Annotated in this window: 46 protein-coding genes, 1 tRNA gene, 1 rRNA gene and 1 riboswitch (1 of these 49 running past the window's edge); of the genes, 35 read left to right on the forward strand and 13 right to left on the reverse strand. The window is 71.0% G+C overall.

Features of this window, described 5'->3' with window-relative positions; genetic code table 11:
* A protein-coding gene (locus ACH34S_RS33560) for an ATP-binding protein (RefSeq protein WP_395956887.1) crosses the window boundary here: on the forward strand, positions 1 to 1,357 show its 3' portion. Its footprint begins 1,313 nt before the window's first position; the window shows 1,357 of its 2,670 coding nt (coding positions 1,314-2,670); its start codon lies off the left edge, out of view; the stop codon is at positions 1,355 to 1,357.
* Here ACH34S_RS33560 and ACH34S_RS33565 read toward each other — a convergent pair.
* The gene (locus ACH34S_RS33565; protein ID WP_395956888.1) at positions 1,354 to 1,560 is read right to left on the reverse strand and encodes a hypothetical protein; all 207 of its coding nucleotides are present in this window, start codon (positions 1,558 to 1,560) and stop codon (positions 1,354 to 1,356) included. The two genes, ACH34S_RS33560 and ACH34S_RS33565, sit on opposite strands and share 4 nt — an antisense overlap.
* Before the next feature lie 73 nt (positions 1,561 to 1,633).
* On the opposite strand from ACH34S_RS33565, the gene ACH34S_RS33570 reads away from it, so the two are divergent.
* On the forward strand, positions 1,634 to 1,963 hold the full coding sequence (locus ACH34S_RS33570; protein WP_395956889.1) for a hypothetical protein: 330 nt from the start codon (positions 1,634 to 1,636) through the stop codon (positions 1,961 to 1,963).
* Positions 1,964 to 1,984: 21 nt separating this feature from the next.
* On the opposite strand, the gene fahA is transcribed toward ACH34S_RS33570, so the two are convergent.
* The 3 genes from fahA to ACH34S_RS33585 are packed head-to-tail and all read right to left on the reverse strand — an operon-like array spanning position 1,985 to position 5,047.
* The gene (gene fahA, locus ACH34S_RS33575; protein ID WP_395956890.1) at positions 1,985 to 3,202 is read right to left on the reverse strand and encodes a fumarylacetoacetase; all 1,218 of its coding nucleotides are present in this window, start codon (positions 3,200 to 3,202) and stop codon (positions 1,985 to 1,987) included.
* A 51-nt stretch (positions 3,203 to 3,253) separates the two neighbouring features.
* Positions 3,254 to 4,051 (reverse strand): hypothetical protein, encoded by a 798-nt coding sequence (locus tag ACH34S_RS33580; protein WP_395956891.1) that lies wholly within the window; start codon positions 4,049 to 4,051, stop codon positions 3,254 to 3,256.
* Between the two features lie 51 nt (positions 4,052 to 4,102).
* Positions 4,103 to 5,047: a DUF2637 domain-containing protein gene (locus tag ACH34S_RS33585; RefSeq protein ID WP_395956892.1), complete on the reverse strand. Its 945-nt coding sequence runs from the start codon at positions 5,045 to 5,047 to the stop codon at positions 4,103 to 4,105.
* Positions 5,048 to 5,514: 467 nt separating this feature from the next.
* Here ACH34S_RS33585 and ACH34S_RS33590 point away from each other — a divergent pair, with 467 nt between their 5' ends.
* From ACH34S_RS33590 to ACH34S_RS33620, 7 genes are all read left to right on the forward strand, one after another.
* Positions 5,515 to 6,255 carry a DUF6585 family protein gene (locus tag ACH34S_RS33590; protein WP_395956893.1) on the forward strand — a complete coding sequence of 247 codons (741 nt, stop codon included), beginning with the start codon at positions 5,515 to 5,517 and terminating at the stop codon, positions 6,253 to 6,255.
* A 111-nt stretch (positions 6,256 to 6,366) separates the two neighbouring features.
* Positions 6,367 to 6,723 carry a YciI family protein gene (locus ACH34S_RS33595; RefSeq protein WP_395956937.1) on the forward strand — a complete coding sequence of 119 codons (357 nt, stop codon included), beginning with the start codon at positions 6,367 to 6,369 and terminating at the stop codon, positions 6,721 to 6,723.
* A complete protein-coding gene (locus ACH34S_RS33600; RefSeq protein WP_395956894.1) occupies positions 6,720 to 7,964 on the forward strand; it encodes an RNA polymerase sigma factor in 1,245 nt (414 codons plus the stop codon). The genes ACH34S_RS33595 and ACH34S_RS33600 overlap by 4 nt, the downstream gene beginning before the upstream one ends.
* 10 nt (positions 7,965 to 7,974) lie before the next feature.
* Positions 7,975 to 8,832, forward strand: coding sequence for an alpha/beta fold hydrolase (locus tag ACH34S_RS33605; RefSeq protein ID WP_395956895.1), 858 nt, complete (start codon positions 7,975 to 7,977; stop codon positions 8,830 to 8,832).
* 90 nt (positions 8,833 to 8,922) lie between these two features.
* Positions 8,923 to 10,314 (forward strand): cysteine--tRNA ligase, encoded by a 1,392-nt coding sequence (gene cysS, locus ACH34S_RS33610; protein ID WP_395956896.1) that lies wholly within the window; start codon positions 8,923 to 8,925, stop codon positions 10,312 to 10,314.
* 162 nt (positions 10,315 to 10,476) lie between these two features.
* Positions 10,477 to 11,400 carry a 23S rRNA (guanosine(2251)-2'-O)-methyltransferase RlmB gene (gene rlmB / locus ACH34S_RS33615; protein ID WP_395956897.1) on the forward strand — a complete coding sequence of 308 codons (924 nt, stop codon included), beginning with the start codon at positions 10,477 to 10,479 and terminating at the stop codon, positions 11,398 to 11,400.
* 89 nt (positions 11,401 to 11,489) lie between these two features.
* Entirely contained in the window at positions 11,490 to 12,377 is an 888-nt protein-coding gene (locus tag ACH34S_RS33620) for an EamA family transporter (protein WP_395956898.1), read from the forward strand.
* On the opposite strand, the gene ACH34S_RS33625 is transcribed toward ACH34S_RS33620, so the two are convergent.
* The 3 genes from ACH34S_RS33625 to ACH34S_RS33635 are packed head-to-tail and all read right to left on the reverse strand — an operon-like array spanning position 12,361 to position 14,425.
* Positions 12,361 to 13,533, reverse strand: a complete 1,173-nt coding sequence (locus ACH34S_RS33625; RefSeq protein ID WP_395956938.1) for an RNA polymerase sigma factor — start codon at positions 13,531 to 13,533, stop codon at positions 12,361 to 12,363. The two genes, ACH34S_RS33620 and ACH34S_RS33625, sit on opposite strands and share 17 nt — an antisense overlap.
* The gene (locus ACH34S_RS33630) at positions 13,530 to 13,877 is read right to left on the reverse strand and encodes a YciI family protein (RefSeq protein ID WP_395956899.1); all 348 of its coding nucleotides are present in this window, start codon (positions 13,875 to 13,877) and stop codon (positions 13,530 to 13,532) included. The genes ACH34S_RS33625 and ACH34S_RS33630 overlap by 4 nt, the downstream gene beginning before the upstream one ends.
* Positions 13,874 to 14,425, reverse strand: a complete 552-nt coding sequence (locus ACH34S_RS33635; protein WP_395956900.1) for a dihydrofolate reductase family protein — start codon at positions 14,423 to 14,425, stop codon at positions 13,874 to 13,876. The genes ACH34S_RS33630 and ACH34S_RS33635 overlap by 4 nt, the downstream gene beginning before the upstream one ends.
* Positions 14,426 to 14,581: 156 nt before the next feature.
* On the opposite strand from ACH34S_RS33635, the gene ACH34S_RS33640 reads away from it, so the two are divergent.
* From ACH34S_RS33640 to ACH34S_RS33670, 7 genes are all read left to right on the forward strand, one after another.
* Positions 14,582 to 14,654: transfer RNA gene (locus ACH34S_RS33640), tRNA-Thr, on the forward strand.
* A 1,058-nt stretch (positions 14,655 to 15,712) separates the two neighbouring features.
* Positions 15,713 to 16,510 carry a hypothetical protein gene (locus ACH34S_RS33645; RefSeq protein WP_395956901.1) on the forward strand — a complete coding sequence of 266 codons (798 nt, stop codon included), beginning with the start codon at positions 15,713 to 15,715 and terminating at the stop codon, positions 16,508 to 16,510.
* A 1,171-nt stretch (positions 16,511 to 17,681) separates the two neighbouring features.
* Positions 17,682 to 18,647, forward strand: coding sequence for a hypothetical protein (locus ACH34S_RS33650; protein WP_395956902.1), 966 nt, complete (start codon positions 17,682 to 17,684; stop codon positions 18,645 to 18,647).
* Positions 18,647 to 19,111 (forward strand): DUF6928 family protein, encoded by a 465-nt coding sequence (locus ACH34S_RS33655; RefSeq protein WP_395956939.1) that lies wholly within the window; start codon positions 18,647 to 18,649, stop codon positions 19,109 to 19,111. The genes ACH34S_RS33650 and ACH34S_RS33655 overlap by 1 nt, the downstream gene beginning before the upstream one ends.
* A 4-nt stretch (positions 19,112 to 19,115) precedes the next feature.
* A complete protein-coding gene (locus ACH34S_RS33660) occupies positions 19,116 to 19,304 on the forward strand; it encodes a hypothetical protein (protein WP_395956903.1) in 189 nt (62 codons plus the stop codon).
* 502 nt (positions 19,305 to 19,806) lie between these two features.
* Positions 19,807 to 20,988 (forward strand): hypothetical protein, encoded by a 1,182-nt coding sequence (locus tag ACH34S_RS33665; protein ID WP_395956904.1) that lies wholly within the window; start codon positions 19,807 to 19,809, stop codon positions 20,986 to 20,988.
* Between the two features lie 154 nt (positions 20,989 to 21,142).
* Positions 21,143 to 22,453 carry a cytochrome P450 gene (locus ACH34S_RS33670; protein WP_395956905.1) on the forward strand — a complete coding sequence of 437 codons (1,311 nt, stop codon included), beginning with the start codon at positions 21,143 to 21,145 and terminating at the stop codon, positions 22,451 to 22,453.
* A gap of 52 nt (positions 22,454 to 22,505) precedes the next feature.
* On the opposite strand, the gene ACH34S_RS33675 is transcribed toward ACH34S_RS33670, so the two are convergent.
* Positions 22,506 to 23,678 carry an FAD-binding oxidoreductase gene (locus ACH34S_RS33675; protein ID WP_395956906.1) on the reverse strand — a complete coding sequence of 391 codons (1,173 nt, stop codon included), beginning with the start codon at positions 23,676 to 23,678 and terminating at the stop codon, positions 22,506 to 22,508.
* A gap of 167 nt (positions 23,679 to 23,845) precedes the next feature.
* On the opposite strand from ACH34S_RS33675, the gene ACH34S_RS33680 reads away from it, so the two are divergent.
* Entirely contained in the window at positions 23,846 to 24,133 is a 288-nt protein-coding gene (locus ACH34S_RS33680; protein WP_395956907.1) for a GlsB/YeaQ/YmgE family stress response membrane protein, read from the forward strand.
* Positions 24,134 to 24,221: 88 nt separating this feature from the next.
* Here the strand turns inward: ACH34S_RS33680 and ACH34S_RS33685 are convergent, their stop codons facing one another.
* Positions 24,222 to 25,118, reverse strand: coding sequence for a sigma-70 family RNA polymerase sigma factor (locus ACH34S_RS33685; RefSeq protein ID WP_395956908.1), 897 nt, complete (start codon positions 25,116 to 25,118; stop codon positions 24,222 to 24,224).
* Between the two features lie 65 nt (positions 25,119 to 25,183).
* Between ACH34S_RS33685 and ACH34S_RS33690 the strand changes: the two genes are divergently transcribed.
* The 5 genes from ACH34S_RS33690 (at position 25,184) to ACH34S_RS33710 (ending at position 30,734) form a co-directional block, all read left to right on the forward strand.
* The gene (locus ACH34S_RS33690; protein WP_395956909.1) at positions 25,184 to 25,519 is read left to right on the forward strand and encodes a VOC family protein; all 336 of its coding nucleotides are present in this window, start codon (positions 25,184 to 25,186) and stop codon (positions 25,517 to 25,519) included.
* A gap of 263 nt (positions 25,520 to 25,782) precedes the next feature.
* Positions 25,783 to 26,172 (forward strand): DUF485 domain-containing protein, encoded by a 390-nt coding sequence (locus ACH34S_RS33695; RefSeq protein WP_395956910.1) that lies wholly within the window; start codon positions 25,783 to 25,785, stop codon positions 26,170 to 26,172.
* Positions 26,173 to 26,213: 41 nt separating this feature from the next.
* Positions 26,214 to 27,833, forward strand: a complete 1,620-nt coding sequence (locus tag ACH34S_RS33700; protein WP_395956940.1) for a cation acetate symporter — start codon at positions 26,214 to 26,216, stop codon at positions 27,831 to 27,833.
* Between the two features lie 154 nt (positions 27,834 to 27,987).
* Entirely contained in the window at positions 27,988 to 30,273 is a 2,286-nt protein-coding gene (locus ACH34S_RS33705; protein WP_395956911.1) for a S8 family peptidase, read from the forward strand.
* Between the two features lie 158 nt (positions 30,274 to 30,431).
* On the forward strand, positions 30,432 to 30,734 hold the full coding sequence (locus ACH34S_RS33710; protein WP_395956912.1) for a hypothetical protein: 303 nt from the start codon (positions 30,432 to 30,434) through the stop codon (positions 30,732 to 30,734).
* Between the two features lie 264 nt (positions 30,735 to 30,998).
* Here ACH34S_RS33710 and ACH34S_RS33715 read toward each other — a convergent pair whose 3' ends face one another.
* Entirely contained in the window at positions 30,999 to 31,589 is a 591-nt protein-coding gene (locus tag ACH34S_RS33715; RefSeq protein WP_395956913.1) for a MarR family winged helix-turn-helix transcriptional regulator, read from the reverse strand.
* Between the two features lie 334 nt (positions 31,590 to 31,923).
* Here ACH34S_RS33715 and ACH34S_RS33720 point away from each other — a divergent pair, with 334 nt between their 5' ends.
* The 3 genes from ACH34S_RS33720 to ACH34S_RS33730 all read left to right on the forward strand — a co-directional run bounded on the left by ACH34S_RS33720 (position 31,924) and on the right by ACH34S_RS33730 (position 34,481).
* On the forward strand, positions 31,924 to 32,247 hold the full coding sequence (locus ACH34S_RS33720; RefSeq protein ID WP_207936120.1) for a DUF3263 domain-containing protein: 324 nt from the start codon (positions 31,924 to 31,926) through the stop codon (positions 32,245 to 32,247).
* A gap of 207 nt (positions 32,248 to 32,454) precedes the next feature.
* Positions 32,455 to 33,264, forward strand: coding sequence for a trehalose-phosphatase (gene otsB, locus ACH34S_RS33725; RefSeq protein WP_395956914.1), 810 nt, complete (start codon positions 32,455 to 32,457; stop codon positions 33,262 to 33,264).
* A gap of 296 nt (positions 33,265 to 33,560) precedes the next feature.
* On the forward strand, positions 33,561 to 34,481 hold the full coding sequence (locus ACH34S_RS33730; protein WP_395956915.1) for a hypothetical protein: 921 nt from the start codon (positions 33,561 to 33,563) through the stop codon (positions 34,479 to 34,481).
* Between the two features lie 110 nt (positions 34,482 to 34,591).
* Here ACH34S_RS33730 and ACH34S_RS33735 read toward each other — a convergent pair whose 3' ends face one another.
* Positions 34,592 to 35,197, reverse strand: coding sequence for a PadR family transcriptional regulator (locus ACH34S_RS33735; protein WP_395956916.1), 606 nt, complete (start codon positions 35,195 to 35,197; stop codon positions 34,592 to 34,594).
* 166 nt (positions 35,198 to 35,363) lie between these two features.
* Positions 35,364 to 37,571: a serine/threonine-protein kinase gene (locus tag ACH34S_RS33740; RefSeq protein ID WP_395956917.1), complete on the reverse strand. Its 2,208-nt coding sequence runs from the start codon at positions 37,569 to 37,571 to the stop codon at positions 35,364 to 35,366.
* Between the two features lie 52 nt (positions 37,572 to 37,623).
* Between ACH34S_RS33740 and ACH34S_RS33745 the strand changes: the two genes are divergently transcribed.
* Both ACH34S_RS33745 and ACH34S_RS33750 read left to right on the forward strand, forming a co-directional pair.
* The gene (locus tag ACH34S_RS33745; RefSeq protein ID WP_395956918.1) at positions 37,624 to 38,175 is read left to right on the forward strand and encodes an RNA polymerase sigma factor; all 552 of its coding nucleotides are present in this window, start codon (positions 37,624 to 37,626) and stop codon (positions 38,173 to 38,175) included.
* Positions 38,176 to 38,310: 135 nt separating this feature from the next.
* The gene (locus tag ACH34S_RS33750) at positions 38,311 to 39,330 is read left to right on the forward strand and encodes a sulfotransferase family protein (RefSeq protein ID WP_395956919.1); all 1,020 of its coding nucleotides are present in this window, start codon (positions 38,311 to 38,313) and stop codon (positions 39,328 to 39,330) included.
* A gap of 40 nt (positions 39,331 to 39,370) precedes the next feature.
* On the opposite strand, the gene ACH34S_RS33755 is transcribed toward ACH34S_RS33750, so the two are convergent.
* Positions 39,371 to 40,897, reverse strand: coding sequence for a trehalose-6-phosphate synthase (locus ACH34S_RS33755; protein ID WP_395956920.1), 1,527 nt, complete (start codon positions 40,895 to 40,897; stop codon positions 39,371 to 39,373).
* A gap of 110 nt (positions 40,898 to 41,007) precedes the next feature.
* Between ACH34S_RS33755 and ACH34S_RS33760 the strand changes: the two genes are divergently transcribed.
* The 8 genes from ACH34S_RS33760 to ACH34S_RS33795 all read left to right on the forward strand — a co-directional run.
* Positions 41,008 to 41,955, forward strand: coding sequence for a cation diffusion facilitator family transporter (locus ACH34S_RS33760; RefSeq protein WP_395956921.1), 948 nt, complete (start codon positions 41,008 to 41,010; stop codon positions 41,953 to 41,955).
* Between the two features lie 97 nt (positions 41,956 to 42,052).
* Positions 42,053 to 42,194: riboswitch (SAM riboswitch) on the forward strand.
* A 16-nt stretch (positions 42,195 to 42,210) separates the two neighbouring features.
* Complete coding sequence (gene thrC / locus ACH34S_RS33765; RefSeq protein WP_395956922.1) at positions 42,211 to 43,455, forward strand: threonine synthase; 1,245 nt, start codon at positions 42,211 to 42,213, stop codon at positions 43,453 to 43,455.
* 11 nt (positions 43,456 to 43,466) lie between these two features.
* Positions 43,467 to 43,745 (forward strand): MoaD/ThiS family protein, encoded by a 279-nt coding sequence (locus tag ACH34S_RS33770; protein ID WP_395956923.1) that lies wholly within the window; start codon positions 43,467 to 43,469, stop codon positions 43,743 to 43,745.
* 439 nt (positions 43,746 to 44,184) lie between these two features.
* Positions 44,185 to 45,813, forward strand: coding sequence for a chaperonin GroEL (groL, locus tag ACH34S_RS33775; protein ID WP_395956924.1), 1,629 nt, complete (start codon positions 44,185 to 44,187; stop codon positions 45,811 to 45,813).
* Positions 45,814 to 46,034: 221 nt separating this feature from the next.
* Positions 46,035 to 46,631 (forward strand): phospholipid scramblase-related protein, encoded by a 597-nt coding sequence (locus ACH34S_RS33780; protein ID WP_395956925.1) that lies wholly within the window; start codon positions 46,035 to 46,037, stop codon positions 46,629 to 46,631.
* Between the two features lie 355 nt (positions 46,632 to 46,986).
* The gene (locus ACH34S_RS33785; protein WP_395956926.1) at positions 46,987 to 47,574 is read left to right on the forward strand and encodes a phospholipid scramblase-related protein; all 588 of its coding nucleotides are present in this window, start codon (positions 46,987 to 46,989) and stop codon (positions 47,572 to 47,574) included.
* Positions 47,575 to 47,652: 78 nt separating this feature from the next.
* On the forward strand, positions 47,653 to 48,009 hold the full coding sequence (locus ACH34S_RS33790; RefSeq protein WP_395956927.1) for a hypothetical protein: 357 nt from the start codon (positions 47,653 to 47,655) through the stop codon (positions 48,007 to 48,009).
* A 718-nt stretch (positions 48,010 to 48,727) separates the two neighbouring features.
* A 16S ribosomal RNA gene (locus ACH34S_RS33795) occupies positions 48,728 to 48,831 on the forward strand; the annotation flags it as partial.

Below are 48,831 nucleotides of genomic sequence, written 5' to 3' on the forward strand. Positions count from 1 at the left end.
GGGCGAGGTGACGCACCGGCTGGCGAGCGCGCTGGCGCACCTGACCTTCGCCCGCCGCCATCTGCTGGAGTCGTTCGCGCACTACCGGACCGCCGCCTCGGTCGCGCCGGACGCGGCCTCGGCCGCCGAGGTCCTGCGGGCGGGGGCCGGTTGCGCGCATGTGAGCACCACGTCCAACCAGCATGTGTTCGAGCTGCTGCTGGAGGCGGCCGAGCAGGCGCGGAGGGCCGGGGACCGGCGCGGCCGGGCGATCGACCTGGCCCGCGCCGTGGAGACGGCGTGCCGGTTCCCGGAGGCGTTCGAGACCGACGTCTCACGCGAGCGCCTGCACGGCCTGCTGGACCAGGCGGCCGACGCCGCGGGGCACGACGCTGCCGGTTCGGGCGATCCGGAGGTGGCGGCCTGCCTGGCCGTTGCGCGGGCCTGGCTGGACGGGCCGGGACGCGGCGCGCCGGACGCGGAGTCGGCGCCGCGGGCCCTCGCCGCCGCCCGGGCGACCGCGGATCCGGTGCTGATCAGCTCCGGGCTGTGCGCGGCGGCGACCACGGCACTGCTGGCCGGACGCCTCCGCGAGGCGAACCGGATCACCCGGGAACGGCTGGAGCTGCTCCCGTCCATGGACCGCGACGACCCGTACTGCGCACCGGAGATCTGCAACACCTACGGCCGCGCCTGCATCTACGCGATCATGGCGGGCGATCTCCCCGGCGGGATGGCGGCGGCGCGCGCGGGCATGGACGACGACCTGCTGAGCGACACCCACATCACGGCGAGCCGCCTCGTCCAGCCGCTCGCCCTGACCGGACGGTTCCGCGACGCGATCGAGCACGCGGAGCGGATGTGGGACCAGTGGGAGCGGGCCGGACGGCCGGCGCCGCGCTGGATGCTGCCCGCCGTGTGCACGACGGTGCTCGCGAGCGGGATGCTCGGCGAGCCGGAATCGGTCGCGCTGTGGCGGTCCAGGGCCGCGGAGGTGGCGGGCGGCGCCGGGACGCTCGCTACGGACGCGGTGGCGGTGTTCGTGGACGCCCGGCTCGCCGTCCACGACGGGCGGTTCGGCGACGCCGAGACCCTCGTGGGCCGGGCCTTCGCCGCCGGAACGCCACTGGACCCGTACCTGGCGTACGCGCGGGCGGCCGGGGCGGAACTGGCCGTCGCGGCGGGGCTTCCCGAGGCGGCGGATCGGCTGGCGTCCGCGACCCCGTTCGGCCAGGAGAACGGCTGGGCGGCGGCCTGCCTCGCCCGCGCCCGCTGGCGCCTGCACGGCGACCGCGAAGAGCTCGATCGCGCGCTCGAAGGCTGGGAGCGCATCGACGCGCAAGCGGAACGAGCCTGCACGCAAGCGTCATCGTCCTAGGGCGGTGGGGCGGGCGAGGGGGCCTGAACGGCGTGGTCCTGGCCGACGACCAGGTCGCACCATCCCGCCTTGACCAGGACCGGCGGGTCAGCCCTGAACAGCCATGTCTCCTGGGTCGGGGACGGCGGGCACTTGACGTTCCGCGGGGCGCGCTTGGCCTGGTTGAGCCCCAGGGCAAGGCGCACCGCCTCGTCCTGGGGCACGACCTTGCGTCCCGTGGAATGCCAGACCGAATCCCGCCATCGGTAGCGGCACACCAGGATCTGCGACGGCCGGGTGGGGACGAAGGCGCCGTCCGGCGCGCGTCCCGACGGCTGTGGCATCGTCGCCGGGCAGTCTTCGCCGGGCAGTCTTCGCCGGTGGGCGGAGGACGCGCACCGGGGGGCCGGCGGCATCGGTACCGAGGGCTGCCCTGCGGGTGGGACGTTCGCGGAGCCCGAGGACGAGGACGCGGCGGACCCGGCCCGGCCCCCGCAGGCAGGCGCGGTCGTGGGCCGCGCCGCGCTTGACGGGGCGGGCGCGCCTGACGAGGCGGGCGAGGGGGCGTCGCTGCACCTGCGGTCGGTCCACACGCCGGGATTCGCGCCGCTCACCCAGTGGCGATAGGGCGGATGGTCGGCGTTGGCCTCAGGCGCGGGTGGGGTGGACGGTGCCGGTCACCTCGCCGAACGTGACGCGCGAGCCGGACGCGCCCGGGGCCTGGGCCCGGATCGTGACGGTGTCGCCGTCCTCCAGGAACGAGCGTCTGGTGCCGTCGGCCAGCTCCAGCGGTTCCTGGCCGTTCCAGCTCAGCTCCAGCATGCAGCCGCGCTGGCCGTGCTCGGGGCCCGAGACCGTCCCGGACGCGAACAGGTCCCCGGTGCGCAGCGGAGCGCCGTTGACCGTGGCGTGGGCGAGCTGCTGCGGCGGCGTCCAGTACATCGAGGCGAAGCGCGGACGGCTGACGACCTGGCCGTTGATCAGGACCTCCAGCTGCAGGTCCAGGCCCCACGGCTCGTCGCAGCGCAGATAGGGGAGCGGAGCCGGGTCCTGGACGGGCGGCTCCACGCGGGCTGCCTCCAGCGCGGCGACCGGCACGACCCACGAGGAGATCGACGTCGCGAACGACTTGCCGAGGAACGGGCCGAGCGGACGCGACTCCCACGCCTGGAGGTCGCGGGCGCTCCAGTCGTTCAGCAGGACGAACCCGAACACGTGATCGCGGAACGCGCCCGCCGGAACGCCGCGCCCCGCGACGGACGGCACGCCCGCGACGAACGCGACCTCCGCCTCGAAGTCCAGCCGCTGCGACGGCCCGAACGACGGCTCCGGCTCGCTGGGCGTCCTGCGCTGCCCGGACGGCCGGATGACCGGCGTCCCGGACGGGTACACGGTGCCGCCGCGCCCGTGATAGCCGATCGGCAGCCGCTTCCAGTTGGACGGCAGCGGCTCGTCGCGCGGGCGGAAGATCCGCCCGGTGTTCCTGGCGTGGTGCTCGGAGGAGTAGAAGTCGACGTAGTCCGCGACCTGGAAGGGGCGCTGGAGTTCGACGTCCGAGACGGGGATCAGGTGGGGTTCGACCCGCTCGCGGTACGACTCGTCGGTCAGCACCTCGACGAGCCGGGCGCGGTTGGCCTCCCAGACGGGGCGCCCGGCCACCATGAAGGCGTTCAGCGAACCGGAGGCGAAGTAGTGGCGGTCCTCGACCAGGCCCGCCGCGGACATCGCCGCGAGATCGAGCACCTGATCGCCGATGGCCGCGCCGACGCGGGGCAGCTCACCGGGACGCGAGAAGATCCCGTACGGCAGGTTCTCGACGCCGAAGCCGCCGTCCGGATCGACCTCGACCCACGAATCGGTGGTCATGCAGCGATATCTTCCCCGGTAAACCCCTTTCACCCGGTGGCGCCGGCGGGGTCAGGCGGCGGGCGCTCTGATCAGCGACAGCGCGGACAGAGCGGCGTCGAGGCCCGGCACGCCGAACGAGAGCAGCAGGCGGCGCGTCGCCCGCGCCTCGGCGCCGGGCAGCGCCAGCAGGTCGGCGGCGAGGCCGGAGGCGTCGGTGCGTTCAAGCGCCGGCCGGGCCTCGTGCCCGTGCGTCGCGGAGGCCGTGGCGAGAAGGATGTTCAGGAAGCCGTGGCGGTCCTGGTGCCGGACGGCGCGCTCCGCCCCGGCCGTGCACGTGAACGAAAGGCTGCGTTCGGCGCACGCCGAGATGAACGCCGCCGCCTCGACGGGCGGGCCGTCCATGCGATGAGCGACGCCCAGCGCAGCGCCATGCTCCTGGGCGGCGGACATGCGGTCGAGCACGTCGCGCCATCCGGGCGAGTGCCGCACCTCGATGTGCGCGGGCACGTCGCCGGGGAGCTGCGCGATCGTCACGGCGGCGGCCCGCGCCTGGTCGGCCTCTTCCGGGAGCGCGATCCGCACCGCCGATATCCGGACGCGCGGCTCGGCGCCGACGGCGTCCAGTGTCTCCGGCAACTCCTCGATCCCAATGTCCGCGATCAGGCCGAGATCGAGCAGGTCCTCCGGGACGAGCAGCGCCCGCAGCTCGGCGAACCGCGACGCGGGGCACAGGAACCGCCCCGTGGCCGGGTCCCGGGCGGCCGCACGGTGCGCCGCCAGCGCCCCGTCCATCGGGACGCGGTCGCGGTCGCGGTCCGGCGGGCCGAGCGCGGCGTCGTCGATCAGCCGAGCGAGGAGATCGCTCATGGCGCCTAGGTACCCCGCCGCGCGCCCGCGTCACGCCGTCCGCGGCGCGGTTCAGTCGGCCGGAGGCGTGGGGCTGCTGCGGAAGCTGCTGGCCGGCGGCGGATTCACGTCTTGGGCGGAGCCGTCGTCGGCGTCAGGGTCGTCGGCGCGGTCGCCGGGCCGGGCGTCGGCGTCCTCGCCAGTATCGGAGCCGGGGCCGGGGGAGCCGGGCATCACGATGTCGGGACGGGTCGTCGACGCGACCGGCCGGTCTTCCGTGGCCGGACGCTCGCGCGTCCTGACCAGCTCGACATCGGTGGGCAGCAGCGCGGGCGGGCCGATCGCGGGGGTCGCGGGCGGACGAGGCTCCGGGACGGTGTCCAGCGGCGCCACGGGCTCCTCGGGGGCGAAGGGGATCAGCGGCTCGGTCTCGTCCAGGAAATCGAAGGGCGACTCTGGCTGAGGCTCGGCGGGGTCGGCCGGGGCCTCCAGGGCGAGCGGCCCGGCCGCGGCGGGTTCGAGGACCTTCACATGGCCGCGCTGATCGGTGGGCGCGACCTCCTCGGCGACGGGACGCGACACGCGGATCTGCTTGAACATCGTCAGCCACAGCCACACGCCCAGCACGAGCATGATGTGCGGCGCCACCGCCACGCCCGCGCGGACCGAGTCGCGGGGCAGCTCCGTCATGCCCCAGACCGAGTTCTGGACGGAGACGGCCGCGCCCCCGGCGACGAGGACCAGCAGCAGCGCCCAGCGCAGCAGCCGCGTCCACCAGCGGGCGTTCCGGGTGATCACGAGGGACAGGATCGTCAGCGCGGTGAGGGTGTCGGCGATCGCCGGGTAGAGCGGCGCCCAGCGGTCGCCGACGCCGCCGTAGCGGGCGAGGTCGCGGAGCACGTCGTAGGTCAGCGCGTACGCGGCCCCCGCCAGCGCTGCGACGATGAGGCCGGCGAGCGCGGTGAGCAGCCGCCGCTGCACCGGGGTGAAGGAGGGCCGGGTCGGGTCAGATGGCATGTCACTCGTTCCGGGGGAAGTCGCGCCTGTGAAGGTCCACAGGCGAGATTAGCCAGCGCGGCCGGTGGCGGCCCGTCCATTCCAGATGATCACATCGCGCTGCGAGCGATATGGGCGCCGACGTACGGTATGGACGACGACATCCCGAGAGGAGGCTTGATGACCGCAGCGAAGCGAGGATCATCAAACCGACCGTCTCGGGGGTCTGGGGGTCGCCCCCCAGTGCGGCAGAGCTTGATGACCGCAGCGAAGCGAGGATCGTCAAGCCGACCGTCTCGGGGGTCTGGGGGTCGCCCCCCAGTGCGGCAGAGCTTGATGACCGCAGCGAAGCGAGGATCATCAAGCCGACCCCTCTTGGGGGTCTGGGGTTGCTCCTCGGTGGGGCAGAGTTTGATGATCGCAGCGGAGCGAGGATCATCGGATCGGCCTCTTCCGGGGCCGGGGGTCGCCGCCGGGAAGGCAGGGTCGTGATTCCGGGGGATCGTCTTGGCGAGCCGGTCCGGACGTTCGACGGGCGGGCCGCCGGCCGCCGCACCTGGGCCTGGCTCGCACTGCTGGTCCCGGCCGTGCTGTCGCTCGTGCCGGTGGCCATCCTCTATCTGCGCGCCCGCGTGTGGTGGGTGGGCGTTCCGGCGCTCGTGATCGCGATGGGGTACGGCGGCGCGGTCGGCTGGATCGTCGGGCACGCGCGGCCGGCCGTCCGCGGCCGGGTCGTGGTCCTGCACACCGGCGGCCTGTCGGTCTCCGGGCGGGGCGGCAAGACCGGTTACGCGTGGGACGAGCTGACGTCGGTCACCGTCTCCGGCGTCCAGGACGAGGCCGACGACCGCACCCGCTGGTCGTTCACGATCGTCGCGGCGGACGGGCGCGTGCTGCGGCTCGGCGACGACATCCCGGACGTGCGGGCCCTCGGGATCGCCGTGGCCGAGGAGGTCACGGCCCGGATCGTCCCGCGGCACCTGGCGGCGGTGAAGGCGGGGGAGAGCGTCCGGATGGGGCCGTTCACCGTCGACCTGAAGGGCGTCGAGAAGGACGGCGAGCGGCTGCCGTGGCCGGTCGTCCGCGAGGTCGAGATCGACAACGGCCTGGTGATCGTGCGCGCCACGGCCGGCTGGACGGATCTGCTGACCGTCGCGGCCCAGATGCCGGACGCGCCGGCGTTCACGGCACTATGTCACCAGGTCAGAGACCTGACCGAACTTCCCTGAGGTTTTTTTCGCGGGGTATGTCGAGAAGGCGTCCGCCGCTCCGATCCATGGGTGACGGACGTCCCGCGCAGGGGCGCATCAACGACACGAGGAGCAACGACCGTGAAATACATGCTGCTGATCTTCAACCGGCCCGGGTTCGTCGAGGAGCTGACGGAGCAGGAGCGCGAGGCGCTGTTCGCGGAGGTCGACGGGCTCATGCAGGAGCTGTCGGAGTCCGGCGAGTGGGTCGCGGGGGAGGGGCTGGCCGACCCGTCCACGACCAAGAACGTCGTGTCGAAGGGCGGGCAGCCCGCGGTGACCGACGGGCCGTTCCTGGAGGCCAAGGAGCACTTCGCGGGCTATCTCACCGTCGACTGCGAGTCGGAGGAGCGGGCCGTGGAGATCGCCAAGCGCTGGCCGGACGTCCGGTTCGGCGGCCGCATGGAGGTCCGGGCGATCATGAACGATGCCGGGACGGAGATGTGACGGTCCCGGCCGCCGTCGAGGACCTGCTGCGCGAGCTCGCGCCGCGGGTCCTCGGCACGCTCGTCCGGCGGCACGGGGCGTTCGACGCCTGCGAGGACGCCGTCCAGGAGGCGCTGCTCGCCGCGGCCGTGCAGTGGCCGGCGGACGGCGTGCCGGAGAACCCGCGCGGCTGGCTGCTGACCGTCGCGACGCGGCGGCTCACCGACCAGTGGCGCAGCGAGCGCGCCCGCCGCGACCGCGAGGCGGCCGTGTTCACCAAGGAGCGGGGCGACGAGGCGGGCGCGCCCCTGGACGAGGACGACCGTCCAGGCGACCGCGACGACACGCTGACCCTGCTGTTCCTGTGCTGCCATCCGGCGCTGTCGCCGTCGTCGCAGGTCGCGCTGACGCTCCGCGCCGTCGGTGGCCTCACCACGGCGCAGATCGCCCGCGCGTTCCTCGTGCCGGAGGCCACGATGGCGCAGCGGGTCAGCCGCGCCAAGCAGAAGATCAAGGCGAGCGGGGCGCGGTTCGCGCCGCCCCCGCCGGAGGAGCGGGGCGAGCGGCTGCGGGCCGTCCTGCACGTCCTGTACCTGATCTTCAACGAGGGCTACACCGCCTCCAGCGGGCCCGACCTGCAGCGCGCCGACCTGACCGCGGAGGCGATCAGGCTGGCCCGCGCGCTGCACCGGCTGCTCCCCGACGACGGCGAGGTCTCCGGCCTGCTCGCCCTCATGCTGCTGACCGACGCGCGGCGCGCGGCCCGCAGCGGGGACGGCGGCCTGCTGATCCCGCTCACCGAACAGGACCGGACGCTCTGGAACCGGGACGCGATCGACGAGGGCACGGCGCTGATCACCGACGCGCTGACCTGGTCGCCGCCCGGCCCGTACCAGCTGCAGGCCGCGATCGCCGCCGTCCACGCGGAGGCGGCGCGGCCGGAGGATACCGACTGGCCGCAGATCCTCGCCCTCTACCGGCTTCTGTCTCATCTGTCGCCGAACCCGATGGTCACGCTGAACGAGGCCGTCGCGGTCGCGATGGTGGACGGCCCGTCCGCCGGGCTGGATCTGCTGCGGCCGCTCGCCGACGACGACCGCATGTCCGGGCATCACCGGCTTGCCGCCGTCCGGGCGCACCTGCTGGAGATGGCGGGCGACGCGGACGCGGCACGGGAGGCGTACCGGCAGGCCGCCCGCACCACCACCAGCCTTCCGGAACGGCGCTACCTCGAATCCCGCGCCGCCCGGCTCAACCGATAAGGACATTTCGATGGAACCGACAGTGCGAACCCTTGCCGTCCCGGGCGCGACCCTCCATTACGAGGTGCGCGGCTCCGGGCCCGTCCTGCTGCTGATCTGCGGCGGGATCTACGACGCGGCGGGCTACGCCGGGCTCGCCGGGCTGCTCGCCGACCGGTACACGGTCGTGACCTACGACCGGCGCGGCAACTCGCGCAGCCCGCTCGACGGGCCGCCGGAGCCGCAGCGCGTGGACGTCCACGCCGACGACGCGTCCCGGCTGCTCGCCGAGGTGTCGCCCGGCGAGCCGGCGTTCGTGTTCGGCAACAGCTCCGGGGGGCAGATCGCGGTGGCGCTGGTGGAGCGCCATCCCGAGCAGGTGCGCACGCTGGTCGCCCACGAGCCGTCGCTGCTGATGCTGCTGCCGGACCCCGAGCACTGGGAGTCCGTGATCGCGGACGTGGAGCGGGCGTACCGCGACGGCGGCGTCGGCCCGGCGATGGAGACGTTCGGCGCGGGCCTGGGCATGGGCGGCGGCGAGTCGGACGACCACGAGCACGATTCGGCCGATCAGCATGCCGGCGCGGCCGATCCGGAGATGCTGAAGATGTTCGCGCGCTTCGAGAAGAACACCGACTTCTTCGTCGGCTACGAGGTTCCGGGGTTCGGACGCTGGGTCCCCGACGTCGACGCGCTGCGCCGCTCGCCGACTCGGATCGTTCTCGTCGCGGGGGAGAAGTCCGCGGGCGAGCCGCCGCATCAGGCGGTCCATGCGCTGGCCGAGCGGCTCGGCACGAAGGCCGAGACCTACCCCGGCGACCACGGCGGCTTCGGGCAGGAGGCGGAAGCGTTCGCCACCAGGCTGCACGCCGTGTTCTCCACGCCCTAACTCGACGGCATGGGGGGTATTGGCAACTGGCATAGGGTCCTTGTCGCGCCAGGCGCGCCGCGGTAAGCCCGATTCCAATAACCTGGGCTTGTGAGTCTGCGCTTCTACGACACCGGCACCCGTACCGTCCGCACGTTCGAGCCTCTCGAAGAGGGCCGCGTGGGGATGTACGTGTGCGGTGCCACCCCGCAGGCGTCCCCGCACATCGGGCATCTGCGGTCGGGCGTGATCTACGACGTCCTGCTGCGCTGGCTGCGCGCGTCCGGCTACGAGGTCACCTTCGCCCGCAACGTCACCGATATCGACGACAAGATCATCGCGGTGGCGGCGGACTGCGACGTGCCGTGGTTCGCGGTCGCCGAGGGCAACCAGCGGGTCTTCACGCAGGGCTACGACCTGCTCGGCTGCCTGCCCCCGACGATCGAGCCGCGCGCCACCGGGCACGTCCCGGAGATGATCACGCTGATGCGGCGGCTGATCGACAAGGGCCACGCGTACGCGGTCGGCGGCGACGTGTACTTCGACGTCAAGTCGTGGGCCGACCAGTACGGCGAGCTGTCGAACCAGCGGCTGGAGAACATGCGCTCCGCCGGCGACACCCCCAACGAGCAGCTCAAACGCGACCCGCGCGACTTCGCGCTCTGGAAGGGCGCCAAGCCCGGCGAGCCGTCGTGGGAGACGCCGTGGGGCGACGGGCGGCCCGGCTGGCACCTGGAGTGCTCGGCGATGGCGACCAAGTACCTGGGGCCCGCGTTCGACATCCACGGCGGCGGCGTCGACCTGATCTTCCCGCACCACGAGAACGAGATCGCCCAGTCGCGGGCGGCCGGTGACGGGTTCGCCCGCTACTGGCTGCACAACGGGCTGCTCACCGTGGACGGCGAGAAGATGAGCAAGTCCGTCGGCAACGTGGTGCTGCTGCCCGATCTGCTCGGCAAGGCCCGTCCCGTCGAGGTGCGCTACTACCTGGTCTCGGCGCACTACCGGTCGCTGATGGACTACACGGACGCGTCCCTGGCCGAGGCCGTCTCCGCCTACCAGCGCATCGAGGGCTTCGCGACGCGCGCCTCCGAGCTCGTCGGCACGGTCGCGCCCGCCGTCCCGGCCGCGTTCGCCGCCGCGCTGGATGACGACCTGGGCGTCCCGACCGGCTTGGCGGTGCTGCACGAGACCGTCCGGGAGGGGAACAGCGCGCTCGCGTCCGGCGACCGTGACGCGGTGCGCCGCCACCTCGCGGACGTCCGGGCGATGGGGGACGTTCTGGGCGTCGACCCGCTGTCCCCGCAGTGGAGCCGGGCCGGTGAGGACGATCTGCGTCCCGTCGTGGACGCGCTTGTCGCGGTGGCGCTGGAGCAGCGCCAGGCGGCGCGCGCGCGCAAGGACTACGCGTCCGCCGACGCGATCCGCGACAGCCTGTCGGAGGCCGGAATCGTCGTCGAGGACACCCCACAGGGCGCCCGCTGGGAACTCAAGCGCGGCTGACGCCGCGTGCATGGCCGGTGCCGCGCGGCCGTGCCCGGGCGGTGCCGCGCGGCAGATAAAATTGGACGTTCGCGGGGGTTCGCCGCCGTCCCGCTGAGAACCGAGCCGCCCCGGCAGTCACGAGGGCGGGCGAACCGCAACCGTCGCGAGGGGCATACCGACATGGCCAAGCACAAGGGCAAGGGACCGACTCCCAAGGCCGAGGACAGGCACTGGCACGGCAAGCGCCAGAAGGCCCGCGCCGTCAAGAGCGCCAAGCGCACCGGCACCCCGACGCTCGGCCCCGGCGGCCGCGCGAAGCCCGCCACCGAGACCCGTGATCGCCCCGCCGGCCGTCCGGCAGGCGCCCGCCGCGCGACCGGCGAGGTCCCCGAGCTGGTCACCGGCCGCAACCCGGTCCTCGAAGCGCTCCGCGCCGGGGTTCCGGGGTCGACGCTCTACGTGATGTCCAGCACCGACGAGCGCGTCCGCGAGGCGATCCAGATCGCCGCCGACCGGCGGATCCCGCTCCTGGAGACCGGCAAGAACGAGCTGGACCGGATGACGGACGGCGCCGTCCACCAGGGCATCGCGCTGCAGGTCAGGACGTACCGGTACGCGCACCCCGACGACCTGCTCACCGGCCCCGCGCCGCTGATCGTCGCGGTGGACGGCATCACCGACCCGCGCAACCTCGGCGCGATCGTCCGGTCCGCGGCCGCGTTCGGCGCCGCCGGGGTCGTGGTGCCGGAGCGGCGGGCCGCCGGGGTCACCGCCGGGACGTGGAAGTCGTCCGCGGGCACGCTCGCCACGGTGCCCGTCGCGCAGGCCACGAACCTCACCCGGCAGCTCAAGGCGTACCAGAAGGCGGGCTGCTTCGTCGCGGGGCTGGACGCCGGGGGTGGTTCCGCGGTCGCCGACCTGGAGGTCGCGGACGGGCCGTTCGTGCTGGTCGTGGGCTCGGAGGGCAAGGGCCTCGGCCGCCTGGTCGCCGACACCTGCGACCTGCTGGTCACGATCCCGATGCCGGGTCGGGCCGAGTCGCTCAACGCGGGCGTCGCCGCCGGGATCGCGCTGTACGAGATCAGCCGGCTCCGCACCAGCTAACTTTTCTTCAACGGGAATAATATCAACGTTCACAGACTTGGCGTTCTCGTAACAGCCGTCAGGCCGTCCCGAACGCCGAGGTGATCACGTTGACCGCCGCCCTCGCCCTCCCGCAGGTCCAGCGGAGCCGCTACACCACCGACCTGGTCCTCGCGGCGCTCGCGCCGGCCAGCTGGGGCACCACCTACGTCGTCACCACGACGCTGCTTCCCCCGGACCGCCCGCTCCTGGCCGCGACGCTCCGCGCGCTGCCCGCCGGGCTGATCCTGCTCGCCGTCACCCGCCGCCTCCCACGCGGCGAGTGGTGGTGGAAGTCGATCGTCCTCGGCATGCTGAACTTCGGGGCCTTCTTCCCGCTGATCTTCTTCGCCGCGTACCGGCTGCCCGGCGGGGTCGCCGCGACGATCGGCTCCGTCCAGCCGCTGGTCGTGGCGCTGCTGTCCCTCGGCGTCCTGGGCGTCCGGCCCGCCCGCGCCGTCCTGTACGCCGCGCTCGCCGGAACCGGCGGCGTCGCGCTGCTGACCCTGAGCTCCGAGGCCAGGCTCGACCCGCTCGGCATCGGCGCCATGCTCATCGCGACGTCCCTGATGGCGACCGCGATCGTGCTGGCCAAGAAGTGGGGACGCCCCGAGTCGCCGCTCGTGATGACCGGGTGGCAGCTCACCGTCGGCGGCCTGGCCCTCGCCCCGCTCACCTTCTTTGCCGAAGGCGCCCCGGCCACCATCTCTGGCGAGAACCTCCTCGGCTTCGCCTACCTTGGGCTCGTGGGCACCGCGATCGCATACGCCCTCTGGTTCCGCGGCATCGACCGCCTGCCCGCCACCTCCGTGTCCCTGCTCGGCCTCACCAACCCGATGATCGCCACCATGGCCGGGCTGCTGATCCTCGGGCAGACGCTCACGCCCTGGCAGATCGTCGGCTTCACCATCGCCCTGGGCGCCCTGGTCGCAGGCCAGACCTTCAACCGCGCACGCTGAGCCGCCGCCCCCTCAGAAAGGCCAGCTCGGCCTCGTTCTCCGTCCGCTCCATAGCCTCGCCATAAGCCTCCACAGCCTCCGCATTCCGCCCGAGCCTCCGCAGCAGATCAGCACGAATCGCATGGAACAGGTAGTACTGGCCGAGGTCGAGCCCGTCCACCTCCACCAGTGCCTCCTCGACGCCCGCGACCTCGGCCACCGCCACGGCCCGGTTGAGCGCCGCCACCGGCGTCGGCGCGACCACCATCAACTGGTCGTACAGCTGCAGGATCTGCCGCCAATCAGTGTCTTCCGCCCGAGCCGCATCACCGTGCACCGCGTTGATCGCCGCCTGAATCTGGTACGGCCCCGGCCGGTTCCTCCGCAGGCACCGCCGGACGAGCGCCTGCCCTTCCTCCACAAGCCCCCGATCCCACAACCCCCGGTCTTGATCGGCCAGCAGGACGAGCTCGCCGTCCCGCATCCGGGCACCCTTGCGCGACTCGATCAGCAGCATCAACGCGAGCAGCCCCAGAACCTCGGGCTCGTCCGGCATCAGCTCCGCCAGCACCCGCCCCAGCCTGATCGCCTCCGCCGCCAAGTCCTCCCGCCCGCCATACCCCTGGTTGAACACCAGGTAGACGACGGCGAGCACGCCGGACAGCCGCCCCGGAAGATCAGCCTCCTCCGGCACCCGGTACGGGATCCCCGCGTCGCGGATCTTCCCCTTCGCCCGCACCAGCCGCTGCGCCATCGTCGCCTCCGGCACCAGGAACGCCCGCGCGATCTCCGCCGTCGTCAGCCCGCCCAGCAACCGCAGCGTCAGGGCCACTCGCGCCTGTAGCGCCAGCGCCGGATGGCAGCACGTGAACATGAGCCGCAGCCGCTCGTCCCGCACGGGCCCCTCCTCGACCGGTTCCACCACGTTCACCAGCGCGGCCTGCGCCTGCTTCCCCTCCCGCGCGGCCTCCCGCCGCAGCCGGTCGATCGCCTTGTTCCGCGCCGTCGTGATGATCCACCCGGCCGGGCTCGGCGGCGCCCCGCCCTCCGGCCACCGCTTCACCGCCTCGGCGAACGCGTCCTGCACCGCCTCCTCGGCCACGTCGACGTCGCCGAAGACCCGGACCAGGACGGACACCGCCCGCCCATGCTCCTCCCGGAAGACCCGCTCGATCAGGCTTCGCCCTGGAACGGCCGCACCTCCATCGGCAGCCCCGTCACCCGCGCGTACCGCGCCGCCACCTCGAGCGCCGCGTCCAGGTCCTCCACCGCGATGATGATGATCCCGCCGACGAACTCCTTGCCCTCCGTCCACGGCCCATCGGTCGCGATCACCTCGTCGTCCCGGAGCCGCACGACGGTGCTCGTCTCGGGCTGGTGCAGCCCTCTCCCGAAGACCCACTCCTCCCGCGCCTCCAGGTCCCGCCGGATCTCCGCGAGCTCCGCCATCACGGGCTCCAGCACCTCGGACGGCGGCACCTCACCCACGGGCTGGATCATGTTGAGCGCGTACAGCTTCATGCTTCCTCCCTGCCCCGATACGTCGCGATCACGACCCCCGTCGTCGTCACGACCGAATCCACGAGCCGCAGATCCACCTCGACCCCCTCGAACAACCGCTTGCCCGTCCCCAGCACCAGCGGATGGACCATGAGCAGCCATTCATCCACGAGCCCCCGCCGCATCAGCTCCCGCGCGAGCTCCCCGCTCCCGAGCACCGTGAGGTCCTCCTCGATCCGGGCGACGTCTCCCACGTCCGACATCAGCACCGAGTTCTCCCAGGGAAGTTCCCGCCGCGTCCTGGACACCACATACTTCCGCGCCCGGTTCAACGCCCCGGTGTACGGATTGCCGGTCTGATGGGGCCAGAACCCGTAGAACTGCTCGTACGTCCACCGCCCGAACAGCATCGCCCCTTCTCTCCCCAGCCCCTTCCCCAGCACAGATCCCATGACCTCGTCGTTCCCCGCAACACCCCACCCACCACGGACGAACCCGCCCCGCGTATCCTCATCGGCCGCCGCGGGCCCCTGCATGACCCCGTCCAAGGTCAGATGCTCCACCAGCATCAACTTCCCCACGACCCCTCCTCACGAACGCCGTCGTCTCACCCTCTACACGAACGCCCCCACCCCACATCGACACCCCACGCGAAAAAACTTCCCCAGCCCCCACACACCCCCGCACAAGCCCCCCACCAAGTCGACTACGATGCGGACGAGCGCGCCGGTGTAGCTCAATTGGCAGAGCATCTGTCTTGTAAACAGAAGGTTAGGGGTTCAAGTCCCCTCACCGGCTCCCACGCCAAAGCCCCCTTCCGATCAAGGAAGGGGGCTGTTTGCTAACAGGTCGGCCCGTCCTGGTCGTGAAGGTGATGTCACTCCGTCATGACGTGGTTGAGCGCGTTCCGCGCCGAGGCGATCGTCCGCCGAGTCGGGAAGTCCTGGCAGCCTTCGCGAGAGCACTGAACCACCGTCGCGTCCGCCGGTCACCGTGCACCGCAAGTCGTTGGCGTCCTGTCCCTGCGCGCAGCACTGGCAGGCGCTCGGAAGCTTGTTCAGCCAGGTCTGGACGTCCCGGATGGTGAGCCAGTCGAGGCGCTTCTGGCGCCCGTCCGCCTGGACAGGCGAATGAGAGCGCTAGGCCAGAATGCTCCCGTGCTGTACCTCAATCGAACTGGCTGGACCGCATTCTTCAGGGCACGGACTCCCAGACGGGGCGCGCACGCGACGTCGAAGGGTGGGATTCGGAGACCGGCTTGGCGTTGGTAGTCGACCCAGAGCGCGGCATGATGCGTCCTGTTACGGACTGGGAGGACTTCTCTCATCTGGAAAGGGCGGAAACCGCAGTAGCCGCCATCTCAGGAGGCGGATGGCGTGCGCACTGGGACGATGAAGGAGGTGCACCACTCACGGAACCCATCTTGGCGTGGCTCATTACCGAACGCGGCAGGGCAACGCCCCTCACCGTCGATTCCACAGGGCATGTCGACACGGCCGAACTGGCAGATGCAATCCTTGCCCCCGGACAGGAACTCCGGCAGTCCTGAGGTGGCCTAACGTGCCCGATGTGGGGGCTCGCGATCCTCGGCTGCCCTTACGACTCCATCACCCATCGTTCAGGGGCGATTCATGGGTTGGAGGAAAATTCCTTGACGGCCGTTTCTGCTTTGTGATTGCCTGACAGGCCGACTAAACCGGTCGGCTAGGAAGGGATCGGACATGTTAGTCAGGCGATATCGGAGAGGCCATGGTTTAGCCACTGTGGCCATACTGACCGGGGTACTGACAGCGCCTGTTGCGGTCGCCGGGGCCGCAGCGGCCGCGGCGCCTACGTCAGCGCCGCTGGCAGGGACGATGAGGGATCTGGGCACCTTAACCGGCGGGACGAGCAGCGCCGGGAGGACGATCAACGATCTAGGCCAGGTCACCGGGTCCGGCAATACGGGAGGCGGCAGCAACCATGCATTCCGGTGGACCGAGTCGGGTGGCATGCAGGATCTGGGCACGCTCGGCGGGGCGAGCAGCTCTGGGGAAGCGATCAACGGGCAGGGCCAGGTCACCGGGGCCAGTAATTCGGCGGAAGGCCTGCATGCTTTCTTGTGGACCGAGTCGGGCGGCATGCAGGATCTGGGCACGCTCGGCGGGAGGTCCAGCGAGGGTCGCGGGATCAACGCGCAGGGACAGGTCACGGGAGCTTCTTCGACCGGGCCGTTCAACCGCACTGAGCATGCGTTTGTATGGACTGCGTCGGACGGCATGCGGGATCTGGGCACGCTCGGCGGGGCGTTCAGCCTCGGGATCGCGATAAACAGGCAGGGGCACGTCACGGGGATCAGTGCCACCGCAGACGGCAGCACACATGCGTTTGTGTGGACCCCGTCGGGCGGTATGCGGGATCTTGGCACGCTCGGCGGCGGAACTAGCAGCTCCGGTCAGGGGATCAACGCGAAGGGTCAGGTCACCGGGTTCGCCGGCACGGCGGACTTCAACACGCGTGCGTTTGTGTGGACTGCGTCGGGTGGCATGCGGGATTTGGGCACGCTCAGCGGCGGGACCACCAGCCTGGGGCAGGGGATCAACGCGAGGGGCCAAGTCACCGGATACGGCGACACGGCGGACGGCAACATGCACGCGTTTGTGTGGAAGCCCTAGCGTCTAAGAGTTTCTCCTAACCGGCAAGATGCGCACTACGCAGATGCCGGGCGCCTCGACACCGGTATGCAGGCCCTACGACAGCGGCCTGCATACCGGTATGAGAGCCGCATCGATGATGCGATCTCCCAACGGCACACTGGCCCCCGGGCTGAACGGCCGACCGGGGGACGCCACAGTCGCGGCTTGTGCCAGAGGACACTTCGTTTGGCTGGATTCCAGTGCTGGCTGGGCTGGAAGGCGGTCGTGCATAAGGCTCACGAAGCTCGGGTGTGAGGCTTGGCACTGGCGCGTACTGTTCCGGCAGTCTGTCCGCCTCAGTCGCTTCTCCAGTAGTCGTCCATCTCGTCCGGCCTGCTCTCATTCGGTGACTCTTGAGCACGGGAGGATCGTCGCGAGCTCAACGTGGAGATTCCACGTAATGCGACCACGCCACATACCATTACAGCGGAACCGGCCCCGATACTGAGAGCTTTTCCGGCCCCGCTGGCGAGCGCTATCACGTAGCCGAGCGCGAAAGTGAATCCGAGTACGAATAACCAAACGGCCGCGTTCAGAACCCACAGGCCATGTCTTTCGAAAGACTCAGGCGCGCCAAGCATTATTGCGACAGGGCCGATAAAAAGGCACAGGGTGATGAGTCCAAGCAGATCACTACTTGACATGACACGCACGTTACAACTGGTGACATGGAGAGTCATCGATCGTTGTCCAACCATAAAGGTTAGGGTTTCAAGTCCCTCGCCGACTCCCACGTCAGAGGCCCTTTGTGATCATTGCAAGGGGTTGTACGGGGCCGGGGGCTTGCTGACCTCGGCCGGGAAGGATCAACCTGTGGTCCTTCCGCGCTTCACGAGACGGCGGCGTTTCATCGTGCGGGCCGGTCAGCCGCTCCTGGCAGGCCGCAGGCTGCGTAGGACGCGTGATTGGTCGGTCCACACGCGTGAGTGGTTGGTTCCGGAGTGGATGTCGGTGGACAAGACGGTGGCCCGAAGGCAGGCGATGAAGCCGGGCTCGGTGTCTTGCGTGGGCAAGGTCAGGCACAGGAAGTGGGAGTGCAAGCGCTCGGGCACTTGAGCGAAGGCCAGGATGTCGAGGCGAGTCGGCTCATCGGAGGCTTCGAGGATCAGCGGTTCGTAGGACGACCGGGCCGGTTCTCGAGTCGGACCGGATGTGGTTGCTCGTCCAGGGGCTCGGACCTGAGATCCGGCAGACGTTCCGGCTGGTGGTCGATGACCGGGTCGAGGCGGGACGTGTCCCGATACACGCACAGGTGCTCTATGACACCGCGTTCGGTTCCTTTCGGGACGATCGAGATTTCCTCGGGTTCTTCTATAACGAGATCCTTCATCAGGACACCTGCTCGCGGGATACCGCGGATGGTGTCGAGGTGGTCGCCTGGTTGGCGGTCGACGACCGGGTTCCGGCGCCCCATCGGATGAACCTGGTCAGGCTTCTTTTCGCCATCGCGACCGTCCATGAGCGGCATGCCGCCGAGTGCTGGCCGGACGAGCGCGCCGACGCCGATCGGGTCAGTGAGGCCCGTGCGCGGGCCGCCGTGGAGGCCGTCGCCGGGCACGCGCTCGCGCGGTGGGATGGGGAGTGCACGGCGGTACGGCTGGCGCTTGCGCCCCTGGCGGCGGTCTTCCCTGCTCAGGCCGGTACGGAGATGCTGACGCGGGTGCGTGGACTCGCCGATCTGATGCGCGGAACGACGGCGGGTGATCTGCTCGAGTTCGCCGCTGAGATGGTCGGCGGGAACGAAGTCGCGGTTTTGGCCGCTGTCGAGCACCACACCGGCTGGGACACCGACAATGCCTTTCGAGGATCCGTGAACGAGCTTCCGGTCACCGTTTGTGCGCTGCATCTCCTCGATCAGATGGGCTTTCACGAACGTCGGCGGCTGCTGGGGCTGTTGCCTTCGGAAGCCAGGCCGTGTGGCAGGGGCTCGCCGCCAGTCGCAACCAATTCGGCGCTCCCGGCTGTCCTTGCGGGTCGATGGGCTCCGGCCGTCGTTGATCTGGAACGGGGAGCGGGTATGGGAGCAAAGACTGGGCTATTGGTGTACGCCGACGGGGACGTCAAAGAAGTCCTTCATGCGGCCCCGCACCGGATCCGCAGGGAACCGCGGCTCTGATCGAGCGTCTTTATCCCGGGTGGGCGGTTCGAGAGGATGAACCGTCCAGCCTTGGGGACGGTTGCTATCCGCCTTATGGGATGACCTACGCCGCAAGTCTTCCGGGTGTCGACCTCGTCTGCGATCAGCGGGTGATGCTCGACCGTCCCTCAGAGCTCGCGGCTCATCTGGCCGAGGCGAGCGCGGGGCGCAGGCTGGTTCTGCATGCGATGCACAGCGTCGTCGACTGGCTGGCCTTCGCCATTTGGGAGGACGGGCGGCTGATCCGTTCGCTCAGCCTTTCCCCTGATAACGGGGTCATGGAGAACATCGGCGGACCGCTTTCGTTCGAGGCGCCCTACTGGGCGGGGGAACACCCCGTCCCGCATGATCCCGCCTGGTCGGATGAGCCGTACGCGTTGCCGTCCACCCGCTTGACCTCGGTGAGAGGAGGCGTTGCGGGCGCTGCTGGGGTTCCTTCTTGAGGGCATGCCCGAGCCGGATGACGCCGATCCGTACGAGGTCGGCCTGCGCGGTTTCCAGCTCACCGATCCCGCCGATCCGGACGAGGTCGCCGAGCACGAGGCCGCCATTGCGGAGGCCGTCCAAGCCATGGGGCCACCGCGACGCTTCACCTACGGTCCCGACGGCTCGCTGATCGAGATCGACGTTCCCTGAGTAGGTGCCACCGCTCAAGGACCAGCGAGATGCCACAGTTTTGTTTCGAACTCCCCTCAAGGCATGTGCTCCGCTACGAGGTCCTTGAGGCATTGGCAGCTCGGAACGACCGGGCGGCTGGTGCGCGGCGATGGGTGGTCGCGCGGGCGTCTCGTTGCCTGCGGTGGTCTTCAGTGGTACAGGGCCGTTCACGTGGTCCTTGCAGGTCGTGGCGTTGACCCGGCGTCGGCAGCCGCCGCCCTTCTGGGGTTCCACGCTCCATGACGCGACGATCCGGACATCCGGGTTGGGCGCCAACTAGCCTCGGGGTGATTTCGCCGCCTCGTGTCCTTATCTGGACGTCCGTCGGCGGGTGCGGGGTGTTCACCTGGGGTGGAGGGGGATGTGGACAACGGGACGCCAGATGGTTTGTCGAAGATGACCTTGTTTGGGGCTACTTGGTGGGCGTTGTCGCGATCACAATGATCGGCAAGCCTTCACTCTCCGACGGGACGTGCCCCCCATGAACCTGCGCGACGAGATCGAGACCCTCATCCGGGCCTGGGACGCCTACGAGATCGGCCACGGTGGATCACCGATCGTCGATTTCGACTGTGCGCCGGGACGCAACACCGCCGAGCCCGCCGCGGACCGGTTGAGCCTCTACCGCCGGTTCACCGAGCTGCGCGCCGACGCGACGGGGGTGCTCGCGGATCGGCTCGATGCCGATCTGGCCTATCTCGGGGCGCTCATCGGCGAGCGGCTTCCACTGGACGACTACGTCCGGGCGACCCAGGGGTGTGGCACGGCCGGGTGGCCCGACGAGTATCTGGAAGAGCGCGCTGAGCAGGCCCGGGCCGCGTGCGCCGACCTCGGCATCGGGTGGGGCGCCCGGACCAACGCCGAGTTGCGGGAGGCCGAGGGGCTCCTGGACGTGAGCGAGGCTCCCGATGCGATCCGGCAGGCCACCGAGGAACTGGAGCCCGTCGTGCGCGAGGCGACCGGCAGCACCGCGCCCTATCGGCTGACGATCGAGACCGCCGACGTAGAGGCCTACTGGGCGTACTGGCTGGACGGGGCCGGACAGGACGTCCGCCTGCGCCTCAACCTTCCGAACGTCGAATTCACCCAGACGGGCGCCCGGCAGTTCGCGCTGCACGAGGTTCTCGGGCACGGTTTGCAGAGCGCCAGCTACACCGCGCAGGCCGAAGCCGAGGACGTTCCCTGGGTGCGCCTTTTCAGCATTCACGCACCGTTGCAGGTCATGGCGGAGGGCATCGCCCAGGCGTGGCCGCTTTTCCTACTGCCCGAGGACAAGGTGCTGATCGCTCGCCTCCGGCTCTCCCATTACAGCCAGCTCATTCTGGCCGGGGTGCATCGGGCCCTCAACGATGGTGCGCCCGTCGGAGAGTGCGCCGACTATGTGAGAACCGCCGTTCCGTGGTGGACGGACAGGAGCATCGCCCGGTATCTCACCGACCGCGGAGCCGACGTCCAGCACCGTAGCTATATGTGGTCCTATCCGGCCGGGTTCGATTGGTTCGTGGCTCTTGCCGAGGCCGGTGCGGACGTTTCCCGGAAGGTGCTCCAGGCGGCTTACCGGGCCCCGCTCACGCCGACCGACCTCGCCAATCTGTGGCCGGAGGGGCCGGTCGTGGGCGGGCCGGGGAGCCCCGTTCGGCTGGGGAAGCCTCCGGTTTTCTGAGACATCGAGGGCAATCCACCGCTGTGGTGGTCGGGAAAATGCGCCGGCCCAAGAGGTCGTCCAATGACTGGGGTTCGCCGACGCTGAACGGCTCTCGGTGCCGTGGCTTGCCAGGGGTCGCCCGTGTGCAGGGGGCGGATTTACGGTTGAGGGCATGAGATCGCCGACGTATCAGCGGAGCGTGGCCGGGCCGAGGGCCGGGGTGGAGGCCGCTCGATGGTGGGGGCGGATGGCCAGGGATCCGCTCGCGACGTACGGCGCGCTGGCCCGGCGCTACGGGGACGCGGTTCAGGTGCCGTTCGGCATGCGGCGGGCGTTCTTTCTGCTGTCCCGGCCTGAGCACGCCGAGCACGTTCTGGTCGCGAACCAGAGCAACTATGTGAAGGCGTTCACGTACCGTCCGCTGCGCGCCTTCCTCGGGGACGGGCTGCTGACGAGCGAGGGCGAGACGTGGCAGCGGCATCGGCGGCTCGTGCAGCCGGTGTTCGCGCAGCGGCACATCGCCGCGTTCGCGCCGCGGATGGTGGAGATCACCCGCAGGGGCGTCCAGCGGTGGCCCGACGGCGTGCTGCTCGACGCGGCCGGGCAGTTGCGGCGGCTCACGCTGGACGTGGTGGGACGCGCCCTGTTCGGCAGCGAACTCGCCGGTGAAGCCGCAAGGACCGGGCGGTCGCTGGAGGCGCTCCAGCGGGCCGCCGTGATCGGCACGTTCCTGCCAGGCGGGGTGGCGCGGCGCGGGGTCTACGAGCGAATGCCGTGGTTGAAGGACGGCGTCGCGCATCTCGACGGAATGGTCGAGACGGTCGTCAAAGGGTCGGGCGGGGAGCTGCTGGATCTGCTGAAAGAGGGCGGCGGACTTTCCGAGGACGAGCTGCGCGACGAGGTTCTCACGCTCCTGCTGGCCGGGCACGAGACGACGGCCGCCTCGCTGGCCTGGACGTTCGTCCTGCTTTCCCGATACCCGGCGGCGCGGGACCGGCTGGAGAACGAAGTCGACGAAGTGCTGGGCGGAAGGGACCCGCAGGCCGAGGACGTCGATCGCCTCCCCTGGACGCGCGCCGTCCTTTCCGAGGCCATGCGCCTCTATCCTCCGGCGTGGACCATCGAACGCGATGCGGTCGAGGACGACGACGTCGCGGGGGTCTTCATTCCGGCCGGGTCGACGCTGGCGATTCCGCCTTATCTGCTGCACCGGAACGTCGAATTCTGGCCCAATCCCGAGGGCTTCCAGCCCGAGCGCTTCATGGGGGAGACGGACCGTCCCAGATATGCGTACCTGCCGTTCGGTGGCGGTCGGCGCATTTGTGTCGGCGCCGGTTTCGCGATGCTGGAGGCGACGCTGATGCTCGCGACGATCAGCCGTACGCACCGGCTCGATCTGGCACCGGGAATGGCCGTTCCCGGACGGGCGGAGATCACCTACCGTCCGGCCGGACCCGTCCCGATGCGCGTCTCTCGCAGATAGGTCTGCGCGGGCCGCGCATCGGGGACGGTGGTCATTCCGGTCGCCTCGCATTTCAGGCGGGCTTGATGTTGTGGTTGCGGTGGAAAACGTTCTGCGGGTCGTAGGTCCGCTTCACCTCGCGCAGCCGCCGGAAGTTCTCCGGGGTGTAGGCGGTGGCCGTCCGGGACGTGTCGTGCAGGAAATTCAGGAACGACCCGCCGGTCGAATACGCGGCCAGCGGCGCGGCGTCCGCGGCCGTGCCGTCGATGGTGAGGGAGAAGGGGACGTCGCGGTGGCCGACCGGCCCGGCGTCCGCGGCCGGACGCGCCATCGCGCCGCCCCAGTGCCTGATCTCGATACCGGACACGCCGCTCCCGGCGATCGCGGCGATCAGCGGGTCGGGCAGGTCGTCGACCAGGTGGAAGTGGTGGGGCGGGGTGCTGCCGAGGGACTCGGTCGCGGCGTACGGCATCGTCCGGAAGTCGTGGTGCAGCGGCCGCCCGCCGGCCCGGCACAGTGACCGCAGGGCCCGCTCGCCGTCGTCCGCCGGACCCGCGTGGACGCCGCGCACGATGACGACGCGGCCGTGCTCGGCGTGGTCCGTCACGGCGATGGAGACGCTCAGCGCGTCGGGGCGGGCGGCGGCCTCATCGCGGAAGCGGGTGAGGACGTCACCGGCCCGGTCGGCGGGAAACACCGCGGTCCCGGCGTAGACCGTGGACACCGGGTGGAGCCGGAACTCCAGCGAGGTGACGATGCCGAAGTTGCCGCTGCCGCCGCGCAGCGCCCAGAACAGGTCGGCGTTGCGGTCGTGGTCGGCGGTCAGCGCCCGCGCGTCGGCGGTGACGACGTCGGCGCGCAGCAGGTGGTCGGCGGCGAACCCGTAGCGGCGCGACAGCCAGCCGACGCCACCGCCGAGCGTGTACCCGGCGACGCCGACGGAGGCGTGCGACCCCGACAGCGGTGCGAGCCCGAGCGGTGCGGCGGCGGCGATGACGTCGCTCCAGCGGGCGCCGGGGCCGACGCGGGCGATGCGGCGGGACGGGTCCACCAGGACGCGCGCCATGCGGGACGTCTTCAGCAGCAGCCCCTCGTCCGGCTCGACGAGAGTGCCGTGCCCGGTGGCCTGGACGGTGAGCGGCAGCCCGCGGTCGCGGGCCGTGAGGATCGCGGCCCGGACGTCCGCCGTGCCCGTGGCCTCGATGACGAGGAGGTCGTCGCTGCGGATCGCGGTCGAGGTGCTCATGATCTTCCTTCTTCCGGAGGTCGCCGGGCCGCGGGGCGCGGTGCCCGGCTACGGACGACGCTATAGTCACAGATCTTGATAGTCAAGATTAGTGACTAAATTTGCGGCTGGAAGCGGTGCGGCCTGCGGCGATGTGACTGCTCGTCCTTAATGGGCACAGGGACGGCATGAACATCACAGGCATCATCACCGCGATCGTCATCGGCGCGATCATCGGTGCGCTCGGGCGGCTGCTGCTGCCCGGCCGCCAGCCCATCGGCGTCATCCTGACCGTGCTCGTCGGCATCGCCGCCGCGATCATCGGAACGGCGATCGCGCAGTCGGTCGGCGTGTCCACGACCAAGGGCATCGACTGGATCGAGCTGGTCTTCCAGGTCGGCCTCGCCATGCTCGGCGTCGCGCTGGTCGCGGGTATCAAGGCCCGCGGCAAACAGCGACGCCGCTCGCCGCGCTAGACCCCCGGCCCCGTCCTCGCCCGCCCCGCCCGTCGCAGGCGTTCCGCCGAACGCGCGGAGGCCGGCGGACCAGGGACAGGGGCCGGGGTCAGGGGGCCGGGATCTCCAGGTCCAGCTGGGCGAGGGTCCCGGGGTCGGCGAGGAGGTCGATCGCGACGATCCGGCCGTCCACGATCGTGAAGTCGAACACCACGCGCGGGCGGCCCCCGACCGACCAGACGAGCCCGGCCGCCCCGTCGATGATGGCGGGACGCGTCGCGCGGGCACGCCCGGAGAAGGTCTCCGCCACGGCGGACGCGCCGCGGACCAGGGCCGGGGCGCCGGTCGCCACGCCCGCGGCGTCGGCACGCAGCAGCACCTCGGGGTCGAGCAGCGCGAGGAGCTCCTCGAACTCGCCGGCCCGCGAGGCGGCGAGGAATGCGTCGACGACCTGGCGGAGCCGGGACAGGTCATGGCCGGTGGCGGCGGGCGCGTCCTGGACGCGGCGGCGCGCCCGGCTGGCGAGCTGGCGGGTGGCGGCCGGGGTCCGCTCCACGATCGGGGCGATCTCGTCGAACGGCATCGCGAACATGTCGTGCAGGACGAACGCGAGCCGCTCCGCGGGCGCGAGGGTGTCGAGGACGACGAGCATCGCCTGCCCGACCGAGTCGGCGAGCACCGCCTCGTCCTCCGGCGTGACCGCGGCGTCCCGGGCCAGCCCGGCCGGGGCGGATGGCGCGGACGGGACGTGATCGTCCAGCGGGTCCTCGCGGCGCGTGCCGCGGGAGCGGAGCATGTTCAGGGACACGCGGCCGACGATCGTCGTCAGCCAGCCGCCGATGTTCTCCACCTCACCGGCACCGGCACCGGCACCGCTGGCGCGTAGCCACGCCTCCTGGAGGGCGTCGTCCGCCTCGCCGGACGAGCCCAGCATCCGGTAGGCGACGGACCGCAGATGCCGCCTGTGCCGCTCGAACGCGTCCGCCAGAAACTCGTCCCCGGCCATCCGTCACAGCCTTCCGTCGGCGCGTGTCATAGCAGTGACCGGCGAGAACCCACCAAGGAGAGATCATGAACGAGGGCGTCAAGACGATCATCTACCCCGTGCAGGACCTGGCGAAGGCCAAGGCCCTGTTCGGCCGCCTGCTGGGCGTCGAGCCCACCGCCGACGCACCGTACTACGTGGGCTACGACATCGGCGATCAGCACATCGGCCTGGACCCGCACGGCCACCGCCACGGCCCCACCGCCTACCACCACGTCGACGACATCGAGGGAACGATGAAGGCGCTGCTGGAGGCCGGGGCCGAGACGGTCCAGGACGTCAAGGACGTCGGCGGCGGCAAGCGGATCGCCATCCTGAAGGACCAGGCCGGCAACATCATCGGCATCACCCAGAACCCGTAGGCCCCAGGGCCGGACGGCGCGGACGCCCCGAACGCGCCGCCCGGCCGCCGTCCGTCCCGTGCCGCCGGGCCCCACCGCCCTCCCACCGCTCCTCCCGCCGCCCGGCCCGCTCCGCGCGCCTCGCACCGCAACCCCAGCGCCCGGCCGCCCGTGGTCGCCCGAGGTATGCATCTCGGCAAATCGGGTTTGGCACGGGCGAAATTTTGATCTCATAGAGCGATCGAAGAATTGCAGAGAGTCACGTCGGGTCTAGGGGAGGCCAGATGTTGGGGGACTCGAAGGTCGCGGGACACGAGCCGGACCAGCGGGGGGAACAGAAACACCGGGCCGAGCAGGATCGGCAGGGGCGGGGACGGCGGGAGGCCCCTCCGGGGCAGTACGCGCCGATCGCGGGCTATGAGGCGTTCCGGTTGCTCAGGCGGAGATACCGGCGGGTCGCGGCGGCCGTCGGGACGCTGTTCCTCGGGTGGTATTTCGCGTATGTCGGGCTGGCCGCGTTCGCCCGGGAGTTCATGGCACGGCCGGTGGCGGGTCACCTCAACGTCGCGCTGCTGCTCGGCGGGCTGCAGTTCGTCTCGACGTTCGTGCTGGCGGGCGTGTACGTCGCGTACGCCCGCCGCCGCCTCGATCCGCTGGCCGGTGAGCTGCGGTGACGGGGTCCGCGCTGGTGTTCGGGCTGTTCGTCTCGTTCATCATGATCACCCTCGGGATCACGGTCTGGGCGCGGCGGAACACGCGCGGCGCCGACGACTTCTACGCGGGCGGGCGGACGTTCTCCGGCCCGCAGAACGGCATCGCGCTCGCGGGCGACTACATGTCGGCCGCGTCGTTCCTCGGCATCGCCGGGATCATCGCGCTGTCCGGATATGACGGGTTCCTCTACTCGATCGGCTTCCTGGTGGCGTGGCTCCTCGCGCTGCTGCTGGCCGAGCTGATGCGCAACGCGGGCCGGTTCACGATGGGGGACGTCCTGTCCCGGCGGGTGGAGCGGCAGGCGCCGGTGCGGCGCGCGGCGGCCGTGTCCACCGTCACCGTTTCCGTGTTCTACCTGCTGGCGCAGATGGTCGGGGCCGGGGCGCTGGTGTCGCTGCTGCTCGGCATCCACCACGGCGAACGGTTCCTCGGCATGTCCGCGGACGCCGCCGAAACGGTCACGATCGTCGTCGTGGGCGGCCTGATGATCTTCTATGTGGCCTACGGCGGGATGAAGGGCACCACCTGGGTCCAGATCATCAAGTCGGCGCTGCTGACCGCCGGCGCCGCCGTGCTGACCGTGCTGGTGCTCGGCAGGTTCGGGTTCGACGTCAGCGCCGTGCTCGGCTCGGCGGCCGACGCGAGCGGCAAGGACGAGGCGTTCCTGCGCCCCGGCCTCCGCTACGGGCAGGACGTCCCCGGCGACGCCTACCAGACGATCGTCAACAAGCTCGACTTCATCAGCCTCGCGCTCGCGCTCGTGCTCGGCGCGGCGGGCCTGCCGCACATCGTCACCCGGTTCTTCACCGTCCCGGACGGGCCGGCCGCGCGCCGGTCGGTGTCGTGGTCGATCGGGCTCGTCGGCGTCTTCTACCTGATGACGCCGTTGCTGGGCTTCGGCGCCGCGGCCCTGGTCGGACGGGACGAGATCGTCGCGCAGGACCCGTCCGGCAACACCGCCGTCCCGCAGCTCGCGCACGCCGCGGGGGAGCAGCTCGGCGGGCATGTCGCGGGCGACGTCCTGCTCGCGTTCGTCGGCGCGGTGGCGTTCGCGACGATCCTCGCCGTCGTGTCGGGGCTCGTGCTGGCGTCGTCGACGTCGCTGGCGCACGACTACTTCGGGCAGGTGCTGATGCTCGGCCGCCCGCGCGAGTCGCAGGAGGTGGCGGTCGCCCGGCTCGCGGCCTTCTTTGTCGGCGCGCTGGCCATCGTCCTCGCGGTCGTCGCGCGCAACCTGAACGTCGCGTTCCTGGTCGCGCTGGCGTTCTCGATGGCGGCCGCCGCCAACCTCCCGGCCATCGTCCTGTCGCTGTTCTGGCGGCGGTTCAACTCCGCGGGCGTCGTCGCCGGCATCTACGGTGGGCTGATCAGCTCGCTGGTGCTGGTGCTCTTCTCGCCCGTCGTTTCGGGGAAGACCGACCCGGCGACGGGGGAGAGCCTGTCGCTGTTCCCCGCGAGCATCGACTTCCACCTGTTCCCGTTGGAGAATCCGGGCATCGTCGCGATCCCGATCGGGTTCGCGTGCGCGGTCGCCGGAACCCTGCTCGGCCGGGAGAAGGCCGACCGCGAACGCTATGACGATCTTTCCGTCCGGGCGCTCACCGGGGCGGGCGCGCCCTGACGTCGCGGTGTGACGGAGCGTGAGAATCGTGCCGGCCGGGACCGTTCCCTAATGTGCCGAGTGCCCCGGCCAGGACGGGTTTCGCGTGGCACAATGTCAACCCGCCGTGGAGCGCGGCAAACCGCCGGGAGGGCGGGAGGGGAGGTGCGGCGGCGTGTCCGAAGCCGGTCGACGCCGTCCGGCGCGTGTCCGTCCGGCCGGGTCACCGCACCGGCCCGCCGCCCGGGCGACCGCGGCCCTCGCCGTCCTGGCGCTCGGTGCCGCGACGGCCGCCCCGCTCGCAACGGCCACCGCTGACGGCCTCGCCGCCGCGCACCGGCCACACAACGCCACCTCCACCGGATCCGGATGGCGCATGGGCGCGGCGGCCGACCAGATCCGCGGCCGTGAATGGCATCTTGACGCGCTGCGCGCCCCGAAGGCGTGGAAGTACTCCAAGGGACGCGGCGTCATCATCGCCGTTCTCGACACCGGCGTCGACCGGAACCATCCCGACCTCACCGGACAGGTCATCGCCGGCCCCGACCTCACCGGCGGCGTGCGGCGTCCGGGCACCCGCTACTGGGGGCTGCACGGGACGTCGATGGCGAGCATCATCTCCGGCCACGGCCACGGGCCGGGGCTGTCGCAGGGGATGATGGGCGTCGCGCCGCAGAGCCGCGTGCTGTCCGTCCGCGTCACGCTGGAGAACGACGACCCGCTGCGCAAGGACGGCGAGCAGCAGGCGGGCGGCGCCGAGCGCGACGCCGTCGCCCAGGGCATCCGGTACGCCGTCGACCACGGCGCGAACATCATCAACATGTCCCTCGGCGGCGGCCGGCAGTTCTACGACGGCACCGCCTCCCAGGAGAACGCGATCAAGTACGCGCTGGGCAAGGGCGTCATCCTGATCGCGTCGGCGGGCAACGACGGCTCCGGCGCGAACCGCAAGAACTTCCCCGCCGCCTATCCCGGGGTGATCGCGGTCGGCGCGCTCGACCGCGAGCTGCGCCTCTGGAAGGACAGCAACCGGCGCTCGCACGCCGCCGTCTGCGCGCCCGGTGTCGACATCGTCAGCGCAGACGCGCGGAGCGGCTACGTCGTCGGGACGGGCACCAGCGCCTCGTCGGCGATGGTCGCCGGCGTCGCCGCGCTGGTGCGGTCCCGCTACCCGAAGCTGAGCCCGGCCGAGGTCCGGCAGGCCCTGATCCAGGGGTCGCCGGCGCGGCCCGGCCAGCCGACCGGGTCGCCCACCTGCCGCGGGACGGTCGACGCCCTCCGCACGCTCATCGCCGCCCACCGGCTCAACAAGACCTCCACCGGGCCGCTGGAGACACCGCCGCCGGCCCCGTCTCCGGGACCGATCGCGAAGTCGTCCGGGGAGGGGCCGGGCCTGCTGCTCCCGCTCATCGTCGGCGGTGGTGCGCTGCTGGTCGTCCTCGGGCTCGTGATCGGCTGGCGGCAGCGTCGCCGCCCGGAGGACGACGGCCCCGACACCGACGCCGTCCCCGAGTACGGGCTTCCGTCCGCGCCGCCCATTCGGCGGTCCATCCCGTACGTCCCGTCCGGCGCGCCCTCGCCCGTCTCGCCCGCCTCGCCGGTCCTGTCCGCGCCGCCCGCGGAGCCGGGGCCGCCGGAGATCGCGCCGGTCAGCGTCCCGCTCTGGCAGAGCACCGAGGTGCGCCCGCAGCCGCCCATCCGGGACATCCCGCCCGCGGACCCGTCGCCCTTGGACGCCCCGGCGCCTCCCGCCCCCCTGCCGGTGGACGCGCCGCCGTCCGACCCGGTGGACGGCTCGTGGGGCTCCCTCTCCTGGGATACCGAATCCTCATCCTGGGACACGGAAGCCTCGTCCTGGGACACCGAGTCGTGGGACACGGGCTCGTGGGATTCGGACGGCCCGTCCGGCCTCGACGAGTCGCCGCTGAAGGAGCCGCCGATCCTGCCGAGCGAGTTGCGCCCGTTCGACCCCGGCGAGTTCTTCCCGGACGGTCACGCGGGCCATGCGGGCCACACCGCCAACGGCCACAACGGCGAGCACCTGAACGGAAGCAACGGAAGCAACGGAGCCGGCGGAACGAACGGAACGAACGGCACCGGCGGCCTCAACGGGTTCGGCCTCAACGGTTCGTCCAAGGACGCCGGCTTCGCCTCCGCCGACGACGAATGGGAGGCGTTCCGCCGCGGTTCGCTCGACGGCCTGGAACCGGCCTCAGACGGCGACTACACGGCCCCCTTCCCCGCCGTCCCGCCGGACGACTCCCCGGCCGTACGCCCCGGGGACGAGGATCCGACCGGCGCGTTCCCCGCCGTCCCGGCCGAGGACGAGCCGCTGTTCGGGCCCGGCCGGCCGATGGACCCGGCCGACCCGCCGGACTGGCCGGCCGACGAGCCGCGTGGACGGCACTCGCGGCGCTCACCCACCTCCGACGACGAGGACCGCCGGCCGCCCTGGTGGTGACCCGCCGGGCACCCCGCGGGGGAAGGCCCATGGCCCGCGGTACTACACCGGGCGTATCGCGGGTGCCTCCGGCCAGACGATGCAGGCCCCCGTACCGGTCGCCGAGCATCGACTCATCCGAACACCACAGGAAGGGTCGATGAACCATGTTGACGACGTTGGCGACACAGGTGACCGCGGCGACGGCGATGCACCCGGGCGGCGGCCCCTGGAACGACGGCGGGGACGCCCCGGCCTTCTGGCCGGTGTTCCCGATCACGTTCGGGCTGTTCTGGCTGGCCGTGCTGGGGACGGCGTTCTACCTGATCCGCCGCCGGATGAACAGCACCGCCACGGCGGCCAAGGCGGCGGCAGACCCGCTGGCCAAGGCGCAGTCGGTGCTGGCGGAGCGGTTCGCCCGCGGCGAGATCGACGAGGACGAGTACCTCATGCGCATCTCCACATTCCGCAACGGAACCTGACCCGGCGGCAACACCGAACCCACCCAGAGGCCGGCACCGCAACGGCCGCGACGACGGCGTCGACCAGCGTCGCGACGACAGCGGTGACCGGCCTCGCGACGACAGCGGTGACCGGCCTCGCGACATCAACGACACCCCAGCGACACGACACCCGGCGACGCGACGACGGTGGCGGCGACGTCCACCACGACCCCGGCCGCCGGCACCGACCCCGGGCATGGCGAGCGCGTCCGCCCCCCGCCCCCCGTGATGGCGATCGTCGGGCTAGTCGGCGGCGCCGGCTTCCTTGAAGATCTCGTCGATGCCGTCCGAGTACCGGGGTACCTGGACGGCCGCGTCCGCGAAGCGGGTGAGGAGCCGGGCGAACTCGGCCCGCTCGTCCGCCGACCATCCGGTCATGAGCGTGTCGAGGTAGGCGCGGCGGAACCGGTCGGCGACCTGCTTGACGCGGTGTCCGGCCTCGGTCAGCCCGAGGTTGGCGCGGCGCGCGTCGACGGGCGAGGGGCGCCGCGACAGGAGCCCGGCGTCGATGGCGTGGCCCACCAGCCGGCTCGCCGTGGACGGGTCGATCTCCAGCCGCTCCGCGACGGCGCCGACGGTGACCTCGCTGCACGAGCGGTCGGGGTCGTCGTCCGCGCGCCCGGATTCCTCAGCGGCGGCGGCCGCGGTGAGGGCGGCGACGGCGTTCACCACCATCAGGTTGGAGATCTGCAGCGGCCGCTCGCCGGGCGTCTGCGCGCGGATCCGCTTCATGAGGTCGGGCTTGGCCCAGATGCGGCGCAGATGGAACAGCGCCGCGCCGATGTCCGCGAGGACGGGGTCGGCGGCTTCGGGAGCGGAGGTGTCCGTCGGCATGGAAGGTCTCCGTTTCGTCCCGGTCATGGCGGAGGGCCGGACGCTGCGAACCCTCACTCTAACGAATGTAGTGTGCATACGTTCAGGGACTGGTGGGACAGGCGTTGGCCATGTGACACACGGCGTTAAAGATCCCCAGGTGAACGGGGATGTGATGCACTGAACCACCGGTCGCCGTTCCCCGGGAACCGCCGGAACTTGTCGGCGCGGACGCGTAACATGACACCCGCCCGAACCCGGACGACCCGGGATCAGTAACCACAGAGGGGACCTGATGCGAGCGGCGAACGCCCCCGGTGACCCCCGCGGTGACGTCCCCCCACAGGACGGAAGCATGGACGATGCCCCTGCCGCACAACCCGTGACCGATGACGAAGGCGCCGCGGACGACGCCGCCTTCCCCCCAGATCTGCTCTCCGAGCGCGACCGCCGCATCCTCGCCTTCGAGCGGCAGTGGTGGAAGTACGCCGGAGCCAAGGAGCAGGCCATCCGCGAGAAGTTCGACATGTCGGCGACGCGGTACTACCAGCTCCTGAACATCCTGATCGACCGACCCGAGGCGCTGGAGTGCGATCCCATGCTCGTCAAGCGCCTCCGCCGGATGCGGACGCAGCGGCAGCGCAGCCGGGCGGCCCGCCGGCTCGGCATCCGCCCCTGACCCGACCCGTCCCGGCCCGCTCTCGCTGACCGGCACCGGACTTCCGGACCTTCCTCAAGTCCCGACGCCGTGGACTCCTGACGTCGTGAAGCGCTGACGTCCTGGAGTTCGTGATGTCCTCGTCGCCGGACGGCGCGCCACGCAGCGCGTTCCTGGCGACACGCCAGGCGAAGAAGGTTCACTGGTCCCGTGAACTCTCCCCGTTCCATGACGCCCACGACCGCCGCCGGAACCGGCGGCCTCGACGCGATCCGCAAGACCCCGGCCGGGGCCGTGCTCGGCTTCGACTTCGACGGCACGCTCGCGCCGATCGTCGCCGACCCGGCCTCGGCCCGGGCCCATCCGGGCGCGGCCCCGGCGCTGGCGCGGCTCGCGCCACGGGTGGGCGCCCTGGTGATCGTCACCGGACGTCCCGCCGCCGTGGCCGTCGAGTACGGCGGGTTCGAGGGCATCGAGGGGCTCGTAGTCCTCGGCCAGTACGGGCTCGAACGCTGGGAGTCCGGCGTCCTGACCGAACCGGAGCCGCCGCCCGGTGTCGCCGAGGCGCGCGCCAAGCTGCCCGGCGTCCTCGCGGCGGCGGGCGCCCCGCCCGAGACCTTCGTCGAGGACAAGGGGCAGGCGCTCGCCGTCCACACCCGCCGGTGCGCCGAGCCGGAGGTCGCGCTCGAACGGCTGCGGAGCATCCTCGCCGCGCTCGCCGAACGCACCGGGCTCGCCCTGGAGCCCGGCAGGCTCGTCCTCGAACTCCGCCCGCCCGGCATGGACAAGGGGATGGCGCTGCGCGGCTTCATCGCCGACCGCGGGGAGCGCCCGTCCGCCGTCCTGTTCGCCGGGGACGATCTCGGTGATCTCGCCGCGTTCGACGCCGTCGAGGCGCTGCGCGCGGAGGGCGTGCCCGGCGTGCTGGTGTGCAGCGGATCGACCGAGGTCACGGCCCTGGCCGAACGGGCGGACCTGGTGGTGGACGGACCGTCCGGCGTCGTCGACCTCCTGGAGACGCTCGCCGGCTCGCTCTGACCGGTGCGACCTCGGGGGCAGGCGTGGACTATTCATCCAATTGAGCCAAAATATGCTGGATAGCGGCTTATGTGGTTCACGGGGGACCGCGCGCGACCACGGGGAGGGTGACGGTGGGCACGGAATCGGAAGTCCCGCGCCGTCCGGGCGGCATCAGGCGACCGCCGCCGGGGGCGCCGATACCGCCGGGTGCTCCGTCCCGACCCATCGTCCATGGGCCGCCGCCCACCCCGCCACCGCCACCGCCACCGTCCCCGCACGGGCAGGGGCGTGGGCCGCAGCCGACCGACACGTACGTGGCGGGCCGTCCACCCGGACCCAAGCGTGGACGCGAACCTGGACCCGAGCCCGGACCGCCCGGCCACCGGGGGGACGAGGCGGCGTGGGCGGCCGTCCCCGGGGCCCAGGACGCCTACGTCGAGCGGGACGAGCCGCCGTCCATGACCGGGACCGGGCCGATGGGCGTCCGGGAAACGAGCGGCGTGCAGGTGCGGCTCGGATCGCACGGACGACCACGGCGTGGAACGACCCCTCGGCCCGACGAACGGCGTGACGGACGGCGCGGAGGGCTCGTCGCGGCGGGTGCTCTCGTCCTGGCCGGGCTGGTCACGATCGGGCTCGTCCTGACCCGCGGATCCGTCTCCGGAGACGGCGACGGCGACGGCGGCACGGCCATCGGACCGGCCGCCGGCGCCCGCGGCCCGGACGTGGCGCTGCCCCGCGCCGGGAAGGCCATCGAGGTCGGGACGGCCGACGGAGCCAAGTACCGGATCGCGGCGGTGAGCGGCGGTGTGGCCGACGGCGTCCCGACGACGTTCCAGTCACCACCGTCCGGGACGTCGACCGCCTACGTCGAGTACCTGCTGTCGAACCCGACGAGCCAGCGGGTCCTGCTCGACTTCCCAGGCGACGTGTTCGTCAAGCGCACCCTCGTCGCGCCGGACGCGCGGGGACGCTGCATGCCGCAGGCCGGCGTGCCCGAGGACATGTGCACCCCGCCGACCAAGAGCCGGGTCGTGCGGCGGCTGGCGGGCGGCGAACCGATCCCCGGCGAGGGCGGCGACACCTACATGCCGCCGGGCGCGACGTACCTGGTGCGCGCCACGGTGGACGTTCCCGTCCAGCGTGAGGCGTCCCGCGACGACATGAGCCTGTACGTGTGGAAGCAGCTCTACATGGCCGACCAGCTGGCCAAACAGGCCCCGTTCCCGCGCTGACGCGAAACCGCCGCGGCCATGGGAGGCCGCGGCGGTTCCAGTCGAAGACGTTCCGGGTGAGGCGGGCGGGCGGTTCGCGTTGCTCCGCGTCCATCCATCCGGTGCCTTGCCTACTCGGCTTCGGGGTCGTCGGCGAGGATGCCGTAGAGGCGGCGGCGGGCGTCGTTGACGACGTCCAGCGCACGCGCCTTCTGCGCCTCGCTGCCGACCGACATGACCTGCTGGAGCGCGACCATCAGCTGGCCAACGGCCTCGCGCCCGCGCATGACGTTCTCGCCGGCGGCCTCGGTGACCTCGTCCCAGGGGGCGGTGGTCTGCGCCGACGCCTCCTCGCGACCCGAGTCCGTGAGGGCGAACAGCCGCTTGCCGCCGTCCTCCTGGCTGGTGACCAGGCCCTCGTCCTCCAGCATCTGGAGGGTCGGGTAGACCGAACCGGGGCTCGGACGCCAGACGCCGCCGGTGCGTTCGTCCAGCTCCTGGATCATCTCGTAGCCGTGCATGGCGCGCTCGGCGAGCAGGGCGAGCAGGGCCGCCCGGACGTTCCCGCGCCGGGTCCGCCGCCCGCGTCCGCCGCGCCCGCGATGGCCGGGGCCTGGACCGAATCCGGGTCCGCCGCCCGGGGTGCCGGGGCCTCGGGCCCCGAACGGATCTCCGCGGCGCTCGCGCTCCTGGGGTCCCCGGAAGCCGTCGCGCCGTCTCCTCTTGTGCTCGTGCATCGCAGTCTCCTTCTCTAGTGATCGGTTGCGATGCATTAACGATATATCGATAACAGGTCGCGATGCAACACCGAAGTTTCGGGGAGGGCAGCGCGAAGAGCGCGAACGGCTCGAAGGCCGCCGCGAACTGGCAGGTCAGCGGGGGAGAGGGAGGTGGGGGCGGCCGTCAGGGGCCGGTGACCTTCAGGCTGTCGAGGATGTCCTTCGTCGCCTCGCGGTCGTCGGTCTCCTTGATGCGGATCCACAGCCCGAACTTGCCCGACTTGTCGCGCAGGCCGATCTCGGTGACGGACTTGGTGCCGACCTTGCAGGCGGTGTAGCGCGTGATCGTCCCGCTGAGGGCCTTGTCAGGGGTGGTGTAGTCCTCCGGCTCGGCCTTCGTGCACTGCGGGTGGGCGGACACGCTCGGCGGCGGCAGCTGGCCGGGCCGCACGTCCGTGGTCACGCCGATGAAGACGCCCGGACCCTCGCCGTTGCCCAGGAACGAGGCCTTGTCCGGCGTCGCGCGGAGCACCGGGCGCGGCTGGGCGTCGTTGAGGCCGACGGTGGACGGCGCCCACGTCGACTCCGCCGTCCCCTTCGGCCAGGCCTTCGGCACCGCGGCCTTGATCTTGCCCGTGTCGTGGGAGATCGCGACGAAGTCCTTCGGTATCTCGGACGTCGCCTTCTTCTTGTCCTTGTCGTCGCCCTTGTCGTCGCCGGAGAACAGCACGCCGAGGGCCAGGCCGCCGATCAGCGCGACCACCAGGACGCCCACGGTGATGATCAGCGGCGTGACGAACTTCTTCGGTGCGCCACCACCGCCGCCGGGCCGCCCGGCCGCGCCGCCACCTCGAAGCCTGGCCAGCAGACCTGACTTGCCGCCACTGCCCGGACCGAGACCCTGGCCTTGGACCGGCCCCGGCCCTGGAGGCGCCTGGAACCCGGTGGGAGGCAGCGGAGCCTGCTGGCCCTGCTGGCCTCCAAAGGGTTGCTGGCCGCCCTGCCCCTGCCCCTGCGCGGGCCCCGGACCCATCGGCTGCATGCCCTGCGGCGCGGCGTTCTGCGGAGACTGCATCGGGAACACGGCCGTGTGGCCGTCACTGGTCCCACCGGCACCGGCACCGGCGCCGTGTCCGGACCCAGGTCGCTGCTGAACCGGCGCGGGATACGGGGGTTGCATCGGTCCCGCGCGGCCGTTGTCGGGGGCCGTTGCCGACTCGCCCTGCCCGAACGGCGTGGCCCGTCCGCTCGGGTCGTCCACGACCGTCTGCTCGCCGTCCTGCGGACCGGGCGGGAGACGCATCTCGGACGTGCGGTCGTCGTCCCCGGCGGGCTGGTCGAACCGCGTCTGCATATCCCGCGGCCCACCACCCGGCCCCTGCCCAGGTCCCTGCCCCTGCGCGGGCCCCTGCCCGGGTCCCTGCGCCTGGCCAGGGCCCTGCGCCTGACCCGCTGCCGGCGCCGGCGGGCGGACGCGCTGGCCGTCGCGGTAAAAGTCCTGGACGGTCGCGTCCGCGTCGATGCGCGGCGCAGGCGGCACATAAGACGGCGCGGGCACGCCCGACGCGGACCCCGGCCCAGCCCCAGACGCCGGTGCAGTCGTCGGACGCAACGTGGACAGCGCCTCGGCGAACGCCTCGGCGGTCGGCCACCGCTTCTCCCGCTCGACCTCCAGGGCCCGCAGGATCACCTGGTCGAACGCGGCCGACACGCCCTCGCGCATCTCGCTCGGCGGCGTCTTGACCGGCGCCGGGCCGGGCGCCCGTCCGGTGAGCATGTGGTAGGTCAGCGCGCCGAGCCCGTACACGTCGGCGCGGACGTCCAGGCCGCCGCCGAACCGCGCCTGCTCAGGCGACATGTAGCCGGGCGTCCCGACCGGCAGCGTGAACGCCCCGGACGCGTGCGCGAGCGCCTTCGCCAACCCCAGGTCGGCGATCAGCAGCTTCTCGCCGCCGTCCGCCGTCGACTGGAACAGGACGTTGGACGGCTTCAGATCGCGGTGGATCACGCCCAGCGTGTTGATCACCTCGACGCCGTAGGCGATCTCCTCCGCGAGCAGCACCGCATCGCTGACCGGAAGTGGCCGCTCACGCATGCGATCGCCGAGCGTCCCGCGGTCCGCGTACGACATCACGAAGTAGGGCCGCCCGTCCGGCAGCTCCCCGATGTCGTGCACCCGGACCAGCCGCTCGGAGTCGGCCCGGCGCAGGATGCGGGCCTCCTCAAGGAACCGGTTGCGCACATCGAGATCGTCGATCAGGCTTCCGGACAGGACCTTTATGGCCACCTGGGAGTCCAGGGCGTCGTCGTGCCCCAGCCATACAGAGGCGAACGCCCCCGAACCCAGGACGCGTTCGATCCGGTAACGGCCTACTGATGGTGGGAAAGACACTCCCGTATCATCCCAACAACGGGGTGAGTGTGCGAACAAGCATTGAGGCGGCATGGCATTCGACGAGAGGACCGAGGAGCTGGCGGTCAAGGCCGCGGCGGGCGATCAGGGCGCCCTCAACGAGCTCCTCCGCAAGATCGAGCCGGACGTGCTGCGGCACAGCTCCCGCTTCCTGCCCTGCCGGCAGGACGCGGAAGAGGCGTGCCAGGACGCGTTGCTCCAGGTCGCGCGGAACATTCACCGGTTCGAGGGCCGGTCGAGGTTCAGCACGTGGCTGCACGTCGTCGTCGCCAACTCCGCCCGCTCCACCTACCGGTCGCTGAAGCGCCGCTCGGTGGAGCAGGCGGGCGAGCTTCCGCAGCAGCGCCCCGACCCCCGCCGGACCAGCGTCATCGCCGGTTCCCGCGTCGACATCCTGGACGCCATGGAAGACCTCGAGGCCCGCAAGCCCGACCTCATCCAGGCGCTCGTCCTGCGCGATGTGTCCCAGCTGGAGTACGCGGAGATCGCCGAGCAGCTCGGGCTGCCGCTCGGCACGGTCAAGTCCCGCATCCACGAGGCGCGCAAGCAGGTCAGGCAGACCCTGGGCGATTCCTACAGCTGACCGGACGCCGATCGCCGGGCGCCGGACGTCCGGCCGGAACACGCCACCCGACACCCGTCAAACGTCGGCAACCGGACGGCAACGGTGCGCCCATCCCTTCGGCCCCGGCCGGGGGGATGGGCCACCATGCCGTGCATGTCTTCAGGCCCGGACCCTCGCCCCGACCGTCCGATCTTCGTCCTCGGGTGCCCGCGCTCGGGGACGACGCTGCTCCAGCTGATGCTGCACTCGCATCCCCGCGTCGCGATCCCGGTGGAGACGAAGTTCCTCCTCCCCGCCTATACGGCGAGGTGCGAGTTCGGTGACCTGGAGGTCAGGGAGAACAGACAGGCGCTCGCGGACTGGATCACCGGTGACCGGACGACCAAGTTCCACGCGCTCGGCCTGGACGCCGCCGAGGTCGCCGACGAGATCGTCGCCGGGCCGCCGACGCTGGGCTCGGCGCTCGGCGTCGTGCTCCGCGCGTACGCGCGCCGGTTCGGCAAGCCGCGCTGGGGCGACAAGCGTCCGAGCTACGTCCGGCACGCCGGCGCGCTGCTGCGGATGTTCCCGGACGCGCAGTTCGTCCACGTCGTCCGGGACGGCCGGGACTGCGTCGCCTCGCTCCAGGAGATGCCCTGGTACGGCCAGGACTTCCACCACGCCATCTGTGTCTGGCGGGAGGCCATCGACCACGGCCGCCGCCTGGCCGGCCGTCTCGGCTCCGACGCCTACTACGAGCTGCAGTACGAGCGCCTCGTCGCCGACCCGGCCGACGAGCTGGCCAGGCTCTGCGGTTTCCTCGGCGAGGAGTTCGACCCGGCGATGACGCACCCCGACGGCGTCGCGAAGGAGGCCGTCCCGCCGCGCAAGAAATGGCACGGGCGCACGAAGGACGCCCTCACCACCAACCGCGTCGGAGCCTGGGCGCAGCGCCTCGACTCCTGGCAGATCAGCCTGGCGGAGGCCGCGTTCGGCGAGCGGCTCGCCGAGTACGGCTACGAGCCGAGCGGCCTGCCCAAGCCGCCCGCGTCCCAGCTCACCCGCTTCGCCAAGGTCAGCACCCACCGCCGCATGGCCCAGCGCAAGGCCGCGGTGCGCGAACGCTGGAAACAGCACCACGAACCGAACCCGGTCGAGTGCCTCCTGACCCCGGAAGCCGCCCCCGCCACCTGACGCACTCCGCCTGTCAGCCGAGGACGACGAGCCGGGTCCGTCAATCGAGGGCGGCGAGCTGGTCGGCGAACCAGCGCTGCGGCGGGAGGGCGGTCGCGGAGGCGGCGAGCCGGCCGCACCGCTCGGACCGTTCGTCCTGCGGCATCAGCAGGGCGCGGTGCAGGGTCTCGGCAGTCTGGGAAACATCGAACGGGTTGACCGTCAGCGCGTCCTCCCCGAGCTCCGCCGCCGCGCCCGCCTCCCTGGACAGGACGAGCGCGCAGCCGCGCTGCGACAGCACGGGCCCCTCCTTCGCGACCAGGTTCATCCCGTCCCTGATCGGGTTGACGAGCAGCACGTCGGCGAGGCGGTAGGCGGCCAGCGAACGCGGATAGTCGTCGTTCACCTGAAGGATCAGCGGATCCCAGTCCGGGGTGCCGAACTCCTCGATGATCTGCTGCGCCGTCCGCTCGACGGACGCCGTGTACTCCCGGTACTCGGGCAGGTCGTAACGGGACGGGTAGGCGAACGCCAGGTGCACCACGCGTCCACGCCACTCGGGATGGTTGACGAGCAGCTCCCGGTAGGCGGCGAGCCCGCGCACGATGTTCTTGGAGAGTTCCGTCCGGTCGACGCGCACGATGAGCTGGCGCCCGCCCACCTGCTCGCGCAGCGCGCGCGCCCGTTCCACGACGTCCTGTTCGGCGGCGCGTTGGCGCAACGCCGTCCCGTCGACGCCGAGCCCATGGACGCCCACACGCGTGACGTGCCCCGCATGGGTCACCGTCCACGCGCCCCGGTCGACGCGCGCACCCGGCAGCATTTCGCAACAGTCGAGGAACGCGGACGCCCACCGCTCGGTGAGGAACCCGGCATGGTCGGCCCCGAGCATTCCCAGAAGAACCTGCGAGCCGATGTCGTCGGGGAGCAGCCGGTAATACTCAGGCGGCGCCCACGGCGTGTGCGAGAAGTGCACGATCTTGAGGTCCGGACGCCGCTCGCGGAGCATCCGCGGTGCCAGCGACAGGTGGTAGTCCTGGATCGCGGTCTTCGCCCCGGGCGCGGCGTCACGCGCCAGAGCGTCGGCGAACGCCGCGTTGTAGGCCTCGTAGGACTGCCAGTCGCGGCGGGTGCGAGCGTCGAAATGCGGGCTGCGCGGCGTGTCGTACAGCAGATGGTGGACGAACCACAACGTCGAATTCGCCACGGAGTTGTAGGCGCGATGGAACGTCCCCTCTGGGATGTCCAGCATCCGCACCGCCGCGCCGCCCGTCTCGTACCCCGCGAGGTCGATACGCCCGTCAGGTGACCGCCGCGCAGCCGTCCGATCAGCCTCACCCAGACTCGCGCAAACCCAGAGCACACCCGGAGAGGCACCCCCAGAAGCCGCCGCCGCCGCACCGCCCACCGCCCCCGCACCGCCCCCCGGCACGGGATTGCCGACCTCACCGGGATCACGAGGCGCGCCCGTGACGGCGGCGAGCCCCGACACCAACCCGCCCCCTCCACGACGCATGGTCAGCTCCCCGTCCTCCGAGAGCGAGAACGACACCGGGCCACGGTTGGACGCCACCAGCACTTGGCTCATACCGGCAGGGTCTCAGTTGACCTGGCGCCCCTTCAAAGCGACCCGCACCACCGCCCCCACACACCACATACGGGCGATTAGCCGGCAAAGCGCCGGGTATCCGCCCCAAAATGAGCAGGGCCGAAACGACCAAGACCGTGCTCGTCGCCGGTGCGGCGAACCTCATCCTCGCGATCACCAAGCTCATCGCCGGGCTCCTGGCCGGGTCCAGCGCGATGCTCGCGGAAGGCGCGCACTCCGTGGCGGACACCCTCAACCAGAGCTTCCTCCTGGCCTCCCTGCGGCGCAGCGAGCGTCCCCCCGACCCGCGCCACCCGTTCGGATACGGCAACGAACGCTACGTCTGGTCGCTGCTCGCCGCGTTCGGGATCTTCGTGGCCGGAGCGGGGTTCTCCGTCTTCGAGGGCATCCTGACCATGACGGGCAACGGCGGCACCGGGACGAGCGTGTGGCTGGCCTACGCCGTCCTCGCGCTCGCCTTCGTCCTGGAGGGAACCTCGTGGATCCGCGCGTACTACCAGGCGCGCAAGGAGACCCGCGACAATGGCCGCGACCTCGTCGACCACGTCCGCCGCTCGCCCGACGTCACGTTCAAGACCGCGCTGTTCGAGGACACCGCCGCGATGATCGGCCTCGCGCTCGCCGCCGCCGGGCTGACGCTCCGCGAGATCACCGGCTCCGACCTCTGGGACGGTCTCGCGTCCGTCCTGATCGGCGTGCTCCTCGCCGGGCTGGCGTTCTCGATCGGACGCGAGAGCGTGGGCCTGCTCATCGGCCGCGCCGCCGATCCCGCCGAGCAGCGCCGCATCCGCGCCGAGATCACCGGGGCGCCCGGCGTGACCGGCGTGGACGAACTGCTCACCATGCATTTCGGCCCCGAGCAGATCCTCGTCGCCGCCAAGGTGCACTTCTCCGACGACATCAGCGCCGACCAGGCAGAGGACGTCGCCGGGGACATCGACCGGCGGCTCAGGGAGCGGATTCCGTCCGTCCGCCACGTGTTCCTGGACCCGACCCAGCACCCGGACGCACGCGTGATCAAGAAGGCGGCCGGGTAACGTCTCACTCGACGGACCCACCTGTCTGGCATACGGTCAGATCAGGTAAAGTCACGCATACGAGCACTAAGCGGCTCGTGCGTTCACAACTGAATATCGCTCATCCAGAGGGGTGGAGGGACCGGCCCGACGAAGCCCCGGCAACCACCCGGCTCAGGCGCGCTCGCGATCCTGCGAGGCCGGCCGGGAGATGGTGCCAACTCCGGCCTGCGACCAAGGTGGCGCAGGAAAGATGGGAAGAAAGGCCTCGCTCTCATGGCCATCACGCCTGCCGCAGACCTCGGACCGGCCACCGGCCTCAGCTGCCGCGAGTGCGGCGCGGCCCGCGATCTCGGGCCTCACTACGCCTGTGAAGAGTGTTTCGGCCCCCTGGAGATCGCCTACGACTTCGGGGGAGTCACGCGCGCGAGCATCGAGTCCGGTCCGCGCAACATCTGGCGCTACAAGGGCCTGCTGCCCGTCCCGTCCTCCATCACGGAGACACCCAACACCGAGCCCGGCTTCACCCGCCTGGTCCGCGCCGACAACCTCGCCGAGAGCCTCGGCCTGCAGAGTCTCTGGGTGAAGGACGACAGCGGCAACCCGACCCACTCGTTCAAGGACCGCGTCGTCGCCGTGGCGCTCGCCGCCGCCCGCGAGCTCGGCTTCAAGGTGCTGGCCTGCCCGTCCACCGGCAACCTCGCCAACGCCGTCGCCGCCGCGGCGGCCCGCGCCGGGATCCGCAGCGCCGTGTTCGTCCCGTCGAACCTCGAAGCGCAGAAGATCATCACGACCGCGGTCTACGGCGGGACGTTCGTCACCGTCGACGGCAACTACGACGACGTCAACCGCCTCGCCTCCGAGATCGCCGGGGAGCAGGACGACTGGGCGTTCGTCAACGTCAACGTCCGGCCCTACTACGCGGAGGGCTCCAAGACCCTCGGCTACGAGATCGCCGAGCAGCTCGGCTGGCGGCTGCCGGACCAGATCGTCGTCCCGGTCGCGTCCGGCTCCCAGCTCACCAAGATCGACAAGGCCTTCCAGGAACTGATCAAGCTGAACCTCGTCGAGGACAAGCCCTACCGGGTCTTCGGCGCCCAGGCCACCGGCTGCGCCCCGGTCGCCGACGCCTTCAAGGCGGGCCACGACGTGATCCGCCCGGTGAAGCCCGACACGATCGCCAAGTCCCTCGCGATCGGCAACCCCGCCGACGGCCCGTACGTCCTGGACGTCACCCGCCGCACCAACGGCTCCGTCGAGGACGTCAGCGACGCCGAGGTGGTCGAGGGCATCCGCCTCCTCGCCCGCACCGAGGGCATCTTCGGCGAGACCGCGGGCGGCGTCACCGTCGCGACCCTCCGCAAGCTGATCGCCTCCGGGGCCCTCGACCCGTCCGCCGAAACCGTGATCATCAACTCCGGGGACGGCCTGAAGACCCTGGACGCCGTCGCACCCGTCGTCGCGCCGTCCGCGAACATCGCACCGTCCCTGGAAGCGTTCCGCGCCGCGGGCCTCGCCTGAAAAGGAGCACCATGAGCAGCGTGTCCGTCCGTATCCCGACGATCCTGCGGACCTACACCGGCGGCGAATCGGAGGTGAAGGCCGAGGGCGCCACCCTGCGCGCGGTCGTCGCCGACCTGGAGGCCAGCTACACCGGCATCTCCGCCCGCATCCTCGACGACGCCGGCAAGATCCGCCGCTTCGTCAACGTCTACGTCGGCGACGAGGACGTCCGCTTCGCCGACGGCCTCGACACCCCGACCCCCGACGGCGCCCAGATCTCGATCATCCCCGCCGTAGCCGGCGGCTGACACCGAAACCCCGGCCCCGACACTTCCTCGGGGCCGGGTTTTGCGTTCGCCCACCGCCGTAGCGCCGCGACGCTCCCGAACCCGCCCAAACCGCCACGCCCCTCGCCACGCGGCGCACCGACTTGCGCCACCCATACCCCTCGCTCCGGCACAGCCGCACACCCCTGACGTCGCCGAGCACGGCTCCGACGCAGGTGAGAACGGGTTGGGTCAGCCCGGTGACGGTTCCGCCAACGACGATGCGCATTGCTTGCACTCGGCAGGGTAGAGTGCTAAAAAACGGTTGGCACTCTGCTGTGGGGAGTGACAACTTCACAGTCTGGGTCGGGGCGATGAGGCCCCAGTTCGGCGACGGAATGGCAGTCGTCGGCGGGGGCCGTCCGTCGCGGGCGTCGGCTCGATCCGTCTAAGCCACCTTGTTCCGGGAGGACTGGAGCCTATGGCTGCAAAGATGATCGCGTTCGACGAGGAGGCCCGCCGCGGTCTTGAGCGCGGCATGAACCAGCTCGCCGACGCCGTCAAGGTGACCCTTGGTCCCAAGGGCCGCAACGTCGTGCTGGAGAAGAAGTGGGGCGCCCCCACGATCACGAACGACGGTGTGTCGATCGCCAAGGAGATCGAGCTCGAGGACCCGTGGGAGAAGATCGGCGCCGAGCTCGTCAAGGAAGTCGCCAAGAAGACCGACGACGTCGCGGGTGACGGCACCACCACCGCCACCGTCCTGGCCCAGGCGCTCGTGCGCGAGGGCCTGCGGAACGTGGCGGCCGGCGCCAACCCGATGTCGCTGAAGCGCGGCATCGAGTCCGCGGTCGAGCGGGTGAGCGAGGAGCTGTCCAAGCTCGCCAAGGACGTGGAGACCAAGGAGCAGATCGCCTCCACGGCCTCCATCTCCGCCGGCGACCCGCAGATCGGCGAGATGATCGCCGAGGCGATGGACAAGGTCGGCAAGGAAGGCGTCATCACGGTCGAGGAGAGCCAGACCTTCGGTCTGGAGCTCGAGCTCACCGAGGGGATGCGCTTCGACAAGGGCTACATCTCGCACTACTTCGTGACCGACCCCGAGCGGATGGAGGCGGTCCTCGAAGACCCGTACATCCTGATCGTTCAGGGCAAGGTGTCGGCCAACAAGGACCTGCTGCCCGTCCTCGAGGGCGTCATGCAGTCCGGCAAGCCGCTGCTGATCATCGCGGAGGACGTCGAGGGCGAGGCCCTGGCCACCCTGGTCGTCAACAAGATCCGCGGGATCTTCAAGTCCGTGGCCGTGAAGGCCCCGGGCTTCGGCGACCGCCGCAAGGCCATGCTGGGCGACATCGCCACGCTGACCGGCGGCCAGGTCATCAGCGAGGACGTCGGCCTCAAGCTGGAGAACACCACGGTCGACATGCTCGGCCGGGCGCGCAAGATCGTCATCGCCAAGGACGAGACCACCATCGTGGACGGCGCCGGTGACGCCAACGAGATCGCGGGCCGGGTCAACCAGATCCGCACCGAGATCGACAACACCGACTCCGACTACGACCGCGAGAAGCTCCAGGAGCGCCTGGCCAAGCTCGCGGGCGGTGTCGCGGTGATCAAGGCCGGTGCCGCGACCGAGGTGGAGCTCAAGGAGCGCAAGCACCGCATCGAGGACGCCGTCCGCAACGCGAAGGCCGCGGTCGAGGAGGGCATCGTCCCCGGTGGTGGCGTGGCGCTGCTGCAGGCCGGCACCAAGGCGTTCGACAAGCTGGAGCTCACCGGCGACGAGGCCACCGGCGCGAACATCGTCAAGCGCGCTCTGGAGGAGCCGCTGAAGCAGATCGCCGTGAACGCCGGCCTTGAGGGCGGCGTCGTGGTGGAGCGGGTCCGCAACCTGACCCCGGGTGAGGGCCTCAACGCCGCGACCGGCGAGTACACCAACATGTTCGAGGCGGGGATTCTCGACCCGGCCAAGGTGACCCGGTCCGCGCTGCAGAACGCGTCGTCGATCGCCGCGCTGTTCCTGACCACCGAGGCGGTCATCGCCGAGAAGCCGGAGAAGAACCCGGCCCCGGCGGGCGGCATGCCCGACGCCGGCGGCATGGACTTCTGATCCGACCCGATCAGGTCCTGGCGTCCGACTCGGCACGCATCCGAAGGGACGGTCCCGCACGGGGCCGTCCCTTCGGCATTCGCGCATTCCGCCGCGCGGCCAGGCGAACCTGCGTGGACGCTCACACGTCCCACAAGATGATCAGGGCGTTCGGCCCGGTGCCGGGGGCGGCGCAGTCCCGGACCGGACGCCCCCGCAGCAGCACAGCGTTAAGGGGACATGTGAGCGATCTCTTCAGTTCTCCCGTGCTCAGGATCGACCAGCCGCGACGAGTCCCTTCCGCGAAGTCCCAGTACAAGGTGTTCGACGCGGGCGGCGTCCTGGTGGCCAGGGCCGAAGAGCGCGAGGTGTCGCTCCGGCGCCAGGCGTGGCGGGCGGTCATGCTCGACGGCGGCGGCCAGCGGACCGTCCAGGTCGAGGACGCCCGGGGCACACCGGTACTGGCGATCGAACGCCCGAAGAACGCCCGCTCGACCTGGGTCAGCACACCGGACGGCGTCCTGCACGGCTCGATCCGGCAGGACCGCTACCAATGGCTGTATCAGCTGCTCAACGCGGCGGAACAGCCTGTCGGGCGCCTGGAGGGCAACAGGCTCGCCCGCAAGTTCAAAGTGCTCGACACCGCCGGAACCCACGTCGCGCAGGTGGACAAGAAGTGGAAGGGCGCGGCGACAGAACTGCTCACCACCGCGGACCGGTACGCGGTGACGTTCTTCCACAGCCCGCCCGACCCGCTGCGCATTCTCGTCATAGCGGCACCGATCGCCCTCGACCTGATCCTCTACGAAGGCAAGAGCGTCCCCGACGTCTTCGCCTGATGACCCCGAAACCCCATGACGCACGACCACCGGAGGCGACCCGCGCCAGGGACACGCAGGCGGGCAACCGGCTGCCAGGGGGTGAAAAGCAACCGTCATCGGACGTGCCCGTGGACGGCGGCGCATTCCCGCGGACACAAGTCGGTTCCCCTGACGGCACACTCACAACCGCCTGCCGCAGGTCAACCGGGCGACCGGCCTCCGCCGAGGCCGGCCGACCCCGGAATGTGCTTCCACTGAGGGGCCGGGCTTGGCAGGATCGCCGGTTGGACGGAGTGGCGCGCCCGCAAGTGCCGACGCGCCGCCGGGACGTGAACAGAAGGTCGCCTGAGCGGCCGATGAGACGGGAGAACGCGTGAACGAAGTGTTCAGCTCCTCGGTGCTCAAGGTCGAACAGCCTCGGCGGGGCCCGTTCGCCAAATCGAGGTACAGGGTGCTCGACCGCGATGGCATCGTCCTCGCCGTCGCGGCCCCAACCGACGACCAGGGACGCGCCGACATGCGGGGCGTGCTCGCCGGCAAATCGAACCTCGACGCCCGGGCCGTCGTGCTGACGACCCCCGACGGAGCTCCCGTCCTGATCATCGACAAGCAGCGGGGACGGGAATACACCGAGATCCTCAACCCGGACGGCGACGCCTTCGGCTCGTTCGTCACCGAACGGGTCGGGCGCCGCTATGTCGTCTACGACGGCGAAGGAACCCTGATCGGCGCCGTCTCGGTCGACGTGCCCCGGAACAATTTCGAGGTGACCGACACCGACGGCTCCAAGGTCGCCCACGTCCGGAAGAAATGGGCCGGCCTCGCCACCCACCTGCTGACGACGGCCGACAAGTACGCCGTGGAGATCTTCGACCCCGTTCCCGACCCGCTGCGGACCATGGCCGTCATGACGGCGATCGTCATGGACATGAACCTGCACGAGGCCAAAGAGATCACCTGATGCGCGGCCTTCGCGCTCGCCCAGGCCCTTCCGGCCAGGGCTTCACGGGCCCTGCCGCCGCGAGGTACGTTCCATTTCGTGCAGGCCACGCCCGGGCGTCCGAACAGCTGGTGGATCTCGCCGGCGATTCCGACGATCGCCAACTGCGTGCTCGCCCTGCTCTGGGTCTTCTCCGCACTCGGCGGCTGGGGCGCCACCGCATTCTGCGGCGAGGCCGAACAGCGCGACCCGGGATGCAGCGCGGGATTCGACGATGCCGTCCGCCTCTCGGCACCGGTGGCCGTCCTGGCCCTCGTCGTCGCGGTGACGGGCTGGGCAGTGCCGGGTGTGCGGCAGAGGCCCGACCGGCTGGACGCCCTTCTGACCGTGGCCGCCATCATCTGGGTCCTGGCCGAAGGCGTCCTCTTCATCGGCGGATACCTGGCCAAGCCGTAGACGGCCGCGCGCGGCGCTGTCGTTGCCAAAAAGAAATATTGGCGGGCCGGCAGGCGTTCGAACGGGTGACAGGCCGGTACAAGATCGGACAAAACCCAAGGTAGGACGAGCGCGCGAGCCGACCCGCGACGGTGCTCCGGCCGATTCGACGCCGCCGGAACGCCCGAGCCGGTTTGACGTTCGCACCTCAGGGGCATACTGTTCACTTCGCCCCACGGGGTAGCGGACGCCGATAGGCGGCCGGCCCGAGGGGAACCCACTACCGAACCAGCCGACGCGGCTTCGTCGCGTCCGGACTGTCGTGGTGGGACGGAAAGGCTCGGTTTTGACAAACGAGCCAAATCTGGTGAAATAGAACCACCGCCCCGGAAGAAGCCACGCAAGTGGCAACGGCCGAGGCAACGGAAAAGGCCGAAATTGACAGTTCGGCCGAATCCGGTAAAGTAAAGCGAGTCGCCCCGGAGCGGGAAACGCGAAAGCGGATCTAGCACGGTGGGTGTCCGTTTCTTGAGAACTCAACAGCGTGTTAAAAGCCAGTGCCTTTATACGGCCCGGTCCTGCTTTTGCGGGGGTTGGGTCGTCCCCGTGGGCTGTCTTCGGATGGTTCAGGGATTTCTTTGAGGCAATGCCGGCCCTCTTTTGGGGGGTTGGTGATGCTGGGATTGTTTCCGAGGTTTGGCCGCCGGGAGGTTCGCCCCTTTCGGTTGGTCGTTTGGCCTTAATGGAGAGTTTGATCCTGGCTCAGGACGAACGCTGGCGGCGTGCTTAACACATGCAAGTCGAGCGGAAAGGCCCCTTCGGGGGTACTCGAGCGGCGAACGG

It is taken from the genome of Actinomadura sp. 3N508 (genome assembly GCF_044326375.1).
Classification (GTDB): Bacteria; Actinomycetota; Actinomycetes; order Streptosporangiales; family Streptosporangiaceae; genus Spirillospora.

What these genes read in the sequence shown, in the direction of transcription:
- fahA (WP_395956890.1), bottom strand. Translation starts at nt 3,202, where the DNA reads ATGACCACCGATTCGTGGGTCGAGGTCGATCCGGACGGCGGCTTCGGC.
- ACH34S_RS33580 (WP_395956891.1), bottom strand. Translation starts at nt 4,051, where the DNA reads ATGAGCGATCTCCTCGCTCGGCTGATCGACGACGCCGCGCTCGGCCCG.
- ACH34S_RS33585 (WP_395956892.1), bottom strand. Translation starts at nt 5,047, where the DNA reads ATGCCATCTGACCCGACCCGGCCCTCCTTCACCCCGGTGCAGCGGCGG.
- ACH34S_RS33595 (WP_395956937.1), top strand. Translation starts at nt 6,367, where the DNA reads ATGCTGCTGATCTTCAACCGGCCCGGGTTCGTCGAGGAGCTGACGGAG.
- ACH34S_RS33605 (WP_395956895.1), top strand. Translation starts at nt 7,975, where the DNA reads ATGGAACCGACAGTGCGAACCCTTGCCGTCCCGGGCGCGACCCTCCAT.
- rlmB (WP_395956897.1), top strand. Translation starts at nt 10,477, where the DNA reads ATGGCCAAGCACAAGGGCAAGGGACCGACTCCCAAGGCCGAGGACAGG.
- ACH34S_RS33630 (WP_395956899.1), bottom strand. Translation starts at nt 13,877, where the DNA reads ATGAAGCTGTACGCGCTCAACATGATCCAGCCCGTGGGTGAGGTGCCG.
- ACH34S_RS33635 (WP_395956900.1), bottom strand. Translation starts at nt 14,425, where the DNA reads ATGCTGGTGGAGCATCTGACCTTGGACGGGGTCATGCAGGGGCCCGCG.
- ACH34S_RS33645 (WP_395956901.1), top strand. Translation starts at nt 15,713, where the DNA reads ATGAGGGATCTGGGCACCTTAACCGGCGGGACGAGCAGCGCCGGGAGG.
- ACH34S_RS33650 (WP_395956902.1), top strand. Translation starts at nt 17,682, where the DNA reads ATGTGGTTGCTCGTCCAGGGGCTCGGACCTGAGATCCGGCAGACGTTC.
- ACH34S_RS33660 (WP_395956903.1), top strand. Translation starts at nt 19,116, where the DNA reads ATGCCCGAGCCGGATGACGCCGATCCGTACGAGGTCGGCCTGCGCGGT.
- ACH34S_RS33665 (WP_395956904.1), top strand. Translation starts at nt 19,807, where the DNA reads ATGAACCTGCGCGACGAGATCGAGACCCTCATCCGGGCCTGGGACGCC.
- ACH34S_RS33670 (WP_395956905.1), top strand. Translation starts at nt 21,143, where the DNA reads ATGAGATCGCCGACGTATCAGCGGAGCGTGGCCGGGCCGAGGGCCGGG.
- ACH34S_RS33675 (WP_395956906.1), bottom strand. Translation starts at nt 23,678, where the DNA reads ATGAGCACCTCGACCGCGATCCGCAGCGACGACCTCCTCGTCATCGAG.
- ACH34S_RS33680 (WP_395956907.1), top strand. Translation starts at nt 23,846, where the DNA reads ATGAACATCACAGGCATCATCACCGCGATCGTCATCGGCGCGATCATC.
- ACH34S_RS33685 (WP_395956908.1), bottom strand. Translation starts at nt 25,118, where the DNA reads ATGGCCGGGGACGAGTTTCTGGCGGACGCGTTCGAGCGGCACAGGCGG.
- ACH34S_RS33690 (WP_395956909.1), top strand. Translation starts at nt 25,184, where the DNA reads ATGAACGAGGGCGTCAAGACGATCATCTACCCCGTGCAGGACCTGGCG.
- ACH34S_RS33695 (WP_395956910.1), top strand. Translation starts at nt 25,783, where the DNA reads ATGTTGGGGGACTCGAAGGTCGCGGGACACGAGCCGGACCAGCGGGGG.
- ACH34S_RS33700 (WP_395956940.1), top strand. Translation starts at nt 26,214, where the DNA reads ATGATCACCCTCGGGATCACGGTCTGGGCGCGGCGGAACACGCGCGGC.
- ACH34S_RS33715 (WP_395956913.1), bottom strand. Translation starts at nt 31,589, where the DNA reads ATGCCGACGGACACCTCCGCTCCCGAAGCCGCCGACCCCGTCCTCGCG.
- ACH34S_RS33720 (WP_207936120.1), top strand. Translation starts at nt 31,924, where the DNA reads ATGGACGATGCCCCTGCCGCACAACCCGTGACCGATGACGAAGGCGCC.
- otsB (WP_395956914.1), top strand. Translation starts at nt 32,455, where the DNA reads ATGACGCCCACGACCGCCGCCGGAACCGGCGGCCTCGACGCGATCCGC.
- ACH34S_RS33735 (WP_395956916.1), bottom strand. Translation starts at nt 35,197, where the DNA reads ATGCACGAGCACAAGAGGAGACGGCGCGACGGCTTCCGGGGACCCCAG.
- ACH34S_RS33745 (WP_395956918.1), top strand. Translation starts at nt 37,624, where the DNA reads ATGGCATTCGACGAGAGGACCGAGGAGCTGGCGGTCAAGGCCGCGGCG.
- ACH34S_RS33750 (WP_395956919.1), top strand. Translation starts at nt 38,311, where the DNA reads ATGTCTTCAGGCCCGGACCCTCGCCCCGACCGTCCGATCTTCGTCCTC.
- ACH34S_RS33755 (WP_395956920.1), bottom strand. Translation starts at nt 40,897, where the DNA reads ATGAGCCAAGTGCTGGTGGCGTCCAACCGTGGCCCGGTGTCGTTCTCG.
- ACH34S_RS33760 (WP_395956921.1), top strand. Translation starts at nt 41,008, where the DNA reads ATGAGCAGGGCCGAAACGACCAAGACCGTGCTCGTCGCCGGTGCGGCG.
- thrC (WP_395956922.1), top strand. Translation starts at nt 42,211, where the DNA reads ATGGCCATCACGCCTGCCGCAGACCTCGGACCGGCCACCGGCCTCAGC.
- ACH34S_RS33770 (WP_395956923.1), top strand. Translation starts at nt 43,467, where the DNA reads ATGAGCAGCGTGTCCGTCCGTATCCCGACGATCCTGCGGACCTACACC.
- groL (WP_395956924.1), top strand. Translation starts at nt 44,185, where the DNA reads ATGGCTGCAAAGATGATCGCGTTCGACGAGGAGGCCCGCCGCGGTCTT.